The sequence below is a fragment of the Pseudomonas sp. DE0010 genome, from assembly GCF_007680745.1.
Classification (GTDB): Bacteria; Pseudomonadota; Gammaproteobacteria; order Pseudomonadales; family Pseudomonadaceae; genus Aquipseudomonas; species Aquipseudomonas parafulva_B.
The window spans coordinates 57,672-113,222 of record NZ_VEJQ01000014.1; the positions used below are offsets into that span (position 1 = coordinate 57,672).

Annotated in this window: 54 protein-coding genes, 5 tRNA genes and 3 pseudogenes (1 of these 62 cut by a window edge); 32 read left to right on the plus strand and 30 right to left on the minus strand. The window is 61.9% G+C overall.

Features of this window, described 5'->3' with window-relative positions:
- Positions 1–639: 639 nt before the first annotated feature.
- The 11 genes from FS767_RS12575 (at position 640) to FS767_RS12625 (ending at position 12,313) form a co-directional block, all read left to right on the plus strand.
- On the plus strand, positions 640–1,155 hold the full coding sequence (locus FS767_RS12575; protein WP_144965944.1) for an Hcp family type VI secretion system effector: 516 nt from the start codon (positions 640–642) through the stop codon (positions 1,153–1,155).
- Positions 1,156–1,248: 93 nt separating this feature from the next.
- Positions 1,249–3,357, plus strand: a complete 2,109-nt coding sequence (locus FS767_RS12580) for a type VI secretion system Vgr family protein (RefSeq protein ID WP_144965946.1) — start codon at positions 1,249–1,251, stop codon at positions 3,355–3,357.
- The gene (locus FS767_RS12585; RefSeq protein ID WP_144965949.1) at positions 3,354–4,238 is read left to right on the plus strand and encodes a DUF4123 domain-containing protein; all 885 of its coding nucleotides are present in this window, start codon (positions 3,354–3,356) and stop codon (positions 4,236–4,238) included. The genes FS767_RS12580 and FS767_RS12585 overlap by 4 nt, the downstream gene beginning before the upstream one ends.
- A 9-nt stretch (positions 4,239–4,247) precedes the next feature.
- Entirely contained in the window at positions 4,248–6,827 is a 2,580-nt protein-coding gene (locus FS767_RS12590) for a T6SS effector BTH_I2691 family protein (RefSeq protein WP_144965951.1), read from the plus strand.
- On the plus strand, positions 6,827–7,834 hold the full coding sequence (locus FS767_RS12595; protein ID WP_144965953.1) for a DUF6708 domain-containing protein: 1,008 nt from the start codon (positions 6,827–6,829) through the stop codon (positions 7,832–7,834). Before FS767_RS12590 ends, FS767_RS12595 begins: the two co-directional genes overlap by 1 nt.
- A 16-nt stretch (positions 7,835–7,850) precedes the next feature.
- Positions 7,851–8,123 carry a hypothetical protein gene (locus FS767_RS12600; RefSeq protein ID WP_144965955.1) on the plus strand — a complete coding sequence of 91 codons (273 nt, stop codon included), beginning with the start codon at positions 7,851–7,853 and terminating at the stop codon, positions 8,121–8,123.
- Positions 8,120–8,719 carry a hypothetical protein gene (locus tag FS767_RS12605; protein ID WP_144965957.1) on the plus strand — a complete coding sequence of 200 codons (600 nt, stop codon included), beginning with the start codon at positions 8,120–8,122 and terminating at the stop codon, positions 8,717–8,719. Before FS767_RS12600 ends, FS767_RS12605 begins: the two co-directional genes overlap by 4 nt.
- A 34-nt stretch (positions 8,720–8,753) precedes the next feature.
- Positions 8,754–9,023, plus strand: coding sequence for a PAAR domain-containing protein (locus FS767_RS12610; protein ID WP_144965959.1), 270 nt, complete (start codon positions 8,754–8,756; stop codon positions 9,021–9,023).
- 26 nt (positions 9,024–9,049) lie between these two features.
- Positions 9,050–9,337, plus strand: coding sequence for a HigA family addiction module antitoxin (locus FS767_RS12615; protein ID WP_144965961.1), 288 nt, complete (start codon positions 9,050–9,052; stop codon positions 9,335–9,337).
- Positions 9,338–9,469: 132 nt separating this feature from the next.
- A complete protein-coding gene (locus FS767_RS12620; RefSeq protein WP_240928623.1) occupies positions 9,470–10,600 on the plus strand; it encodes an STY4528 family pathogenicity island replication protein in 1,131 nt (376 codons plus the stop codon).
- Between the two features lie 849 nt (positions 10,601–11,449).
- On the plus strand, positions 11,450–12,313 hold the full coding sequence (locus FS767_RS12625; RefSeq protein ID WP_144965965.1) for a phage integrase N-terminal domain-containing protein: 864 nt from the start codon (positions 11,450–11,452) through the stop codon (positions 12,311–12,313).
- A gap of 18 nt (positions 12,314–12,331) precedes the next feature.
- On the opposite strand, the gene FS767_RS12630 is transcribed toward FS767_RS12625, so the two are convergent.
- Positions 12,332–13,129: a hypothetical protein gene (locus tag FS767_RS12630; protein WP_144965967.1), complete on the minus strand. Its 798-nt coding sequence runs from the start codon at positions 13,127–13,129 to the stop codon at positions 12,332–12,334.
- A gap of 321 nt (positions 13,130–13,450) precedes the next feature.
- Here FS767_RS12630 and FS767_RS12635 point away from each other — a divergent pair, with 321 nt between their 5' ends.
- The gene (locus tag FS767_RS12635) at positions 13,451–13,801 is read left to right on the plus strand and encodes a hypothetical protein (RefSeq protein WP_144965969.1); all 351 of its coding nucleotides are present in this window, start codon (positions 13,451–13,453) and stop codon (positions 13,799–13,801) included.
- 15 nt (positions 13,802–13,816) lie between these two features.
- A pseudogene (locus tag FS767_RS12640) lies at positions 13,817–15,304 on the plus strand (conjugal transfer protein TraG N-terminal domain-containing protein).
- A 6-nt stretch (positions 15,305–15,310) separates the two neighbouring features.
- Here FS767_RS12640 and FS767_RS12645 read toward each other — a convergent pair.
- From FS767_RS12645 to FS767_RS12680, 8 genes and pseudogenes are all read right to left on the minus strand, one after another.
- Positions 15,311–15,700: a DUF3742 family protein gene (locus FS767_RS12645; protein WP_144965971.1), complete on the minus strand. Its 390-nt coding sequence runs from the start codon at positions 15,698–15,700 to the stop codon at positions 15,311–15,313.
- A 214-nt stretch (positions 15,701–15,914) separates the two neighbouring features.
- A complete protein-coding gene (locus FS767_RS12650) occupies positions 15,915–16,169 on the minus strand; it encodes a Txe/YoeB family addiction module toxin (RefSeq protein WP_144965973.1) in 255 nt (84 codons plus the stop codon).
- Entirely contained in the window at positions 16,166–16,417 is a 252-nt protein-coding gene (yefM, locus tag FS767_RS12655) for a YoeB-YefM toxin-antitoxin system antitoxin YefM (RefSeq protein ID WP_144965975.1), read from the minus strand. Before yefM ends, FS767_RS12650 begins: the two co-directional genes overlap by 4 nt.
- A 235-nt stretch (positions 16,418–16,652) precedes the next feature.
- Positions 16,653–17,885, minus strand: a pseudogene (locus tag FS767_RS12660) (tyrosine-type recombinase/integrase); the annotation flags it as partial.
- A 223-nt stretch (positions 17,886–18,108) separates the two neighbouring features.
- A tRNA-Gly gene (locus FS767_RS12665) sits at positions 18,109–18,184 on the minus strand.
- A gap of 2 nt (positions 18,185–18,186) precedes the next feature.
- Positions 18,187–18,262 (minus strand) — tRNA-Glu (locus FS767_RS12670).
- A 92-nt stretch (positions 18,263–18,354) separates the two neighbouring features.
- Positions 18,355–18,430 (minus strand) — tRNA-Gly (locus tag FS767_RS12675).
- 4 nt (positions 18,431–18,434) lie between these two features.
- A tRNA-Glu gene (locus tag FS767_RS12680) sits at positions 18,435–18,510 on the minus strand.
- A gap of 325 nt (positions 18,511–18,835) precedes the next feature.
- Here FS767_RS12680 and FS767_RS12685 point away from each other — a divergent pair.
- A complete protein-coding gene (locus FS767_RS12685; protein WP_023535381.1) occupies positions 18,836–19,603 on the plus strand; it encodes a hypothetical protein in 768 nt (255 codons plus the stop codon).
- A gap of 55 nt (positions 19,604–19,658) precedes the next feature.
- On the opposite strand, the gene FS767_RS12690 is transcribed toward FS767_RS12685, so the two are convergent.
- Positions 19,659–20,141, minus strand: coding sequence for a GAF domain-containing protein (locus tag FS767_RS12690; RefSeq protein ID WP_058605774.1), 483 nt, complete (start codon positions 20,139–20,141; stop codon positions 19,659–19,661).
- Positions 20,138–21,028, minus strand: a complete 891-nt coding sequence (locus tag FS767_RS12695) for an ATP-binding protein (protein ID WP_144965977.1) — start codon at positions 21,026–21,028, stop codon at positions 20,138–20,140. Before FS767_RS12695 ends, FS767_RS12690 begins: the two co-directional genes overlap by 4 nt.
- 194 nt (positions 21,029–21,222) lie before the next feature.
- Here FS767_RS12695 and FS767_RS12700 point away from each other — a divergent pair, with 194 nt between their 5' ends.
- Entirely contained in the window at positions 21,223–23,577 is a 2,355-nt protein-coding gene (locus tag FS767_RS12700) for a response regulator (protein ID WP_144965979.1), read from the plus strand.
- Here FS767_RS12700 and FS767_RS12705 read toward each other — a convergent pair.
- Together FS767_RS12705 and msrB are read right to left on the minus strand one after the other, a co-directional pair.
- A complete protein-coding gene (locus FS767_RS12705; protein WP_144965981.1) occupies positions 23,567–24,055 on the minus strand; it encodes a glutathione peroxidase in 489 nt (162 codons plus the stop codon). The two genes, FS767_RS12700 and FS767_RS12705, sit on opposite strands and share 11 nt — an antisense overlap.
- 13 nt (positions 24,056–24,068) lie before the next feature.
- Positions 24,069–24,464 carry a peptide-methionine (R)-S-oxide reductase MsrB gene (gene msrB / locus FS767_RS12710; protein ID WP_025338187.1) on the minus strand — a complete coding sequence of 132 codons (396 nt, stop codon included), beginning with the start codon at positions 24,462–24,464 and terminating at the stop codon, positions 24,069–24,071.
- A 167-nt stretch (positions 24,465–24,631) separates the two neighbouring features.
- Here msrB and FS767_RS12715 point away from each other — a divergent pair, with 167 nt between their 5' ends.
- On the plus strand, positions 24,632–25,843 hold the full coding sequence (locus FS767_RS12715; RefSeq protein ID WP_058605778.1) for a pyridoxal phosphate-dependent aminotransferase: 1,212 nt from the start codon (positions 24,632–24,634) through the stop codon (positions 25,841–25,843).
- Positions 25,844–26,112: 269 nt separating this feature from the next.
- Entirely contained in the window at positions 26,113–27,000 is an 888-nt protein-coding gene (htpX, locus tag FS767_RS12720; protein ID WP_023535364.1) for a protease HtpX, read from the plus strand.
- Between the two features lie 79 nt (positions 27,001–27,079).
- Here htpX and FS767_RS12725 read toward each other — a convergent pair whose 3' ends face one another.
- Positions 27,080–27,730: a thiopurine S-methyltransferase gene (locus FS767_RS12725; protein WP_144965983.1), complete on the minus strand. Its 651-nt coding sequence runs from the start codon at positions 27,728–27,730 to the stop codon at positions 27,080–27,082.
- Between the two features lie 100 nt (positions 27,731–27,830).
- Between FS767_RS12725 and FS767_RS12730 the strand changes: the two genes are divergently transcribed.
- A complete protein-coding gene (locus FS767_RS12730; RefSeq protein WP_144965985.1) occupies positions 27,831–28,598 on the plus strand; it encodes a class III extradiol ring-cleavage dioxygenase in 768 nt (255 codons plus the stop codon).
- A gap of 65 nt (positions 28,599–28,663) precedes the next feature.
- On the opposite strand, the pseudogene FS767_RS12735 reads toward FS767_RS12730, so the two are convergent.
- Positions 28,664–30,369, minus strand: a pseudogene (locus FS767_RS12735) (DEAD/DEAH box helicase).
- 396 nt (positions 30,370–30,765) lie between these two features.
- Positions 30,766–31,521 (minus strand): spermidine synthase, encoded by a 756-nt coding sequence (locus FS767_RS12745; protein ID WP_078479397.1) that lies wholly within the window; start codon positions 31,519–31,521, stop codon positions 30,766–30,768.
- 112 nt (positions 31,522–31,633) lie between these two features.
- Between FS767_RS12745 and FS767_RS12750 the strand changes: the two genes are divergently transcribed.
- Positions 31,634–32,980, plus strand: a complete 1,347-nt coding sequence (locus FS767_RS12750) for a class II 3-deoxy-7-phosphoheptulonate synthase (RefSeq protein WP_144965987.1) — start codon at positions 31,634–31,636, stop codon at positions 32,978–32,980.
- 39 nt (positions 32,981–33,019) lie between these two features.
- On the opposite strand, the gene FS767_RS12755 is transcribed toward FS767_RS12750, so the two are convergent.
- Positions 33,020–33,238 carry a DUF1127 domain-containing protein gene (locus FS767_RS12755; protein WP_144965989.1) on the minus strand — a complete coding sequence of 73 codons (219 nt, stop codon included), beginning with the start codon at positions 33,236–33,238 and terminating at the stop codon, positions 33,020–33,022.
- Between the two features lie 97 nt (positions 33,239–33,335).
- On the opposite strand from FS767_RS12755, the gene FS767_RS12760 reads away from it, so the two are divergent.
- Positions 33,336–34,187 carry a LysR substrate-binding domain-containing protein gene (locus FS767_RS12760; RefSeq protein ID WP_023535366.1) on the plus strand — a complete coding sequence of 284 codons (852 nt, stop codon included), beginning with the start codon at positions 33,336–33,338 and terminating at the stop codon, positions 34,185–34,187.
- 11 nt (positions 34,188–34,198) lie between these two features.
- Here the strand turns inward: FS767_RS12760 and FS767_RS12765 are convergent, their stop codons facing one another.
- Positions 34,199–34,948, minus strand: coding sequence for a sulfite exporter TauE/SafE family protein (locus FS767_RS12765; protein ID WP_144965991.1), 750 nt, complete (start codon positions 34,946–34,948; stop codon positions 34,199–34,201).
- Positions 34,949–35,062: 114 nt separating this feature from the next.
- Between FS767_RS12765 and FS767_RS12770 the strand changes: the two genes are divergently transcribed.
- Both FS767_RS12770 and FS767_RS12775 read left to right on the plus strand, forming a co-directional pair.
- Entirely contained in the window at positions 35,063–36,016 is a 954-nt protein-coding gene (locus tag FS767_RS12770; protein WP_144965993.1) for a LysR family transcriptional regulator, read from the plus strand.
- Positions 36,017–36,072: 56 nt separating this feature from the next.
- Entirely contained in the window at positions 36,073–36,528 is a 456-nt protein-coding gene (locus tag FS767_RS12775) for a MarR family winged helix-turn-helix transcriptional regulator (RefSeq protein WP_058605785.1), read from the plus strand.
- Between the two features lie 267 nt (positions 36,529–36,795).
- On the opposite strand, the gene efp is transcribed toward FS767_RS12775, so the two are convergent.
- On the minus strand, positions 36,796–37,365 hold the full coding sequence (efp, locus tag FS767_RS12780; RefSeq protein WP_144965994.1) for an elongation factor P: 570 nt from the start codon (positions 37,363–37,365) through the stop codon (positions 36,796–36,798).
- A 48-nt stretch (positions 37,366–37,413) separates the two neighbouring features.
- A complete protein-coding gene (gene earP / locus FS767_RS12785) occupies positions 37,414–38,547 on the minus strand; it encodes an elongation factor P maturation arginine rhamnosyltransferase EarP (protein ID WP_144965996.1) in 1,134 nt (377 codons plus the stop codon).
- A 129-nt stretch (positions 38,548–38,676) separates the two neighbouring features.
- On the opposite strand from earP, the gene FS767_RS12790 reads away from it, so the two are divergent.
- Both FS767_RS12790 and FS767_RS12795 read left to right on the plus strand, forming a co-directional pair.
- Positions 38,677–39,075: a hypothetical protein gene (locus FS767_RS12790; RefSeq protein ID WP_144965998.1), complete on the plus strand. Its 399-nt coding sequence runs from the start codon at positions 38,677–38,679 to the stop codon at positions 39,073–39,075.
- Between the two features lie 2 nt (positions 39,076–39,077).
- Positions 39,078–39,548 carry a GreA/GreB family elongation factor gene (locus FS767_RS12795; RefSeq protein ID WP_144966000.1) on the plus strand — a complete coding sequence of 157 codons (471 nt, stop codon included), beginning with the start codon at positions 39,078–39,080 and terminating at the stop codon, positions 39,546–39,548.
- On the opposite strand, the gene FS767_RS12800 is transcribed toward FS767_RS12795, so the two are convergent.
- Positions 39,545–40,435 (minus strand): LysR family transcriptional regulator, encoded by an 891-nt coding sequence (locus FS767_RS12800; protein WP_144966002.1) that lies wholly within the window; start codon positions 40,433–40,435, stop codon positions 39,545–39,547. The genes FS767_RS12795 and FS767_RS12800 overlap by 4 nt on opposite strands.
- A gap of 103 nt (positions 40,436–40,538) precedes the next feature.
- Here FS767_RS12800 and FS767_RS12805 point away from each other — a divergent pair, with 103 nt between their 5' ends.
- Together FS767_RS12805 and FS767_RS12810 are read left to right on the plus strand one after the other, a co-directional pair.
- Positions 40,539–41,729, plus strand: coding sequence for an MFS transporter (locus FS767_RS12805; RefSeq protein WP_144966004.1), 1,191 nt, complete (start codon positions 40,539–40,541; stop codon positions 41,727–41,729).
- 138 nt (positions 41,730–41,867) lie between these two features.
- Positions 41,868–44,000 carry a TonB-dependent siderophore receptor gene (locus FS767_RS12810; protein WP_144966006.1) on the plus strand — a complete coding sequence of 711 codons (2,133 nt, stop codon included), beginning with the start codon at positions 41,868–41,870 and terminating at the stop codon, positions 43,998–44,000.
- A gap of 182 nt (positions 44,001–44,182) precedes the next feature.
- Here the strand turns inward: FS767_RS12810 and FS767_RS12815 are convergent.
- A tRNA-Ser gene (locus FS767_RS12815) sits at positions 44,183–44,272 on the minus strand.
- A gap of 198 nt (positions 44,273–44,470) precedes the next feature.
- On the opposite strand from FS767_RS12815, the gene FS767_RS12820 reads away from it, so the two are divergent.
- The 3 genes from FS767_RS12820 (at position 44,471) to FS767_RS12830 (ending at position 47,016) form a co-directional block, all read left to right on the plus strand.
- Positions 44,471–45,160, plus strand: a complete 690-nt coding sequence (locus FS767_RS12820) for a crotonase/enoyl-CoA hydratase family protein (protein ID WP_100851090.1) — start codon at positions 44,471–44,473, stop codon at positions 45,158–45,160.
- A gap of 102 nt (positions 45,161–45,262) precedes the next feature.
- Positions 45,263–45,976, plus strand: a complete 714-nt coding sequence (locus FS767_RS12825; RefSeq protein ID WP_144966008.1) for a 1-acyl-sn-glycerol-3-phosphate acyltransferase — start codon at positions 45,263–45,265, stop codon at positions 45,974–45,976.
- 68 nt (positions 45,977–46,044) lie between these two features.
- On the plus strand, positions 46,045–47,016 hold the full coding sequence (locus FS767_RS12830; RefSeq protein WP_058639729.1) for a magnesium and cobalt transport protein CorA: 972 nt from the start codon (positions 46,045–46,047) through the stop codon (positions 47,014–47,016).
- Between the two features lie 35 nt (positions 47,017–47,051).
- Here the strand turns inward: FS767_RS12830 and FS767_RS12835 are convergent, their stop codons facing one another.
- Entirely contained in the window at positions 47,052–47,783 is a 732-nt protein-coding gene (locus FS767_RS12835; protein WP_058605796.1) for an amidotransferase, read from the minus strand.
- Between the two features lie 524 nt (positions 47,784–48,307).
- Here FS767_RS12835 and FS767_RS12840 point away from each other — a divergent pair.
- Positions 48,308–49,108, plus strand: coding sequence for a cytochrome c (locus tag FS767_RS12840; RefSeq protein ID WP_144966010.1), 801 nt, complete (start codon positions 48,308–48,310; stop codon positions 49,106–49,108).
- A 29-nt stretch (positions 49,109–49,137) separates the two neighbouring features.
- On the opposite strand, the gene FS767_RS12845 is transcribed toward FS767_RS12840, so the two are convergent.
- From FS767_RS12845 to FS767_RS12860, 4 genes are all read right to left on the minus strand, one after another.
- On the minus strand, positions 49,138–49,470 hold the full coding sequence (locus tag FS767_RS12845) for a ribonuclease E inhibitor RraB (RefSeq protein WP_023535326.1): 333 nt from the start codon (positions 49,468–49,470) through the stop codon (positions 49,138–49,140).
- Positions 49,471–49,643: 173 nt separating this feature from the next.
- Positions 49,644–49,880 carry a hypothetical protein gene (locus tag FS767_RS12850; protein WP_023535304.1) on the minus strand — a complete coding sequence of 79 codons (237 nt, stop codon included), beginning with the start codon at positions 49,878–49,880 and terminating at the stop codon, positions 49,644–49,646.
- A gap of 137 nt (positions 49,881–50,017) precedes the next feature.
- On the minus strand, positions 50,018–52,075 hold the full coding sequence (locus FS767_RS12855; protein WP_144966012.1) for an LTA synthase family protein: 2,058 nt from the start codon (positions 52,073–52,075) through the stop codon (positions 50,018–50,020).
- Positions 52,076–52,228: 153 nt separating this feature from the next.
- Positions 52,229–52,420: a PLDc N-terminal domain-containing protein gene (locus FS767_RS12860; RefSeq protein WP_023535355.1), complete on the minus strand. Its 192-nt coding sequence runs from the start codon at positions 52,418–52,420 to the stop codon at positions 52,229–52,231.
- A gap of 130 nt (positions 52,421–52,550) precedes the next feature.
- On the opposite strand from FS767_RS12860, the gene FS767_RS12865 reads away from it, so the two are divergent.
- The gene (locus tag FS767_RS12865) at positions 52,551–53,489 is read left to right on the plus strand and encodes a ZIP family metal transporter (protein ID WP_144966014.1); all 939 of its coding nucleotides are present in this window, start codon (positions 52,551–52,553) and stop codon (positions 53,487–53,489) included.
- A 40-nt stretch (positions 53,490–53,529) separates the two neighbouring features.
- Here FS767_RS12865 and FS767_RS12870 read toward each other — a convergent pair whose 3' ends face one another.
- Complete coding sequence (locus FS767_RS12870) at positions 53,530–54,060, minus strand: hypothetical protein (protein ID WP_144966016.1); 531 nt, start codon at positions 54,058–54,060, stop codon at positions 53,530–53,532.
- Positions 54,061–54,120: 60 nt separating this feature from the next.
- Positions 54,121–54,654 carry an ankyrin repeat domain-containing protein gene (locus FS767_RS12875; RefSeq protein ID WP_058605800.1) on the minus strand — a complete coding sequence of 178 codons (534 nt, stop codon included), beginning with the start codon at positions 54,652–54,654 and terminating at the stop codon, positions 54,121–54,123.
- A 271-nt stretch (positions 54,655–54,925) separates the two neighbouring features.
- Here FS767_RS12875 and FS767_RS12880 point away from each other — a divergent pair, with 271 nt between their 5' ends.
- A complete protein-coding gene (locus tag FS767_RS12880; RefSeq protein ID WP_023535336.1) occupies positions 54,926–55,198 on the plus strand; it encodes a DUF3509 domain-containing protein in 273 nt (90 codons plus the stop codon).
- 176 nt (positions 55,199–55,374) lie between these two features.
- Here the strand turns inward: FS767_RS12880 and FS767_RS12885 are convergent, their stop codons facing one another.
- On the minus strand, positions 55,375–55,551 hold the final stretch of the coding sequence (locus FS767_RS12885) for an oxidase (RefSeq protein WP_144966017.1). 360 nt of this gene lie beyond the right edge of the window; the window shows 177 of its 537 coding nt (coding positions 361–537); its start codon lies beyond the right edge, outside the window — the gene reads right to left on this strand; its stop codon occupies positions 55,375–55,377.

Consider the following 55,551-nt stretch of genomic DNA (forward strand, 5'->3'; position numbering starts at 1 on the left):
GCCACAGCATTCAAACTGGAGCGGGAAACGGGACAACCGCTTTCCACGTATCTCCTTGATTCAACAGAGGTTTTTGGAACACTCCTCTGTTTGACGGACTAAATTATGTACTGCCTCAGAAAACTTGGCAAGCATTTTCTTACGAAGCTGTTCCAAGCGCTTGTTTTTCGGTCGAATGACCCGACAGCTTTAACCAAAGCTGATGACAGACTGCCTCAGCACCTCCCGCATCGACTGACAAAATCCATCGAAGCAGGGATGCGTTTCGCGTTCTCAATCGAGTCAGGAAACCGTATTCCAGGCAAGCTCTCACTCAAGCGCCATTGATCAAATTTTGACCGGGCCATTTTTGGCCCAATCGGGCCAAAAATGGCCCGGTCAATTTCCTTTTTTTTCAATAACTTAGATAACACCGAGCCAAAAATGGCCCGACACCCCTGAATTCCCCGCGTTTTATCTCGCCGAATACGCCTTCCCAAAATCATCCAAGCACCCGCCACCCCCAGTAAATTCGCGGGTTTCAGCGATTTCTCCGAATCAAAGCAAATGTTGGCATGCCCCCTGCGATGTCGTCATCGTCCCCGCATGGGACGGAATCAACGGCCGCTGCGGCCCTCTCGACGACATAAGGAATCCGTCATGTCCACACCCGCCTATATCTCCATCACCGGCAAAACCCAAGGCAACATCACCCAGGGCGCTTTCACCTCCGACTCGGTCGGCAACATCTATCAGGAAGGTCACGAAGACCAGATCCTGGTCCAGGAAATCAAGCACCGCGTCACCACCCCCACCGACCCGCAAAGCGGCCAGCCGTCCGGCCAGCGCGTGCACAAGCCCTTCGTCTTCACCTGCGCGCTGAACAAGGCCATCCCGCTGCTGTACCAGGCCCTGGCCACCGGCGAGACCCTGAGCAAGGTCGAAACCCAGTGGTTCCGCACCTCGGTCGAGGGCAAGCAGGAACACTTCTTCACCACCCTGCTCGAAGACGCCACCATCGTCGATATCAACACCGTGCTGCCGCACGCTCAGGACAGCAGCAAGTCTGGCTACACCCAGCTGATCGAAATCAGCCTGGCTTACCGCAAGATCACCTGGACTCATGCCGTGGCCGGCACCGAGGCCTCCGACGACTGGCGCAAGCCTGTCGCCTGATAAGCGAACCGCCGTTGCCGGCCACCGCCAGCAGCGGTTTCTCTTTGCCCACGGACAGCCGGATATCTCATTCCGGCCCGCAAGGAGCACACCATGCCGCGTCAATCCGACTTGCGCTTCACCGTCACCGCTCCAGCGGGCGACTTCGAGGTAGCCGCCTTCACCCTCGACGAAGCCCTCTCCGAGCCCTTCCAACTTCACCTGGAACTGAGCAGCTTCGATCCGGCCATCGACTTCGCCCTGCTCCTCGACCAGCCGCTGACCCTGCACATCGCCCAGAGCGGCACCGTGCGCCACGTCCACGGCCTGGTCAGCACCTTCGAGCAGGCCGACACCGGCCACCGCCGCACCCGTTACCGTGCAGTTGTCGAGCCCGCCCTGGCCCGTCTGGGCCTGTGCTCGGACTGGCGCATCTTCCAGGCCCTGTCCGTACCCCAGATCATCGAGCAGGTTCTCAAGCAGCACCACATCACCGACATCGAGATCGTCTCCACCCGCGAGCACCTGCCGCGCGAGTACTGCGTACAGGCCGGCGAGACCGACCTCGATTTCGTCGAACGCCTCGCCGCCGAGGAAGGCTTCTACTACGCCTTCGAGCACCGTGCCGACGGCCACCGCCTGATCGTCAGTGATCGCCTTTATAGTCACGGCGCCATCGACGGCGACCCTGTCACCTACAACCCCAGTGCGGGTGGTGACCAGCCCGCTCCGGCCTTGCGTCGCTTCACCTACACCGAGCAGGTGCGCACCGCCCGCCAGACCCAGCGCGACTACACCTTCACCTACCCGCGCTACAACCAGCAGCACACCACCGACGGCCCCGAGCTCGACCACCAGCACCGCGACTACGAACGCTATGACTACCCTGGCCGCTACAAGCGGGACGAGGCCGGCAAGCCCTTCACCCAAACCCGCCTGCTCGCGCTGCGCGGCGATGCCCGCCTGGCCCGGGTCGAGGGCGACGATGCCCGTCTGCTGCCCGGCCCGGCCTTTCAGCTCACCGGCCACCCCCGCGAGGACATGAACCGTGGCTGGCGCACCCTGCGTTTGCACCACGAAGGTGTGCAGACCACCAGCCAGCAAGAAGAGGCCGCCGACGCCGAACAGGGCACCCGCTACCACTTCAGCGCCGAGTTGCTGGATCTCTACACCCAATGGTGCGCCCCGCTGCCAGCCAAGCCACGTATCGACGGCCCACATATTGCCACCGTAGTAGGCCCCAAGGACGAAGAGATTTACTGCGACGAGTTCGGTCGGGTGAAAGTCCAATTTCCCTGGGATCGCCTGGCAGTAGGCGACGAACACAGTTCCTGCTGGATTCGCGTTACCCAGAACTGGGCCGGCGCCGCCTGGGGCCATATCGCCATCCCGCGCATCGGCCAGGAAGTCATCGTCGATTTCCTCGACGGTGATTGCGACCAGCCCATCATCACTGGCCGAACCTATCCGGCCACCCATCCCACGCCCTACGAGCTACCGCGGCACAAGACGCGGATGACCATCAAGAGCCAGACCCACAAGGGCCAGGGCTTCAACGAACTGCGCTTCGAGGACGAGCATGGCCAGGAAGAAATCTTCATCCATGCACAGAAGGATCAGAACATCCGCGTCGGCAACGACGAAACCATCGTCGTCGGCCGCGACCGCAGCGAACAGGTGGAGCACGATGAAACCGTCACCATCGGCCATGACCGCAAGGAGACGGTAGGCAACGACGAGCAGGTGACCATCGGCCAGGACCGCCGCCATGCCATTGGCCAGGACAACTACCTGAACATCGCCCTTAACCACAACATCCAGACGGGCAAGGATCGCATCGAAGAGGTCGGCAACGACCGGCGCGACAAAACCACCGCAGACCACTGGATCGAGATCGGCGGACACCTGTACCAGAAGGTCGAAGGCCGCGTCGAGTTGCAGGCCGGCCAGGCCATCGTCCACAAGACCCAGGTATACGAAATCCAGGCATCTGAGGCCGTGGTACTCAAGGCCCCTGGCGGCACCCTGCGCATCGACGGCTCCGGCATCACCCTCAATGGCGTATCACTCCAGTTCAATGGGTCACTTGCGTTGCAAACGAATGGTTCGGGCCACTCCATCGCCGCCAGCGGCGTGCCGACCCCGAGCGATCCGGTTTGCGTCAGTTGTTTGCTCAAGGCCATCGCCGAAGGGCGCAGTGTCGTTCGCATGGAGGGCATATGAGCAAGCATTCCGCCGCAACCCTGATCATTGACGAGCTGCGCGAGTCCCCAGCCTATCGCTTGGCCGGCCTGGTCGAAATGTCCCGACTGGAGCCAGCCGAACGCAGTGCGCTGCAAGAAACGCACAGGGGAAACGCCTGGCCCCTGTTGCAACAACCGGAGCTCGCCAACCTGCGCGAAATCGGCCCCTGGCTGTTCGGCACAAAGCCCGATGCCGACCTGCAAGGTCAGTCCGACTTCTACAGCGCCCTGGGCCGGACAGCGGGTGATGCTCTCTGTGGCTGGATCGTCAGTGCCCTGCCTCCCGCCAGGCTGGCAGAGCACCTGAGCAAGGCCGCCGTGGTCGAAGGGCCGGATGATGCCAGCTACATGCTTCGCTATCACACCGAGCACGCTCTGCCCATCCTGCATGCCCGCCATGACCTGCCCGGTATCGCCGAATGGCTGGCGCCGATCCGCAGCTGGTGGGTCGCCCTGGCGCACCCGCAACACAGAGCCTGGCGACGCCTCTCCGGCTACGACAAGCCGGAACACCTGCATGTGCCGCCCATCCGGATTGACCAGGACTGCTGGGACATGCTGGCGGGAGACCCGCTGCTCTACCGCCTGGCGGATCAGCTCAAGGCGCCACTGCAAGCCGTGGGTGCCAAAGAGAACTGCCAGAGCACACGGCTTGGCCTGGTTCGCCAATACCTGGAGCAGGCCCGCCAACACGGCCTTACCCGCCAGGCCGACCTTGTTGACTACGTCACCCTCATGGCCCTTAAAGGGCCGGCCCTGCACAACACACCAGCCTGGCAGCAAGCCCTGAACGACGCCCTCAACCACGGGCGGCCGCTCGCCGAAGCCCTTCAGGCGCGTACGCGCCAGCGGATATACTGAGGAACCCCCATGTACGGTTGGAAAGAAACCTTCGAACAGTGTGCAGAGAACCGCAGCCAGCTGGAGCAGCTCTTCAGCCCGGGGCCGGCCGTCAGTTGCACCCGCACCTTCGCCATCCTGCCGCTGCGCTACGGCGTGGTCTGCGGCAGCGCCGCGCAACGCCGCGCACTTCCTGAGTTGCCACCGCACCTGTGCCGCCCTCACCAGGTCGGTGAACTGAGCGAAGCCAGCTACGCCATCCGCCCGTTGCGCGAAGGCTTCCTCTACGTGCTGATCAAGCGCGCCAGCACCGGCCAGTACGCCTGGCACAGCCAGTACCGTATCTCGCCTCTCGGCACGCTTGACTTCATCGCCCCGGACAAGCCCTGGGATACCCTGGCGTCACTCAACCCCCTGGAAGCCATCAGGAGCATGACCTGGCTGTTCAAGATCCACGACCTCGACGACGTCCAGGATCTGCGCCTGCTCTACAGCCCCGACCCGCTGACCCAGGACACCCTGCGCAAGTACCGGATACTGCAGCTCTACCGGGATACGCTGGCGTCCATCGACATCGCCAGTTGCGCCAGCGAGACCCCACCCGAGGCACTTCCCCATGTCCTCACCTACGAGCGGCTCGACCTGATCGCCGACTTCGCGGCGCAGCACCAGGGCGCACTCAAGACACTGATCCAGGCCCAGCCGTTCAATGGCGCGAACGTCCCAGTGATGGCTGCCCGCGCGGAAATGATGCCCACGGCGAACAAGCCGCAGCATCGCGGGGTGGCCATCGTGGTGGACGACGCCATCGGCATCACCCAGGAACTCAACGCCTGGCGCAATGCCAGCCTGGAACCCCTGGACGCCTTCATGCAGTGCACCGACGCCGAAGGCCTGGACAACCAGCGCAAGTTCACCATCGCCTTCGCCATCGAGAATATCCGCAAGGCGCTGGCCGAGCAGGCCGAACACAGCTACACCCAGCACCAGAACACCCTCGGCGTCACCTATACGTCCTCCGAGTACTCGCAGAACAACGCCCAGGTCGTGATGATGTCGCGCGGCAACATGCGCTCGTTCCGCAACCCCGAGCATCAGCAGCAGGTGCAGCAGGCTGAAATCCGCCAGGCGCGGGAGCGGAGCTGGGAAGACTACGCCCCCTACATCGACGAAGGCATGCGCCAGGACTACCTGCGCGATTACCGGGCCGTGGTCGAGGCCGTCGACCAGGCCAGGGATGCCCGCGCCGCCGACCACCTGCTGTGGCTGCAGAGCGAAGCATTGCTCGATGCCCTGGCCCGCTATGACCGCAACGACCTGGAACAGGGGCTGCTGTTCGAGACCCAGATGGCCAAGGCCATCGTCGGCATGAACGCCACCCGCGTCGGCGATGCGCTGCTGACGCGCTGGAGCGAACAGGGCATCTCCAACGACAACCTGTTCTGGCGCTCGCTGGCACAGAACCAGGAATCGGCCGAAGACGAACTGAACACGCTGTTTGGCGAACGTACCGGCCTGATGCTGGGGCTGCTCGACGAAGCCCAACTGCAGGAACGCCTCAAGGGCCTGACCGACATCTACACCGCCAGCCTGGCCCTGGTCGAAGAACTGGGCGCCGTAACCACCTCCGGCCCGCCGGCCGACCGCCTCGCCGGGGGCGCGCTGCTGGTCAGCACCCTGGGCAGCCGGCTGTTCCAGAACCGCCTGGCAAGCGCCCTGGACAAGCCGGCCAACTGGCTGCTGGCCCATGCGCTGCAGGCGCGCCTGGGGCGCTTCGCGCAGCATTTCCACCTGGAGACGCGGGGTGGCACCGCGTTGAGCCAGGGCGCCACCCGGCGCCTGGATCGCTCGACGGCCAGCAGCTTCGACCAGGCCCTGCGCGCCGGCATCAAGGGGCCGATGACCGAGGTGCGCATCGGCAGCCTGGTGGCGGTGCTGGAAGTCTGGAACCTGATGGTCAAGGCCGATGCGGCCGACAAACAGAGCCGGGAGTACATCGAGATCGCCGCGGCAATGATCGGAGTATCGGCAGCGGCACTGGAATTGGGAGCGACGGCGGCGGGCTTTGCCGAAAGGAGCGGCAGTGCAGCCGTCCAGCAGGCGGGCAAAATGTTCAGGGGTGGCTTACGGCTGGGAGCAGGCACACTGGCAGGCGTGGCGGCGTCGGTGGGGGCTTGGTATGACTACACCGATTTCTGGGAAAATGCTAAGAATGAAAATACATCTATCGACTATCTATACTTTCTTCGTGCAACAGCACAAACCGGTGTTGCCAGCTTGTCACTTGCGATTGGCCTCGCCTCATCCGGTCCCTTCCTTGAGTATATGATCAAGCGGCATGGTAGTAGCGCCTTTATGAGCTCAACGCTTAAGGTGGGTGTTAATACCTCGAAATTCCTGGCGGCCCGCATGGTCTTCATGCTCCGTGTCTTCTTCGGCCTGAATCTTCTCACTTTCGCCATTACGGCTGGTCTGATGTACTTCGTGCCCAACGACCTCCAGCGCTACCTGAGCCACAGCACCTTCCGCAAGGATCGCAGCAAGGGCATCGCTGATACGGAAGAGAAGGAGATCGAGATCATGCAACGCGCCGTGGGGAGTACGCTCTGATGTATCTGTTCGAGTGGGGATTTCATTGGGGAAAGAGCCTTTCTTCTTATGAGGAAAGGCTGGAGGAAGCAAAGAATCAGCAGCGTCAGCCGGGGCAACCCGAACTGAACGCCCCGGAAAGCGTTCAGGAGTCGGTATCGAAGTCGGTTTACGATAACGAGTCGCTCTATGCCTACAACGATACTTATATCGATGTGCGCACACCTAACGATGAAAAGCGCGGCTTAATCACACTGGCCGCAGGCGGCACCGGCAGCATGTTAATGTGGGGAGCACTTGCTGCATTCTGGCTGGCCATTAGTCGACTATACGACTCTTCCTCCGGCTCTCCAGGACTTGAGTTCTATATATTCGGGTTGATCTTGACACCAGCCACCGGAGTCCTTGCTCTTTACTTTTACTTTAAATACGCCTTTCGCTTCCTATTCCTCGAAGCCTTCACCGCCCGCCGCCTGATCATTCGTTTCAACCGCATTACCCGCAAAGTCTACCTTCTGCGCCCCAACCTTATCGGCGGCACCCGCATCATGGATTGGGACAAGACCCAGATCATCGTCGAAAAGAACATGACCGAACTCGAAGGCACAGGCGGTTTTGTGTGGCTCAGTTGGGACAAAGGCGACGGCACCGATCTCGAAGGCAATCCCACTGATGACATAGAGGTTGCCTTCGTCGGCAAACCCACCCGCAACGCCAGCGAACTGCTGGCCTTCTGGGAATATATCCGCCGCTATATGGAAGACGGCCCCGCCGCCGCCCCGGCGCCCGAAAAACTCATTCCCAAATTCCCCTGGCCCTGGCTGTCCCTCAAGGCCGCCTGGGGCCTGGACACCCGCTTCCTGCGCAACAGCGCCCTGTGGGTGTTCGTGCTGCTCAACATCCTGATGCTGCCGCTGATCCTGATCCACGCCTTCGGCCACTGGCTGTCCCTGCTGCTGTGCTACGAGCCGCGCTTCCCCCGCGCTATCGAGGAAGCCGGGCGGGCATCGGCGCAAGCTGAAACATAGAGAGCGAACCAATACCATGCAAATTCCAACGTGGGAGCAATTCTCCGCTGTAATCGCCGCCCCCGGCGACGAGCAGGCGCATGCCGTGCGCGAAGCCTTTATCCAGCAGTTCAACGAGCGCGCGGGGGATCAGGCGGCATCGTCAGCAGACGATTACGTGAACGCCTTGATCACAAGTTATGGCTACTTCCTGGATTTCAACGAAAGCACCTTCGGTATCGTCGAGTGGCTGGAAGAAAAGCTGGGTAGTGCCTCACCGCCGATTGCGATGATGATGGCGATACGGTGAAAGTGCGCTTTGTAGGCGAGGAGATCGTGCAGTCTTACCACCACATGGGAGATGATGAGTTCGAGCAGGATCTGGCGCAGCTTGAACACCTGTTGGGTGACCAGTACTTTTTCGTCTACCGCTATCTGGGCGACGGGTGCTTCAGCGATACCTTGGAGTTGCTGCTGGTGTCCGCTAGCGATTGGCGTCGGGCTGAAACGGTTTATGGCCAGTCCCGGGTAGCAGCCTACTTCAAGCGCTATGTCAGCGACGCGCCACCCCCTGTAGCGAACGATGCACCTTCCGTTACTGCAGGCACTCCATCACCTGCCAGCTTGGGGCAGACGTCCGCCAGCAACAGGGCACCCAATGAAGAAGAAAGCGAGTGGGGCACGTTCTATCGGCTCAGAGCCAAGATGTTCCTCTGGGTCATTCTGCCAGTGCTGGTTGCGTTTGCTCTCAGCGTCGGGTGGGGGCTGCTGAAGGGCAATACCTTGCAGCCCCTGCAGCCAAAAGGCTGCAAGAACGTGGACAACGTTTTCCGCAACCTGCCCGCAGAACAAGCGGAACCCCTGAAAGAACAGATGCGCCAGCAGCTCGGTTGCAACAGCGAATAAAACTGTACGGCGCCATGCGCCAAAGGAGAGAAAAATGTCAGGACGCGGCGCGATTCGCCTGGGAGACAGTCATTCCGGCGGCGGCACGATGATCGAGGCCAGCGGCTTTCCCGTGGACGGCATCCCGCAGTGCCTACTCGGCGACAAGGCGCAATGCCCGAAATGCAAGGGCACCTACCCGCTGGTCTCGGGCGGTGACGGCACGGCCATCCAGAATGGCCGTCCCATGGTGTTCGAGCCCGCGCAGCTCGCCTGCGGCTGCACTGTCTCATCATCCTGTGCAGAGCACTACAACAAAGCATAACCGGCTGCTAGAGGAGAGCTTCTACTATGCACAACCCACCCCACCCAGGCGAGGCACTGCGCCTTGATGTGCTTCCGGCGCTGGGCATGAATCTCGATGCCCTGGCAGCGCACCTGGGCTATTCAAGCCGTCAGTTGCGGTCGGTACTCAATGGCCGGACGCCTATCCATGCCGACCCGGCCCACCGACTGGAGCTGGCCGGTCTGGGCACAGCACGCCAGTATCTGGCCGAACAGCAGGCCTGGTCGCTCTGGCAAGCCCGGCAGCGCCCGCATCCGCCCATCGCGCCGCTGTACACCCCGCAATACACGTGACAGGCAGGCCCACGGTCGTCAGTTGCCGGCAATGCGGTGACGCCACAGAACGCATTGTCGCCTGACACCCGTTCAGGTCTCCGGTGAGATAGGAACACCGGCCAACCAGCCCCCGACACCGGAGAAATGCTCATGACGATCCCGCAAACGCCTGCACACACGCACAACACCCAGTTCGCCACCCCGACCGCCCTGATGCTCGATGCCCGCCTCACGCCACTGGAGCGCAATGGCTGGCAGATGCTGCGCATGCTGCGTGCCCCTGACGGCATCAGTTCGCTTGCCAGCCTCGGGCAGTTGCGCCGCTACCTCACCTCTATTCCGCTCGGCCAGAAAGCCGGCCATGAAACGACTTGGCGCGTCCTGGTGGTACTGCGCCTGACTGGCTGGATCAGCCTGGCCGGTCAGCAGCGCGACCCGCTGACCGGCCATGTCCTGAGCGAGCAGTATCAAGTGCATGACCATTCACACCACTTCGCCCAGGCCTGCGCCCTTGCCCCGACGCTGCCGCAGTTGCTGCGCGAGGCCACGGGGCACGACAACAACCAGGTGGCGCGTGTGGCCGCGCATATCCAGGCCGCACTGGCAAACGCCTCGTCCGGCGGTGATGACTCCGACGACGCAGGCCCGACGACCCCGAGGGCTTCCGACGAATCCACGACCGCACCGTCGCCGGAATACCCGGCCGACATCCCGCCTGCTCAGTGCACTTCGGTTCCGCCACAGAACACGACGATGGCTGCCGTAACGGAAGGTGCCGCCCCTACGTATAGTATGTATAAGTATAAAAAACGTACGTACCGCGCGCGCGAAGAGGGGGCTGTGGATAACCCGCCTGCGTTGCCTCCCTGCCTGGGCCGGCTTGCCCCACGGCAGCAGCATGATGTGGTCGTGGCCTTGCGGCGCCTGCCCGAGGCTCAGCGCCAGGATGTGCTCGACGAGCTGCAGGCCCGCAGCCAGAGCGGCACGGTGCACAACGTGATCGCCTATTTCTTCGGGTTGATCAAGCGGGTGCTGGCCGGGGAGTTCCGCTTTTGGGCTGGCCGCAAGCTGCGCCAGCCTGCCTGTCCGGCCGTTGCGGCAAAACCCGCCGTCACCCCGCCTCCATCCTCAACGCCAGCCCCCGAGTTCAAGCCCGCCGACCCGGAGTTGGTCAGGGCGCACATTGCCAACATCCGCAGCATGTTGAACAGGCCTGCGAATGTCGGCGAGCTGACCACCCGCTTTCTGCAGGGCAAGGGATGGCGCCCCGGGTCTGCATGACGGTTCGGCGTTCCGGTGGTTGCAGTCAGCGCGGCCGCCCCATCCACTGCAAGCTGCCTGAGCCGTCAGAACGGCCTCTGTCCTGGCGGATCAGGCAGCCGACAAGGCCACAGGCCGCGTCAGTGGCGAAGCGCACAGGCGGCATGCCGTGGCTGCTGCAGATGGCAGGAAGACGTTGCCTCTACCGCGTCGGCCAAGGTCATTTCCTGCGCCAGAACGACCTCGGGGGCCTGCTGGTGTCGTCACTGCACACCGCAGTGACGACACCGCGAACCGCCGCAACAATACGGGCTGGGGCAGCATCCTATTGTCGCTGTCGCACATGATGATGCCCCGCGATACTGATCCCGCAGTGATCTGCCGGCAGGTGTAATGCCGGACATGCTGGCGCAGCGTCCATGCGCCGTCATTGCGCAGCCGTACCCATCCGGCCACCCAAAGGCACCGGCTTCTGCAAGTGCCTGTCCGCAAGGATGAAGCCACCCCAGGCGCGCCAGGCCCATTTGCGCACCGCCCCTGCCACAGGGTGAGCCACTTTCATCTCCCAGCCATTCGGCGTCGTCCCATCCGCCGCAGCGTCCTGCTGCCTGTCTGTCCCATGCCCGCTGTCGTCATCAGCCGAGAGCTTTCCCTTATCCCATCCACAGGAGGTTTATCCATGCACTACGCACGATGACATGCCGCCCGGTCTTCCCACAGGAAGCAAGGTGGACGCCTCATGCCGAGGCAAGGGGTGCGCTGAGCACCCAGCCCTTCGCCCTTCGGGGATCTCGCGATAGCGAGTTGGCAACAACGCTAAACGATCAAGTTCTCAGCATGACGCGACACCCGGCACACCGGAGGCAGACGATGGACGATTTGACCTGGACGCTGAAACAGCTGTGCCGAAGCAACCGTGACGGCAGCTTTGCCACGCAGGCTGACCGGCAGCGCTCGCTGACGCTGATGGCCCGCCAGTTGCGTGATGCCGGGTTCAACCAGATGCAGGCCCGTTCGCTCAAGGGCAAACACGTCAATACGCTGCTCAACCAGTGGCAGGCACAGGGGCTCTCGACCGGCACCCTGAAGAACCGCCTGAGTCACTTGCGCTGGTGGGCCGAGAAAATCGGCAAGGCCGGCCTGCTACCTGCCGACAATCGCCAGCTCGGCATTCCCGAGCGGAAGTACAGCAGCAACCAGAGCAAGGCGCAGACTCTGGACGAACGCCTGGATGCCATCTGCGATCCGCACGTGCAGATGAGCCTGCGCCTGCAAGCCGCCTTCGGGCTGCGCCGCCAGGAGTGCATCAAGTTCCAGCCGACCTGGGCCGACCGGGGCGATCACATCGCGCTCAAAGGCTCATGGACGAAAGGCGGCAAACCGCGCAGCGTCCCCATTACGACGCCGCAGCAACGGGCGGTGCTTGATGCGGCGCGGACACTGGCCAGGGCCAGTTCGCTGATCCCGGCAAACAAATCCTACATCCAGCAGCAACATGTGTATGACGGCCAGTGCAAGGCGGCAGGGCTGAGCAACATGCATGGCCTGCGCCATCAGTACGCCCAGGCAAGATATGAGGCGCTGACCGGCTGGCAGGCGCCGGCTGCGGGCGGGCCAACCGCGCGTGAGCTAACCCCGGCCCAGCGCCAGATCGATACGCAGGCTCGCCAGATCATCAGCCATGAACTGGGCCATGAACGGCCCCAGATCGTCACGCTGTATGTGGGACGCTAGTCGCCGGGCAGTCGCTGGCTAGCCTCGTCGCATCCACAGTTCATACGCCAGGCCTGAGAGCATGAAGTAGGCCCCGCCAAGCAGCATGATCAGCAGCACAACGCCGCCGGCCCGTGCGGAAAACCGGGTATACCGCGCCAAGGCAAACCAGACCGAAGACAGTGCACCGCTGGCCCGCTGATTCATCAAGGCGAGGTAATGCAGTGACCGAAGCGCCGCAGCAAGCGTTGCACCAATCCCCATCACGACTCCGAAGAGCTGGGACAGTATCCAAATCCGATGCTCGTCCTCCAGTACATCAAAATAGTAATCAATAATCCCGTAGCGGAAAGCAGCCTCACGGGCGCCGGCAATAATGCCTGCCTGCGCCAGTTCGGTCAGGTAGATGGAGGCGCCCACTGCAACCAGGGGCGTGAAGATGTACCAGCCCCATTCCGCGCTGTTGTATTGCCCCCGGATGGCAGAGGCCAAACCAGCCGCCAGGATAAACGCCGTGCAGGAAAACACCCCACTCAGCCAATAGTGCAGGATTTCACTGGCGTAACGGCTATACCCCCAGATGACAACGGCCACGACAATGAACAGAGCGCCAAGGTAAGCCCATACGTCGTCCGAAGAAGAGGATGTTCCCCGGCTTTGATTCACCACGACCGTTTGCCTGAAGGTGATAACGGTCTGCTGCACTGTGACAGGTGCCGCAGGCGAAGGGGTGTTGTTGAATCCGCCAAATAGCAGCCCCAATAGGGCGCCGATAAGTGGGGATATAACAGCGCTTTGTACAAGCGGGTTATTTATCCAGGCAATAAACGCGTCCAATCAAGGCTCATTTATATGCTCACATGGTTATACCGACCCGAAAGAAAAACCGCCTGCAGAGCAACGCTGCCATTAAATGGCAACTCACTCCGAAGACGGCTTGCTTATCGGGCCTGCTGCAATTCTCTGTATTTGTTATAGATTAAATCGCAAAGCGAGCATTACACCTTGAACTGCGCTAGCATACCATTGAGTTCCACCGCAAGGCATGACAGATCCTGGACGGCAATCCGGTGAGGGTGAATACCGCATTGTTTGTCGAAGAACACGGCGGCTGGTCATGAACTGTCCAGAGCGTTCCTTTGCTCCGGAGAAACTGTCATGCCCTCGCCGTTCTCACCCACCAAGCCTGATCGGCCATTGCGTCGCTTGCTCATCATCATGGCGCTGCTGGTCGCTGGCCTGTTCATCCTGGCCTTCGTGGTCACCTTCGCCGGCATCCTGCTGCTGGGAGGTATTGAGCCCTGGCAGCAGTGGCTCGACGATCACGCCGGGCATTTCTTTGTCTGGCGCCTGTGCCTGTATGCCGCCGTCGCGGCCGCCTGGCCCTGGGTGCGTCGCCGTCGCCTCGCGCGCGATCCGCAATTACGCCAGCAATTATGCGTCATCGAGGTGCTCGGTGTGCTCGGCATCGTGCTGTACGAAGCCAGCAACTGGCTGCGACTGTACTAAGGCCGGGGACCTGCCATGACATTGCTGACGACCGATTATCTGGAGTATTACCTGACGCTGGTCGCCTGGATCGTGCATAACGGCATCTGGGCCATCGTGGTGACCAGTGGGGTGATTGCACTGCCGTTCCTGGCCATCATCCTTGGCGAGTGGCTGAACGTACGCACGGAGGGCGCAGACTAGGCCAACAAGGGCATCCTGTCGACTCAGCGCATCGAGAACCGCATCTGGATCGCCATCGTCGTGGTGATGTTCGCTTGCGTCCCGACCATCGATGTGGATCTGGCAACCATCAAGTTTGACACTAGTCGTTCGGCCCAGTGTCAGATGAATGTGCCACTGCCCGCCGAGACGGGCTGGAGCCAGTCCTTCACTACCCTCAACAACCAGAGCGCGAAACTTCCGGTGTGGTGGGCGTTCATGCATGCGCTGTCGCGGGCGGTGACGGGGGCTGCGGTCGCGGCCATTCCGTGCGGCACCGATCTGCGCCAGATGCGCATGGAGATCAATGCCACGCGCATCGCTGATCCGGTGCTGGCCCAGGAGGTCGCGGACTTCACGCACGATTGCTACGGCCCGGCGAGGGCCAAGTTGTTCATGAGTCGCCCCGATCTCGACGACAACCAGATGCACGACGTGACATGGATCGGCTCCAACTATTTCGTCGGCGCCAGCGGCTACTACGACACCTACCGTGCCAGAACGCCACGCGAGGGCTGGGCCTACGACAGCAGCCGGGACGCCGGCCTGGCCCAGGTGCCAAGCGGTGCGGGGTATCCGACCTGCCTCCAGTGGTGGAGCGATGCCGGCAACGGCCTGCGTGCCCGCCTGCTGCAGCAGGTCGAGCCCGGCCTGCTCAGCCGCATCGCCGGCTGGGCGGGCTTTCTGAGTCGCGCCGAGGTGGATGATTCCGTGGTGCGCGCCATTGCCGCTCCGCGCCAGCAGAAAATGAACCTGGGCAGTGTCTATGCCGATTATGGTGGACAGATCGACAAGACCCTGCCCAACATCGTCACCCGCGCCGCTGGTGATGTGGGAATGGCCGTGGTGCGCCAGGCGTTGCCGATGGTGATGTCGCTGCTCAAGATGGTGCTGATCATCAGCACACCGCTGCTGTTCACCCTGGCCACCTACGATATCCGCGCCTTCGTCACGATCAGCTGCGTCCACTTCGCGCTGTACTTCGTCGATTTCTGGTTCGAGATGGCCCGCTGGATCGATTCGACCATCCTCGATGCCCTGTATGGCTGGGGCATGGGCTTCAACCGGCCGCATATGAATTTCAACATCATGCTGGGGCTGGACAACACCTTCGGCGACATGCTGTTGAATTTCGTCATGGGCACCATGTTTATTGTGCTGCCGACGTTTTGGGTCACAGCCTTGGGCTGGGTTGGGGTTCGTGCAGGCGGTGCAATGCAAGGGCTGAGCGACGGTACTGCTGGCGCGGGCAAGGCAGGAAGCAAGGGAGCCGAGACAATGAGCGGCGGAAAGCTTCGCTAATGCCGCTCAGTCATCGTCATAACGTGGATCGTAAAAGCGATGATCCGGGGCATCGTTATACATATTTGGATCATACCCAGGATTCTTCTTGTGATCGGCCTGCTCCCCAATAGGCCAATCATCATCCTGATCGACGCCAGTGCCGCCGCCGGCATGCGCCAACACGGCAATGCCCAGGAACACCAGAGCCAGCCAGAAGGCGAGGTACAGCAGCACCAGAACGACGACGATCCTGAATGCCCAGGGCAGGATACGGGCAACTTTTACCGGCACGCCATGCCCAGCCAGCCAGGCCATGAAGCGGGCTTCCTGGCGCAAGAATGCCCGGTAGCCGTTACCCAGCCACTGGCCCAGCTTCCAGGCGGTGCGCTGCTTCTGTGGGTCGCGCTGCTGCATAATGAATACCTCGCTGGCTCAGCAACCGGATCACTGGCCTATGCTGCCTCCGCTCTCAAAGGGAAACGACAAAGGGCCTCAAGGGTTGCGACAAGGGAAGAGGCTCAAGGGCCAAAGGCCCTATCCGAAAAGGCCAAAAGGCTCAAAAGCCGCTCTCCCGAGGGGAGCTTGTACAGCAGGTGCGCTCCCACACCTGGCCGGCGTTTTCCGGCCTTCAATAGTGATAACGGCAGGCGGCAATCAGCAGCGCTTCATCCGTCACCGAATACACGAACCGATGCTCGGCAGTGATCCGCCTCGACCAGAAGCCCGCCAGGTTGTGGCGCAGCGGCTCCGGCTTGCCCTTGCCCTCGAAAGGGGTGCGGCGGGTCTCCTTGATCAGCTCGTTGATCTTTTTGACCATACGCCTATCTGCGTCCTGCCAGTACAGATAATCGTCCCAGGCTTGCTCAGACCAGATCAGCTTCACTCGGCGATATCCCGCTCGACACCCTGACCGCGCTTGAGGCTGTCAATCGAATCCATCAGGCGGCGTGCGTTGGCCGGAGAGCGCAGCAGGTAAGCCGTTTCCTCCAGCGCGTTGTACTCCTCCAGCGACATCAGCACGCACGCCTCGCCATTCTGGCGGGTAATCAGAGTCGGGGCGCGATCCTCGACGGTCTGCACCATGGTGGCCGACAGGTTCTGCCGGGCTTCGGTATAGCTGATAGTGCGCATGGCAACCTCTCCTTCACATGTACAGCTCATTGTACATCACGCCAAAATCTATCACCAGATTTCCATGCCACTGGCAAGCGATCCCGAAGCCCCTGCATCAGCCCACGATATGACGCGGCAGCGCCACTCCGTCCACCGGCTGCGGTAAACGCCCCTGTGCCAACAGGCGAAGATAGCTTTCGATCCCCGCCATGCTGTGCGGCGCTGCCTGCGGCAACACCGGCTGCGCGATCGGCTCACCGCGTTCACAAGCATCGAGCCGGTCAGCCCAGTCTTGCATCATCATCCGGCGCTGCTCCACATAGTCCGCATGGTTGTAGGCTGCGCGGATCTTGTTGGGGTCGGCATGGGACAACTGCACTTCGATCCATTCTTTCGGGTAACCCAGCTCGTTGAGCGCCGTGGAAATCGTCGCCCGGATGCCGTGACCTGTCAGCCGGTCGGCATAACCCATGCGATGCAGCGCGCCATTGAGCGTGTTTTCGCTGATGCGTTCCTTGAGGCGGCTGCGATGCGACAGCAGGTAGTGCTGCGCGGGGCGGCGAGCGTGCTCGTCGATCAGCACACGCACAATGTCGATGGCCTGCTGGGGCAGCGGCACGATATAGGGCGCAATGGTCTTGCCCTCGCGACGCAGCTTGACCTGCAACTGCTTGAAGATGACCGGCGGGATGATCCACAGGCCGCGCTCCAGGTCGAACTGCTCAGGCACCGCCTGGCGTAGCTCCCCAGTACGCACGCCGGTCAGCAGCAACAGGCGCAAGCCCATCCTGGTGACTTCCTGGCCGCCATAGCTGCGCAAGGTCTGCAGGAAGGTGGGCAACTCGTCCATGCGCAGGAACGGGTTGTGCGATACGGGAGGCTTGGGCGCGGCCACGATATCGAGGTCGCTGGCCGGGTTGTAGCGCAAGCCCTTTTCGACCATCGCATAGCGAAACAGCTGATTGAACCAGGTGCGCACCTTCTCGGCGGTGGTAAACGCCTTGCGCCGCTCGATGCGACGTAGCACGTCCAGCAGGTGCGGATTGTCGATATCGAAGATTGACAGCTTGCCCAGCCAGGGCAGTACGTCCTTGGCAAAAATGCGGTCGATCTGCGACAGGGTGCTCTGACGGCCAGTTTTCAGGCCCAGCGCCTTGAAGTCACGCCAGGCCTTGAAGACGGAAGCAAAGGTGTTCAGGGGCGCGGCCAGCTCTGCCGCCTTGACCTGCAGACGGTGAACACGCGGATCAACGCCACGGGCGACCTGCGATCGCAAGTCGTCGCGCTGCTCACGCGCATCCTTGAGGGACATTTCGGGATAGCTGCCAACGGCAACGCGCTGTTGCTTGCCAAGCCAGGTGAGGCGGAAGTGCCACTTCTTCGCCCCTCGACCGGTGACGAACAGCACCAGGCCGTCTGCATCGTTGAGGGTGTAGTCTTTGCCGGTGGTCTTCGCCTACCGGACTACTGCATCTGTTAACGGCATGGGTACATCTCCTTCAAGTTGAGGAGAGGTGTACCGTGCTCAGGGGCAGTGGCTCAGCAAACAATCCGCACCAGCAACCGCCCGAATTTCATGTACTGTTTCGTGTACTGATTGGGCGTGGTTGACAGTGGAACTGAGCAGCTTTCGCTAGACATTCCCCAGGGCTAAAACCCTGTTGAATCAATAACCTACAGACTTTGGTGGACGTCTATAGATGAATAATTGGAGCGGGAAACGAGACTCGAACTCGCGACCCCGACCTTGGCAAGGTCGTGCTCTACCAACTGAGCTATTCCCGCAATGGCGTCCCCTAGGGGACTCGAACCCCTGTTACCGCCGTGAAAGGGCGGTGTCCTAGGCCACTAGACGAAGGGGACACACAACACTTTTCAGTGCACCAGCACCTGAACCTCACGATTCAGACTGGATTTTTATTTCCCGCCCCGCCGTTAAGCGTTGCCGGAGAACTTGGAGCGGGAAACGAGACTCGAACTCGCGACCCCGACCTTGGCAAGGTCGTGCTCTACCAACTGAGCTATTCCCGCAATATGGCGTCCCCTAGGGGACTCGAACCCCTGTTACCGCCGTGAAAGGGCGGTGTCCTAGGCCACTAGACGAAGGGGACACGCTGCTGGCATTACTGCCTGCTTTCACTTCCTGCTGCGTTCTGCTGTGTGCTTTACGCTGCAAGTGGCGCGCATTCTATGGAGGGATGGATAGGCCGTCAACCCTTTTGTAGAAATTTATTTAAATCAATGACTTCCCGCCCTGCCGTCCCAGCTCGCCCATGCGTTAGACAAAGCCCGAGCTGAATTTCTAACGTCAGCGACGCATAAATGTGCCAGCATTCAGCCACTGGGCAAACGGCCGATAATGAACACAGGCTGTCAGGGATTATCCAACCTCGCCCCTACACTCAATGATGCAATCCATTTCATGAGGCATTCACGGTGACACCACTACTGATCACCCTGCTCGTCGTGGCGGGTATCGCACTGCTGATTCTGATTGGCTACCTCAATAACGTGGTCGAGAACGGCAAGCTCGAGCGCGCTCGATTGAAGATCGAACTGGCCGATCGCCTGCGTCGCTGTGGCGAAATCAGTGAAACCTTCCCCGGCCAGTACATGACTCCTGGGCTCAAATTGCTGCTGACCCGGCTGGAACTCAATGTGAACCAGCGCCAGCTTGCCCTGGACAAGCACAATGCCGACATCAAGGCGCGCATCGCTGAAGTAGAAGCGCTGATCGCCAAGGGCGAGCAGATACCGGTCAACAACCCACCCAACCCGATTCTGACCGAAGCCAAGGCCAAGGACGTGCGGTTTCTGCTCGAAGCCTTGCACAACCAGATCACCCGCGCCGCGCAGGAAGGCTTCTTACCTGCTCTGGAAGCCAAGCACTGGCTCAAGGAAATTCGCCACATCCTTGTATTGCTGCATATCGAGTTCTTCAACAACCTCGGCCAGCAGGCCTTGCAGAACGAACAGCCCGGCCAGGCCCGCCTGGCCTTCGAACGGGGCGTGCAATACCTGCGCAAGCAGCCCGAACCGAAGGTCTATGAAGAGCAGCTGACGTACCTTGAAAAACTGCTGGCGCGGGTGAACGCCCAAGTGCTGGATCAGCTGGCGCCGACCGAAGACGAAGAAAACGAGCTGACCGAAGGCTTGAAAACCGACGACGAGGAAACCTGGAAGAAGAAGGCGATGTACGACTGAACATCTTGCCCATACCGGCGGCTCAGGCATGCCGCCGATACCGGCTCAGGGGCGATCAGCAGTCAGTCAGTTGCAGGAAAATCGCCGCCAGCTGCTCAAGCCCCGCCTGATCGGCCTCACTGAAACGCCCAACCGTGGGGCTATCCAGATCCAGCACGCCCACCAGCCTGCCCTCCTTGATCAGTGGAATCACCAGCTCGCTGTTGGACGCGCTGTCGCAGGCTATGTGCCCGGCAAAGGCATGCACGTCCTCTACCCGCTGGGTTTGTCGAGTGGCTGCCGCCGTGCCGCATACGCCTTTGCCAAAGGGAATGCGCACGCAGGCCACCTGGCCCTGGAACGGGCCGAGCACCAGCTGTTCATCGCGATTGATGTAGAACCCCGCCCAGTTCAGGTCTTCGATCTGGTGATAGACGAAGGCCGAGAACTGCGCGGCGTTGGCGGTGAAGTCACGCTCGTCGGCGAACAGCGCCTGGACTTGCGCCGCCAGCAAGGCGTAGCCGTCCAGGCCAGCACCACTGGCATTAAGATCGATCATCGGGTTTGCTCCAGCAATTGCAGCCCGACCCAATAGCGGGCGAACTGATAGGCACATCGGCCATTACGATTACCGCGGCCAGTAGCCCAGCGCACGGCGAGTATGTCCAGGGCTTCGTCACGCTGCCAGCGCAGCCCGGCCGGGCGCGCGAGCTGGCCGATCCAGTGCTCGACCACATCGAGGAAGTGCTCCTGGCTGAAGGGGTAGAAAGACAGCCACAACCCGAAGCGGTCGGACAAGGCGATCTTGTCTTCCACCGCTTCGTTGGGATGCAACTCGCCATCGACCATCTGCCAGTTTTCGTTGTCGCTCTGTTTCTCCGGCACCAGGTGGCGGCGGTTGGACGTGGCGTACAACAGGACGTTGTCCGGGGCCTGCTCCAGCGAGCCATCGAGTACGCTCTTGAGCACTCGGTAGTCGCCTTCGCCTGCCTCGAACGACAGGTCGTCGCAGAACAGGATGAAGCGCTGCGGCAATTTCTGCAGTTGCTCGACCACCCGCGGCAGGTCGGCCAAATGGTCGCGTTCGATTTCGATCAAGCGCAGCCCCGCCTTGGCGTGCTCGGCCAGCAGCGCGCGCACCAGCGAAGACTTGCCCGTGCCGCGCGAGCCCCACAGCAACGCGTGGTTGGCGGGCAGGCCATTGATGAACTGATGGGTATTGCGGCCAAGCTGGTCACGCTGCTGGTCGACGCCGATCAGGTCGCTCAGGCGGATATCCAAGCTGACCTCCAGCGGCATCAGGTAGCCACTGCGGCCGTCGCGCTGCCAACGGGCAGCCAGGGTCGCGGACCAGTCGATCTCCGGACGCGGTGCCGGCAGCAGCGGTTCGAGACGGGCCAGCACCGTTTCGGCGCGGTCCAGAAAAGCAATCAAGCGGGCGTCCATGACGACTCCTACACATTCGAATTCGGGTTGGCGGGTGGCCCGTTATCCTTGACCCGCCCCGTACAGTCGCAACGGCACGTAGCACCGAGCCATGACGTACAAGGCTATTGAGCAATGAAACGGCCAGCCCAGGCGGTCAGCCTGATCAGGGCTGAATATGTGACAGACCCGCCAGCAGCCGCGATCGATCGGCTATGCTTGCGCAGCGCAAGGAATGTGGAACCGGCTCGGGACTCATGGATATCAAGTTCACCAATCGCCTGTCATACAAGCAAGCCCGGTTGACAGTCCTGGTTGGCTTCATCCTGGGAACATTGCTCAGTCTTGTCCAGATCGGCATCGATTATGCCAGCGAAGACGCCTCGATCAACCGCGAAGTGCGTGCGCTGCTGCAAATCAGCCACAACCCGGCCTCGCGCATTGCCTACAACATCGACTCGGAACTGGCACTGGAGTTGACCCGGGGGCTTCTGGAGTCGCCTGCCATCGTGCGTGCACGGTTGATCGACAACAACGAGACGGTGCTGGCCGACGTGGAGCGACCGCGACTCGAAGACCGCTACAGGCCGATCAGCGACTTTCTCTTCGGCGATCATCGCCAACTGCGCGACCCCCTGTTTCTCACCCACATGCCCGACGAGTACCTGGGCACGCTGTACCTGGACGTGGACACCTACCCCTTCGGCCGGCGTTTTCTCGACCGCGCCGGCCTCACCCTGCTCAACGGCTTTGCCCGCAGCCTGGTGCTGACAGGCCTGTTGCTGGCACTGTTCTACATGATGCTGACCAAGCCGTTGGTCACGGTGATCGGTGCGCTGAGCGGCGGCGATGCGCGCAAGCCCATGCAGGGACGACTGCAATGCCCGCCCGGTCATGAGCACGATGAAATCGGTGTGCTGGTGAAGGTGGCCAACCAGCAGTTCGTCAGCATGTCCACCGAGATCGAGCAGCGCCGTACGGCCGAGAATCGGCTCACCCAGTACCTCAACGAGCTGGAGAATATCGTTGCGGCCCGCACCGACGAACTCAAGGCGAGCAACGACAACCTCAGCCTGACCAACCAGGAGCTTGAGCAAGCCCGGCGGCGGGCGCTGGACATGGCCCATGCACGGGCGGCGTTCCTGGCCAACATGAGCCACGAGATCCGCACGCCCCTCAACGGGATGCTCGGCATGATCGCCCTGGCGCTGGACAACCCACTGCCGGGCGAGCAGCGCCAGCAGCTGGCCATTGCCCATGATTCCGGCAAAGTCCTGGTCGAATTGCTCAACGATATCCTCGATCTGTCGAAATTCGATGCAGGCCAGCTTGAGCTCGAACACATCCCCTTCGACATGGCGACCTTGGTCGAGGACACCGCCAGCCTGCTGTCGCAGAACGTGGCTCAAGGGGTCGAACTGACCTGCCTGATTGCCCACGACTTCCCGGCAAGCGTGTTGGGCGACCCCACGCGGGTGCGCCAGATCGTCGGCAACCTGTTGTCCAATGCCTTGAAATTCACGCGCTTCGGGCGGGTGGACGTAAGGCTTGAGCCAATGATCGGCGGCGTGCGCCTGGAAGTCCGGGATACCGGCATCGGCATCCCTGAAGATGCGCAAGCGCGTATCTTCCAGCCCTTCACCCAGGCCGGCGCAGGCATCACGCGTCAGTACGGCGGTACCGGCCTGGGCCTGGCCCTGACCCGTAACCTGTGCAAGGCCATGCACGGGCATCTGCATATCCGGTCCCAGCCGGGTTTTGGCAGCCGCTTCACCGCAGAGCTACCCCTCAACGCCTGCGCCAAGGCCGATGCGCCCGAGCCTTTGCACGCCAGCGTGGCTGCACTGACCGCAGCGGGCAGTGGCCTGCATGAGCTGATGCTTGGCCTGCTACCGGCCTTGGGCCTGGCGTATGCACGTCACGACGGCATTGAGACCGTGGCCGGCACAACCGACCTGCTGATCCTCGACGATGTGCAAGCGCTGGCCGAAGTGCGCAGGGTTTCGCAGATACCCATTCTGCTCGTCACTGCCTACGGCAATTTCCTGCCCAGTGAACAGGCGTTGGCCATGGCCCCCCTGCATCAGCTCGCGCGCCCGCTGACCCGGGGGGCGCTGTACCAGACGCTGCATCGGGTATTGCAAGGACACGATGCCGAGCACCCATTGGCAACCCCGCCCACCGCTACAGCCAAAGGCCGGGCACGCATCCTGCTGGTGGAGGACAACCCCGTCAATCAACTGGTGGCCAAGGGCATGCTGGCAAAGCTGGGGTGTCAGGTCGAATTGGCCACGCAAGGTGTCGAAGCCCTGGCGCGGCTTGAGGAGCAGGCCTTCGACCTGGTGCTGATGGACTGCAACATGCCGGTGATGGATGGCTACGAGGCCACCCGGCACATCCGTGAGCGCGGCCGTTGGCCAGGGCTGCCGATTGTCGCACTCACCGCCAATGCAATGCCCGAGGAGCGCGAGCGATGCCGGGCGGCCGGCATGGACGATTACCTGGCCAAGCCGTTCCGGCGCGAGGATCTGCTGGCCGTGGTCGATCGCTGGGTACCGGTCAGCGGCTGAGCAGGCGCTCTATGTCCGCCTCCAATGCCTGCGGCTTGGTGGTCGGCGCATAACGCACCACCTGGCCGCTGACCGGGTCGAGCAGGAACTTGGTGAAGTTCCACTTGATCTTCTGGCTACCCAGAATGCCAGGCGCCCGCTGTTTGAGCTCGGCGAACAAGGGATGGGCACCTGGGCCGTTGACCTCCACCTTGCGAAACAGCGCAAAGCTCACGCCGAAATTGCGCTGGCAGAACTGCGCGATATCACGCGCCTCACCCGGCTCCTGCTTGCCGAACTGGTTGCAGGGAAAGCCCAGCACCATCAGCCCCCGATCACGGTACCTCTGCCACAGCTGTTCCAACCCGGCGTATTGCGGCGTGAAACCGCACTGGCTGGCGGTGTTGACCACCAGCACGGCCTTGCCTGGGAAGTCGCCCAGCTTCTTGTGCTCGCCTGTAATGGTGACACAGGGAATATCCAGCAGCGATGCGGCCATGTTCGAGCTCCGGTCAGTCACGGGGGCGCAAGTCGATGCACACCGAGTTGATGCAGTAGCGCAGCCCGGTCGGTGGCGGCCCGTCGGGGAACACGTGGCCCAGGTGAGCATCGCAGCGGGCACAGGTGACCTCGGTGCGGATCATGCCGTGGGACGTGTCGCGGATCTCGATCATCGCGCTGTCCTCGATGGGGGCGTAGAAGCTTGGCCAACCACAGCCCGAGTCGAACTTGGTCTGGGCATCGAACAATGCCAACCCGCAGCAGATGCAGTGATAGATGCCGTCGCGGCGCTCGCTGTTGTACTTGCCGCTGAACGGCCTTTCGGTACCTTTCAGACGGCACACCTGGTATTGCTCGGGGTCGAGCATCGACCGCCACTGTTCCAGGGTTTTCTCGATCTTTTGCATGGGGCTACCTCGGCAGGCTCAATTTCACCCTGCGCCGTCTTTTCCGGGGCGCGGGTGGCACGTATATTAGTTGGCTTCGTGTGCAAGGCGTTCAGTCTCGCACCCGCTTTGTGCCCTTACAAACCTTTCGGCCGGGCATAGCGCGTTTTCTCAATCGGGATTCCATCATGCAGTTCAGCAAATCGAACAAGCTCGCCAATGTGTGCTACGACATTCGCGGCCCTGTGCTCAAGCACGCCAAGCGCCTGGAAGAGGAAGGCCACCGCATCCTCAAGCTGAACATCGGCAACCCGGCGCCGTTCGGTTTCGAGGCGCCCGATGAAATTCTGCAGGACGTGATCCGCAACCTGCCTACCGCGCAGGGCTACAGCGATTCCAAAGGCCTGTTCAGCGCCCGCAAGGCGGTGATGCAGTACTGCCAGCAAAAGGGCATCGAAGGCGTCGGCATCGAAGACATCTACCTGGGCAACGGCGTGTCCGAGTTGATCGTCATGTCGATGCAGGCCCTGCTGAACAACGGTGACGAGGTGCTCATCCCCGCCCCCGACTACCCCCTGTGGACGGCAGCCGTAAGCCTGGCCGGTGGCAAACCGGTGCACTACCTGTGCGACGAGCAAGCCGACTGGTTCCCGGACCTGGAGGACATCAAGGCCAAGATCACCCCCAACACCAAGGCATTGGTCATCATCAACCCCAACAACCCCACGGGCGCGGTCTACTCCACGGAGCTGTTGCGGGGCATGCTGGAACTGGCTCGCCAGCACAACCTGGTGGTGTTCTCAGACGAAATCTACGACAAGATTCTTTATGACGAAGCGGTGCACATCAGCACGGCCTCCCTGGCACCGGACTTGCTGTGCCTGACCTTCAACGGCCTGTCCAAGTCCTACCGCGTGGCAGGCTTTCGCTCCGGTTGGCTGATCATTTCCGGGCCCAAGCACCATGCCCTGAGCTACATCGAAGGCATCGACATGCTGGCCAACATGCGCTTGTGCGCCAACGTACCGGCCCAGCACGCCATTCAGACAGCACTGGGTGGCTACCAAAGCATCAACGACCTGGTGCTGCCGCCAGGGCGCTTGCTGGAGCAGCGCAACCGCACCTATGAACTGCTCAACGACATACCTGGCGTGAGCTGCGTCAAGCCCATGGGCGCGCTGTATGCGTTCCCGAAGATCGACCCGAAGGTCTGCCCGATCCTTAACGACGAGAAATTTGCCTTGGACCTGCTGCTGTCCGAGAAGCTGCTCATCGTCCAGGGCACTGCGTTCAACTGGCCTTGGCCGGACCATTTCCGCGTGGTGACACTGCCCCGCGTAGATGACCTGGAAGCAGCCATCGGGCGAATCGGCAATTTCCTCAGGACCTATTCGCAGTAAGCACACGCGCCGCGGGCGCTCACAATTGGCTGAAATCGTGGTTGAAGCTGTGAGCGCTGGCGAGCCCGCCTTAGGAAAAAGAGCAGCCTCGCGCGCGCCGTAGCATGTTTCTTACATCCTGCAATGCTCTCTCCCACAGCCGGCTTCCCCTCCTCTGCCATACTGCGGCTTACACAGTTTGAAATAGTCCGTCGATTGAATCCCGGCGGCAGGCCCCTTATATACCCCGCAGTAAGCGACAATTCATCCGTCAGGAGAACGTAACAACCATGATGCGCATTCTGTTGTTTGTGGCCACCAACCTTGCGGTGGTGCTGGTTGCAAGCATTACCCTGAGCCTGTTCGGTTTCAACGGGTTCATGGCGGCCAACGGGGTCGACCTCGACCTTGGCAGCCTGCTCGTGTTCTGTGCGGTGTTCGGTTTCGCCGGCTCGCTGGTTTCGCTGTTCATCTCCAAGTGGATGGCGAAGATGAGCACCGGCACCCAGATCATCAGCCAGCCGCGTACTCGTCATGAGCAGTGGCTGCTGCAAACGGTCGAGGAGTTGTCCCGCGAGGCTGGCATCAAGATGCCGGAAGTGGGTATTTTCCCGGCCTATGAAGCCAACGCCTTCGCCACCGGCTGGAACCGTAACGATGCGCTGGTAGCGGTCTCTCAAGGCCTGCTGGAGCGTTTCTCGCCCGATGAAGTGCGCGCGGTGCTTGCGCACGAGATCGGCCACGTTGCCAACGGCGACATGGTCACCCTGGCGCTGGTCCAGGGCGTGGTGAACACCTTCGTGATGTTCTTCGCCCGGATCATCGGCAACTTTGTCGACAAGGTCATCTTCAAGAACGAGGAAGGCCAGGGTATCGCCTACTACGTCGCGACCATCGTGGCCGAACTGATTCTGGGCATTCTGGCCAGCATCATCGTCATGTGGTTCTCGCGCCGCCGCGAGTATCGCGCAGACGAAGCCGGTGCTCGCCTGGCTGGCACCTCGGCCATGATCGGCGCCCTGCAGCGCCTGCGCGTGGAGCAGGGCCTGCCGGTCCACATGCCCGATACGCTAAAGGCCTTTGGCATCAATGGCGGCCTCAAGCAGGGCCTGGCCGGCCTGCTGATGAGCCACCCGCCGCTGGAAGACCGCATCGACGCACTGCGCCGCCGCGGTTGATCCGCCCCACCCTGCAAAAGGCGGCTTCGGTCGCCTTTTTTGTGAGTGCTCGATAACGCGGCAAGGCTGGGTGACGGTTTCAACGGCTGACTCGATAGACCCTCTCCCACAAGCTCGAGGCACCCGCCTGCACGAACTTCGGGCTCTGCTCGATCACCTGCACCGCCTCAAGCTCATCCACTTGCCAGCCGGCGAACCTTTGCCGCAACGCGTCGTCGCTCACCGAGAACGGCGGCCCGGCCACCAGCGCCTGGTCATAGTCCAAGGTCACCACCAACCCCTGGGTGCCGGCAGGCAACAAAACCGCTAGCGCTCGGACATACTGCTCCCGCATCGCCGAAGGCAAGGCGATCAAGGCCGCTCGGTCGTAGAGCGCAGTACAGTCACCCACGTCGCTGCGCGACAACGCAAAAAAGTCGCCGCACCACAGCTCTATCGCCCCATGGCGCCAGACTTCGAATGCACCTGTGTGTGAAACCTGTGCCTCAAGCCCCTGCTCACGGAAGAAATCCTCCACTGCCCGACGAGACAACTCCACACCCATCACGCGGTGCCCCTGCCTGGCCAGCCACAGTACGTCCAAGCTCTTGCCACACAAGGGCACCAGGACCTTGCTGTTGGCTGCCAGATGCAAGCCAGGCCAATAGGCCTGCAGGTAGGGGTTAACCTGGGCTTGATGAAAGCCAATCTGATTGTCGGCCCACCGCTGCTGCCAGAATGCCGGTTCCATGTTTGCTCCCGATTATTCGATGGTTCATAGCCATAACTTGATTTGGATTCGATCAAGGCTTGGCCGAAGATGCGTGCATCTTAACCCTCAGGACCCTGCCATGCTGCCCAGCTTGTTCATCTCCCACGGTTCACCCATGTTGGCACTGCAACCCGGCGCCAGCGGGCCTGCACTGGCGCGCTTGGCCCAACAGCTGCCTACGCCACGTGCGATCGTGGTGGTATCGGCCCACTGGGAAAGCCGCGATCTGGCGGTAACGAGCGGCGCAAGGCCGGACACCTGGCATGATTTTGCTGGCTTTCCTGCAGCGCTGTACGCCGTGCAGTACCCAGCACCGGGCGATCCGGACCTGGCGCGACGTATCTGTGAGCGTTTGCAGGCGGCCGGGCTACCCGCTCACCCAGACGCCGAGCGGCCATTCGATCATGGCGCCTGGGTACCGTTATCGCTGATGTATCCGCAGGCACAGATCCCGCTGGTGCAGGTGTCCTTGCCCAGCCATTTGGGCCCCACGGTGCAGGTACGCATTGGCCAGGCCCTGGCCGGGCTGCGCGAAGAGGGTGTCCTGCTGATTGGCTCTGGCAGCATCACGCATAATCTTGGAGAACTGGACTGGCAGGCTGGGCCAGACAAGATGGCACCGTGGGCGCTGGCCTTCAGGAACTGGATGGTTGAGAAGTTGCAGATCGACGACTCCCAGGCCCTGCTCGACTACAGGGCGCAGGCGCCGTTTGCAGTGCGCAACCATCCAAGCGATGAGCATCTGCTGCCGCTGTTCTTCGCCCTAGGCGCGCGCGGGGCTTTTGGTGTGGTGCACCAAGGCTTTGCCTTGGGTGCGCTGGGGATGGATATCTACCGATTCGATTAGGCAGCGCCTGATTGCTTGCAAAAAAAATCCCCGACCTAGGCCGGGGATTTTTCACTGCTTGGGGATCAATCTTCGCGGTAGCGACGCAGCTTGAGCTGCTTGCCAGCGACGCGAGTATCCTTGAGCTTGGTCAGCAGCTTCTCGAGGCCATCTTCCGGCAGCTCGACCAGGCTGAAGCTATCACGCACCTGGATGCGACCAATGGCATCACGCGCCAGGCCACCTTCGTTGAGGATGGCGCCCAGCAGGTTCTTGGCGGCGATACCGTCACGTGCACCCAGGGCGGTACGGCAGCGTACGCGGCCTTCTGCCAGCGGCAGTGGCGCACGACGCTCGCGCTCGCCACGGTCCGGGCGCTCGCCACGTTCGGTGCGCTCGCCACGCGGTGCGAAGCTTGGCACCAGCGGCTGTTCGCGTTCTACCGCTGCCAGGTCCAGGGCTTGACCATTGGTGGCCTTGCGCAGCAGGGCAGAAGCCAGCGCGCGAGCGCTGCAGCCCAGGTCGGCGGTCAGGCGGTCGAACAGCTCACCGTGGGTGGCTTCGGCTTCGGCAACCAGCGGCGCCAGGCTGTTGGTCAGCTTCTTGATACGGGCATCGAGCACCGCCTGGCCGTTGGGCAGGCGCGCTTCGGCAACTTTCTGACCAGTCACGCGCTCGATCACCTGCAGCATGCGGCGCTCACGGGGCGTCACCAGCAGCAGTGCGCGACCTTCGCGACCCGCACGGCCGGTACGGCCAATACGGTGCACGTAGGACTCTGGATCGTACGGCATGTCGACGTTGAAGACGTGGGTGATGCGCGGCACGTCCAGGCCACGGGCAGCGACGTCGGTGGCGACGACGATGTCCAGGCGGCCATCCTTGAGCGAGTCGATCACACGCTCACGCTGGTTCTGGGCGATGTCGCCGTTCAGCGCAGCAGCCTTGTAACCCTTGGCTTCCAATGCGGCAGCCAGGTCCAGGGTAGCCTGCTTGGTGCGCACGAAGGCGATCAGCGCGTCGAACTCTTCGACTTCCAGCAGACGCAGCACGGCCGGGATCTTCTGGTCGGCATGTACCATCAGGTGAGCCTGATCGATCGCGGTGACGGTCTGGGTCTTGCTCTGGATCTTGACGTGCTTGGGCTCACGCAGGTGACGTTCGGCGATCGAGCGGATCGACGACGGCAGGGTCGCGGAGAACAGTACGGTCTGACGCGTAGCCGGGATGGCATCGAAGATCACTTCGAGGTCGTCCATGAAGCCCAGCTTGAGCATCTCGTCGGCTTCGTCCAGTACCAGGTACTGCACGGTCGACAGGACCTTTTCGTCACGACGCAAGTGGTCGCACAGACGGCCTGGGGTGGCGACGACGATTTGCGCGCCGTTGCGGATGGCGCGCAACTGCGGGCCCATCGGGGCACCACCGTAGACGGCCACGACGTTCACGCCCGGCATCTGCTTGGCGTAGGTTTCGAAAGCGGTTGCAACTTGCAGCGCCAACTCACGGGTTGGTGCCAGGATCAGGGCTTGCGGCTCGCGCTTGCTCACATCGATCTTGTTGAGGATCGGCAGAGCGAAGGCAGCGGTCTTGCCGGTGCCCGTCTGCGCCTGGCCGATCATGTCGTGACCGGCGAGGATGATCGGGATCGATTGCTGCTGAATGGCCGACGGCTCTTCATAGCCGGTGGCCACGACAGCGGCAACAATGTTCGGATTGAGATCGAGAGCGGCGAAGCCGGCGATTTCCTGGGTCATGGGTCTGCCTCTAGAGTGCATCCGCAAAGACCCATGCTCCAAAGCTGCACAAGCCATGAAAGACCGACAGGTCACCCAGGCAGCTTTGGCGGCGGGGATTTGCGAAAACGATTGAAAAAGATACTTGGGAAGGTCCGCCTAGCGGACGTGCAGCCGAAGCTGGACTCGGAGGATTTGCACCGCCTGATTTTTGAGGCCCGCTAAAAGACCGGCGCGTACTATACCTGAAATCGAACGGGACGGGAGGAATTTTTTCAGGGCGCGGGGTTTGAGGAGGATGTCGGCTGGAGGTAGCTGAAACGATACATCTTTTGCACCTAAATGGCCGTAGCTTGGATTATCGCCAAGCAACTGAAACGCTACGGATTTGATGCTCAGGGCCTCTGTGTGACTGCGCAGCGGCCCGTGCAAGCTCATCCCACCGGCCCGGCTCAACTGGCCGGGCGAATTTCCTTGATCAACCCTTCAAGGCTATACCCCAGGCGTGGTGCCAGCGCCTCGGCCCGCGCCCGCAGCCCCGCCATGTCCAGGGTCTGCTCCAGATCGGCTGGCACCAGCACGATCACGTTGCCCTCCTTGACCGGCAACTCCCAGTAGTGGCGGTGGTACAACCCGCGCAGCAATGCCGCCCCAAGGGGCTTGCCCTCGTCGGTGGCCCACTGATTGATCACCAGCCAGCCGCCGGGGTTGAGGCGTTGCTGGCAGCCCTCAAGAAAATTCCAAGCCAGATGCCCGACGCCCGGCCCATGGTCGGTATAAAGGTCGACGAACAACAAGTCGGTCGTTTCCGCAGTCGGCAGCAATTGGACAGCATCACCAATGCGCACATATAGCCGTGGGTCATCATCCAGGCCAAGGTACTCCATGGCCAGACGTGGCACATCCGGGCGCAGCTCGATGGCCTCGATGTCTTCGAGGGGCAGAAACTTCATGCACGCCTGGGTGAGGGTTCCGGCGCCCAGCCCCAGGAACAGCGCACTTTCCGGCTGCTCATGGCAGAGCGCCCCTACCAGCATGGCGCGGGTGTAGTCGTACTCCAGCCAGCTGGGGTCCGCCGTGAACACGCAGCTCTGCTCGATGGCGTCGCCGAATTCGAGGAAACGGTAATCATCCACCTCGTACACGCTGATGACGCCAAAGGCGTCCTCCACGCGTGCCAGCAACCGTTCCTGCCGTTGCGCCACCATGTGCAAATCACCCCGCAAAAGCTGCATTGTCCGTCAACGCCCGTGCTGCAACAAGCACGGTGCCAGCTGTTACCATGGCTGCCAGCCTGCAACCTACATGACCGAGCCTGAAATGACCCAAACGTGGAGCCCTGACAGCTGGCGTGCCCTGCCGATCCAGCAACAACCCGTCTACCCTGACGCTGCGCACTTGCACAAGGTCGAGCAAACCCTGGCCAGTTACCCGCCGTTGGTGTTCGCTGGCGAAGCCCGCGAGTTGCGACGCCAGTTCGCCGAGGTGACCGAGGGCCGGGCGTTTCTCCTGCAAGGTGGCGACTGTGCCGAGAGCTTCGCGGAATTTTCCGCGGCCAAGATTCGCGACACCTTCAAGGTGCTGCTGCAAATGGCCATCGTCATGACCTTTGCCGCCGGTTGCCCCGTGGTCAAGGTAGGGCGCATGGCCGGGCAATTCGCCAAGCCTCGCTCGGCTGGTGAGGAGACTTTGGGCGGCGTTACCCTGCCCGCCTACCGTGGCGACATCGTCAATGGTATCGGCTTCGATGCCAAGAGCCGCATCCCCGACCCAGAGCGCCTGCTGCAGGCCTACCACCAGTCCACGGCCAGCCTGAACCTGCTGCGCGCATTCGCCCAAGGCGGTTTTGCCGACCTGCATCAGGTGCACAAGTGGAACCTGGACTTCATCGCCAATTCGGCGCTGGCCGACAAATACCACCAATTGGCCAACCGCATCGACGAAACCCTGGCGTTCATGCGCGCCTGCGGCCTGGACAGCGCACCCCAGCTGCGCGAGACCAGCTTCTTCACGGCCCACGAAGCCCTGCTGCTGAACTATGAACAGGCCTTCGTGCGCCAGGACAGCCTGACCGGCGACTACTACGACTGCTCCGCGCACATGCTCTGGATTGGCGACCGCACCCGCCAGCTCGATGGCGCACACGTGGAGTTCTTGCGTGGGGTGCACAACCCGATAGGGGTCAAGGTGGGCCCGAGCATGGACCCAGAAGCGCTCATCCGCCTGATCGACATCCTTAACCCCAGCAACGACCCTGGGCGCCTGAACCTGATCGTGCGCATGGGCGCGGGCAAGGTCGGGGACCATTTGCCGGGGCTGATCCGCACGGTCGAGCGCGAGGGCCGCAAGGTGCTGTGGAGTTCGGACCCGATGCATGGCAATACCATCAAGGCCAGCAGCGGCTACAAGACCCGCGACTTCGCCCAGATCCTGGACGAGGTTAAGCAGTTCTTCCAGGTGCACCAGGCCGAAGGCAGCCATGCGGGTGGTATTCATATCGAGATGACCGGGCAGAACGTCACCGAATGCATCGGCGGGGCTCGCCCGATCACCGAGGATGCCCTGTCGGATCGCTACCATACCCACTGCGACCCGCGAATGAACGCCGACCAGTCGCTGGAATTGGCGTTCCTGATCGCTGAAACATTGAAACAGGTGCGGCGCTAAACGACAGCCCCGAAACGCCAGACAAGGACACCGCTGGGCTCACTTGCACAGCGGGTCGTCCCAGAAGTGCCGCTCGATTTCCTGATGAGTATCGGCCCTGCTCAAACCCAGGTCGTGCAGCATGGCATCGCTCAGGCTGGCAAGCTGCTGACGCTGGCGGTGCAGCTCCAACCACCGGGTCACTCGCCCCCAGGTCGCCCGCCACAGCGGCCTGAACGAAATGACCGAAGCCTCTGCGCTGCTGATCGTACCTTTCATCGTGAAGCCCTCCGTTATCGATGGCTTCAGTCTCACGCGCCGATTAAGATCAATCCAACGAATGTTTCTTATGCCATGCATCTCGGAGATTGATGCAATGTCCCAGTACCAGAGCCTTGACGCTGACGTGTTACGCACCTTCGTTGCCATTGCCGAGCAAGGTGGCTTCACCCGGGCTGGTGAAGTGGTCAACCGCACCCAATCGGCCGTCAGCATGCAGATGAAGCGCCTGGAAGAAGATATCCTTCAGCGGCCCTTGTTCGAGCGCGAGGGGCGGCAGGTGCGCCTGACCGCCGAAGGTCAGGTATTGCTGGGGTATGCCCGGCGCATCCTCAAGCTGCACGGCGAAGTCTTCAACACGCTGCGCATGCCGCACATGGTGGGCTTGGTGCGTATCGGTACGCCGGACGACTACGCCATGCGTTTTCTGCCGAGCATCTTGTCCAGCTTCGCCAAAGCTTACCCCTTGGTTCAGGTGGAGGTGCACTGCGATACCTCACGCCAACTGATGCTGCGCAAGGACCTGGACCTGACCATCGTCACCCGCGAGCCCGGCAACGAGATCGGCCAACTGCTACGCCAGGAACGGCTGGTATGGGCCGCGGCCGAGGGCTTCTGCCCGCACGAGCAGCGCCCCATGCCACTGGCATTGTTCAACACCGAGTGCTTCTGCCGCGCCTGGACCTGTAACGCACTGGAAACCCAGGGCATCGACTACCGAGTGGCCTATACAAGCCCCAGCCTCTCAGCGATTTTTGCCGTGGTCACCGCAGGCTTGGCGGTGACCGCCCAGCTGCAGAGCCTGATCGGCGGCAATCTGCGGGTACTCGGCGAAGCCGAAGGCTTGCCTGAATTGCCGCTGGCCAACGTCATGCTGGTACGTGGCGGTCAGTCACCCTCCCCCATCACCGACTGCATGGCGCAGTACATCATCGAAGGGTTCAAGTGACACGCCTGCGGCTACAGTTCGAAACCCAGCATGACCGCACAGACCACCAGGAAAACGCAGAACATCGCCCGCAGCGCCTTTTCCGGTAAGGCGTGGGCCAACTTCACGCCCCAGCTGATGCTCAACAGCCCGCCTACCGCAAGCGGGATACCCACGCCCCAGTCCACACTGTGGTGCACGGCGTAGGTCACCAAGGTGACCAACGTACTCGGCGCGGCCAGGGCCAGCGACAACCCTTGCGCTACCACTTGGGTGGCACCGAACACGCTGGTCAATATGGGCGTGGCAACGACCGCGCCACCGACGCCGAACAATCCGCCCATGGTCCCGGCGAAGCTGCCGAGAACGCCAAGCCAAGGCCAGGGATGACGCAACTCGGTACTGGCAGGGCTGACTTTCATGAACATCCTGGCCACGTTCCAGATCGCCAGCGCCACCAGAAAGCCCACGAAGCCCAAGCGCATGGCATGTGCGTCCAACCCCACCGCCCAGATCGACCCCAACCACGCGAACACAAAGCTGCACAAGGACAGCGGCAAGGCATGCCGCAGCTCGATGCGGTTGCGCTGGTGATAGCGCCATAATGCCAACAGCACGTTGGGCACGACCATGACCAACGCCGTACCCTGCGCCAATTGCTGGTCAAGCCCGAACAACACGCCAAGGGCCGGGATGGCAATCAGGCCGCCACCGATGCCGAAAAGCCCACCCACGGTTCCCAGGGCGACACCCAATACGCCGTACAGCACCCACTCGATCATCAGCCTTCTACTTTTATCGTGCAAAGGGATCGTCATGCTAGCGGCTGCACGCTGGCAGCGAAACGCACAGCCACGCACAATGGCTGTGCGTTTCCTGCATAAGCGAATTTGTCCATGAACCCCGATGCATTGATCGATCAATTGAGCTTGTTTCTGGATGTACTGGAAACCGGGAGCTTCTCCGGCGCGGCCCGGCGACACCCGCTGACACCTTCAGCAGTTGCCCGGCGCATCGACAACCTGGAGCGAGCCCTAGGCAGCCGCCTGTTCAGCCGCAGCACCCACGCTGTGCGGCCAACGCCTGCAGGCAATGCGTTTGCCGAACGCGCCAGGCATGTCATCGATGAGTTACGCCTGGCCCGGGCTGAAGCGGTGTCGTTGAGCAATGCCCCGGAAGGCTTGATACGCATCGATGCACCGGCGGCCTTCGGGCGCCGTCACCTGGCACCGGCGATCGCCGATTTTCTGATGGCCTACCCTGGCCTTGACGTGCAGTTGCGCTTGATCGACAGCTTCGTCGACATGCACGGTAGCCATTTGGGGGAAGTCGACCTGGTGTTACGGGCAGGTCCGCTGGCCGATACACGCTTGGTGGCGACACCCCTTGCCGACATGGTGCGCATCGCCTGCGCCAGCCCCGCCTACCTGGCGGCACGGGGCTTGCCCAAGTGCCCCAGCCAATTGCCTGGGCATGACGGCCTGGACTGGGACGGCCTGGCACCCCCGTTCGCCTGGCGATTCGAGGTGGACGGCCAGACACGTCTGTACCGGCCATCGCGCATGCGCATGGTTGCCAACAATGCCGAAACCCTTCTGTTCGGCGCCCTGGCCGGGCTGGGAATCGCCCATTTGCCGACGTGGCTGACCAGTGAATACCTGCTGCGCGGGGAATTGATCGCGCTTTTTTGCGACGCTGGCTTGCCGCAACCGGAGACGAGCGGCATTTATGCACTTCGCCTTGAACATGAAACGAACTCTCGCAGCCGATTGCTGCTCGAATTCCTCAAGAGCCGCTTTAGCCCGGTCCCGCCGTGGGATCTGGCACTGCGCAGTGAATTACGCTGGTAGTAAGCGTACCCACCATCAGCGTGCTAGTTTCTTATTCAACGAATTCAAGGACCTGCATGAACGCCGATAACAAAGCCTCTGGCGCCGAACTGCTACTGGAGAACCAGGTCTGCTTCGCGCTGCATTCCACCTCGTTGCTGATGACGAAGGTGTACAAGCCCTTGCTTCAGGCCCTCAACCTGACTTACCCGCAATATCTGGCGATGCTGGTGTTGTGGGAGCACGATGGTTTGACCGTGGGGGAAATCAGCCAGCACCTGCTCACTGACCCAGGTTCACTGACACCGTTGCTCAAGCGCCTGGAAAGCGAAGGGCTGCTCAAGCGCACCCGCAGCCGTGAAGATGAGCGGGTTGTGCTGGTGCAACTGACAGACAAAGGGCGCAAGTTGCAGAAGCAGGCTGAAGAAGTGCCTCAGCTGATTCTCAAGGCCAGTGGGCGTACCCATGAGGGGCTGCAAAAGCTGCAGGCAGATTTGCTGGCACTGCGCGAGAACTTGCAGAGGACGTTGTGAGGGGGGACCTTGGGTTGGAGCGGCGCTGCGCAGCGGCGGTGCTGTAAAACCCAGTTTTGCGTGGGCTCAACAGTTGGGGCCGCTTCGTGGCCCATCGCGGCCGGTCCGGCGCCCCGGCGAGGCCGCTCCTACATCTGTGAATCCAATACGACGGATCACACTATGTGGGTGCGGCCTCGCCGGGGCGCCGGACCGGCCGCGATGGGCCGCAAAGCGGCCCCAAATAAGCATCAGACATTAGCGATGCTTCAGGCTACCCAGGAAGCATTACTTCTTGGAACGACCCTTGAAGCTGTTGTCGCGGGTGTCGATGTCGATCCACTCGCCGATCTGAATGAAGTCCGCCACCGAGATCTCGGTATCGTTGCTCAGCTTGGCAGGCTTCATGACCTTGCCCGAGGTGTCGCCGCGCGCAGCGTTCTCGGTGTAGACGACTTTGCGGCTGATGGTGGTCGGCAGTTCTACCGATACCAGGCGGCCTTCGAAGAAGACGGCTTCACAGACATCTTCCATGCCTTCTTCGATGTACGGCAGAACGGCTTCGATGTCTTCGGCGTTCAGCTCGTACATGGTGTAGTCGGTGGTGTCCATGAAGGTGTATTCATCACCGTTGATGAACGACAGCGTGGCTTCCTTGCGGTCCAGGATCACGTCGTCCAGCTTGTCGTCCGCACCGTATACGGTTTCGGTCTTGTAGCCGGTCAGCAGGTTCTTGAGCTTGGTCTTCATGATCGCGCTGTTACGGCCCGACTTGGTGAACTCAGCTTTCTGAACCAGCCACGGGTCGTTGTCGATCCGCAGGACGGTACCGGGTTTCAGTTCTTTACCAGTTTTCATTACGCAGTATCCGAATCTGGATGGATTTATAAAAATCGAGGCCGCATATCATAGCGAATTTCCACAAAAGTGTACTAGCGCCTTGGCAAGGTCCGGCTCAGCGGCCTGCTGAGCAGCCCAACAGCGGGCATGCTGCTGCAATTGCGCCCAATATGCGCGGGCCACTCGCCAGGCCTGCCCCATGTCCTGGTCCATGTTCCAGGCGCGCCACAGCCCGAGCAGGGCAGCTTGCGCCTCGTCCGACAAGCCACGTCGATAAAGCGCCAGGAACGCCTCGAGTTTGTCCCAGTGAGCGTTTTCTTCCTGCACGTAGATGTGCCAAAGCATGGGCTTGGCGGCCCACTGGGCGCGAACGAAGGAATCTTCGCCCCGTACGGCGTTGAAATCGCAGCTCCACAACAGCCGGTCGAAGTCGTCCTGACTGACGAAAGGCAACACCTGCACCGTCAATGACCCGCGCACATGCACATCGCCCGCTTTGAGCGGCGTTACCCCCAGCCACTGCGCAAGCCCTGCGATGCTCCGTCCTTGCGGTACCAGCACATGGCACGCCTGCGGGTCGGTGGCCAGCGCTTCCAGCCAGTTGGCAAGCTGCGGGTTCTCGTAGGCAAACAGCATGATCAACAGGGCATTCTGCGCAGGCGCCACCCCCAAGGCCTCGAGGAACGTTGCGCGCGCTCGGCTGGACGACTCGAAGGCATCACGCCTTGGCAGCAGGTCATGCTCGCGAAGCAGTCCACCGGTCTTTTCGGTGAAGCCTGGAAAGAAAAACACCTTGCGCAGCCCGTTAGGCTGCGGTGAAGGCAGCCCGTGACAACCCTCCACCCAAGGCTCGGCACTCAGGTATTCAAGGTTCAGCCACACAGGCGGGTTGTTGCGTGCTCGCATGGCCTGGACAAAAGCGTCCGGCAACTGGCAGGCAAAGGCGCCGATCACCACATCACCCGGCTCCACCGGCACCCAGGTAGACGACCACTGACGCACCTCCACCCCCCGTAGCCATTGCTGCGCCGCCGTGGCGTCTGCGCCAGGGCACATGGGCACGAAGGCATTGAGGTCATCGACCCACAAGCGTACGGCCACCTCGTGCTCGGCCACCAGTTGCCGGGCCAGGCGCCAGGTCACACCGATATCGCCGTAGTTGTCCACGACGCTGCAAAAGATGTCCCAAGTGGCTGTCATGCCAGGCTCCCTAACCCGTGCCAAAGCTGCGGATTCTGCGCATAAATTGTCACCAAAGACAGCCATGGGCGAAAAAAGGCCGGCTTGCATGCAACAATGCGCCAGTGCCCACCTTGCCAGGAAGCAACCATGCCCCGTCGCCGCGAATTGATAATCACACTCAAACCCTTGCCACTGATACTGAGCATTGCGCTGGGGCTATGGCTGGGCGCCGTGGCGATTGCTGCCAGCATGTGGATGGCGGACCAGCTGATGCCTACCCCGATCGAAGCACCGGAGCCAGCCCCCGCGCAAGACGCCCCCCACGCCACTACGCCCCCGACCGTCACCCAGCCACCGGACGCCCAGGGCGAAATGTTCGAGCGTTACAAGGACATGCTGCACAAGCAGCAACTGGAACAGGCTGCCGAAGCCGCCCAGGGCAATCCGCGCAACCTCAACAGCCCCAAGTGCCAGTTCTGGTTGCAGCAGAATCGCACGGCCCCCACAGACAAAAGCCAGGCCAACGTGCTGGAGTTCTGTTACTGATCATGAACAAGCCCCACCTGATAGCGCAGATCATCACGGCCCTTGAACACGACTTGGATGTGGTAACCCGGGCAGCGCAGAGCGCCTATGAAGCTGCGACTGCCGAAGAAAATATCGCCGAGAACAAGTACGACACGCTGGGGCTGGAAGCCTCCTACCTGGCCACCGGCCAGGCCCGGCGCAGCGCCGAGATTCGCCAGGCACTGCACACCTACCGGCAACTGAAGCTGCGCGACTACGACCCTCAGCAAGGGGTGCAGGTAAGCCAGGTGGTCACCTTGGAAGATGAACAGGGCCAATGCCGCAGGCTGATCATCGGGCCAGAGGCGGCCGGGCTGAAAATCGGCACGGGCGATGAGGGGGTCATGGTGATCACACCGCGCTCACCGTTGGGGCAACAACTGATGGGCAAGCACATTGACGAGGAGATCTATCTCAATGCCACATGCTGGACCCTCGTCGAGGTGATCTAGCGCCCGGGCTCGATCGCCCCCAAGCGCTGCTCCATGAGCTTCAGAAAGGCCCGGGCGGCGGGTGTCGGATGGGCGGACCAGATCGCGTACAGGTGCCGCACCGGCGCATCGAGCAGTTGCACCACGGCCACGCCGTCAAAGCCCTGGGCCACCCGCTCCGGCACTAGGCCAATCGCCATGCCGCGCTGCACGAACTTCTCCACCAGGCGCACATGACCGATCTCGAACTGCACCCGACGTTGCAACCCTGCCGCCTGGAAAGCCTCGTCGGTCTGCCGACGTGCACCCGTGCCTTCCGGGAAATCCACCAGCACCTCCCGGACCAGGTCGGCGAGCGTCAGTTGCCCGTGTCCGGCCAGGCGGTGGGTGGGTGGAAGCACGGCGACGAGTGCTTCCCGAGCCAGCAGGCGATGCTGCACACCCTGCACGCCCTCGCCTTCCCACAAGCCGATGAAACCCACATCCAGGCGGCGTCCGAGCACATCGGCGACCAGCAGTTCGCTCTTGGCCGTGAGCCAACGCACGTCCACATCCGGATAGTGCCCGTGAAAATCGGCAAGCAGATCGACCAGGTCCAGGGCCGTCAGCGAGCTGATTTCGCCAATGGTCAGTCGCCCGCGAACCTGGCCACAGGCGGCGGCCACATCGTCGGCGATGCGTCGCGCTGCCTCCACTGCTGGCCGGGCGCTGAGCACGAACGCCTCGCCTGCCGGGGTCAGGCACACCCGGCGCGAGGTGCGCTCGAACAGGCTCACGCCCAGCTGGCCTTCCAGCCTGGCCACCTGATGACTGAGGGCCGACTGCACCACATGGCAGCGCTCGGCGGCACGGGTAAAACTGCCGGTCTCGGCCACGGCCAAGGCGTATTCGAGCTGTTTGAGGTTCATGGATCTATCTGCTTTCACGATCGATGGCGTGAGAACTATACATTGGTGTCATGCGTATCGGATGGCGATAATCTTCTCCACACTGCCTGTCACGAGAACCCCAATGCACACCCCAACCCTCAGCCGTGCCCTGATTCTGCTGATGGCCACGGCCACTGGCCTAGCCGTGGCCAGCAATTACTACGCTCAACCCCTGCTGCACAGCATCGCCCAGCAGTTCGGCCTGAGCACTGCCAGCGCCGGCAGCATCGTGATTGCCGCGCAGCTCAGCTACGGGGCCGGCCTGTTGCTGCTGGCACCGCTGGGCGATCTGTTCGAACAACGCCGGCTGATCACCGTGATGACCGTGATCGCCACGCTTGGCCTGGTGATCAGTGCCTGTGCCCCCAGCCTGCCCTGGTTGATACTGGGCACCACGTTGACCGGGTTGTTCTCCGTGGTGGCGCAGATCCTGGTGCCCATGGCCGCCTCGCTGAGCGAACCCAATCAACGGGGGCGTGCCATCGGCACCCTGATGAGCGGCCTGTTGCTGGGCATCTTGCTGGCGCGCACGGCCGCAGGCTTCATGGCCGAACTGGGCGGCTGGCGCAGCATCTACGTGCTGGCTGCGGTGCTGATGGCGATCACGGCCCTGGCCCTGCACCGTAGCCTGCCGGAGCATCACAGCCATGCAGGCCTGCGGTATCCGGCCCTGATTGGCTCCGTGTTCCGCCTGTTCATCGAAGAGCCGGTGCTGCGCCTGCGCTCGCTGCTGGGCCTGCTGGCGTTCAGCCTGTTCGCGCTGTTCTGGACGCCCCTGGCATTTCTGCTGGCCAACGAGCCGTATCACTACTCCGACGCGGTGATCGGCCTGTTCGGCCTGGCGGGTGCGGCCGGGGCGCTTTCGGCCAACTGGGCCGGGCGGCTGGCTGACCATGGCAAGGGCTCGCTGGGGACCACGGTGGGGCTGGTGGTCTTGCTGCTGTCCTGGGTACCGCTGGGCTTTGCCGAGCAGTCCTTGCTGGCCTTGCTGCTGGGCGTGCTGATGCTCGACCTGGCAGTGCAGCTGGTGCATGTGAGCAACCAGAACGCGGTCATCGCCCTGCGCCCCGAAGCGCGGACCCGACTGAACGCGGGCTATATCACATGCTATTTCATCGGTGGCGCCCTGGGGTCGCTGCTGGGCACGCAACTGTTCCAGCGTCAGGGCTGGCCAGGCATCGTGGTGGCAGGCCTGGCGATTGGTGCGTTGGCGTTGATCGTTTGGTGGGTAGCCGCGCGTAAAGCCAAACCCGAAGCCTTGGTGCGCCAGTAGCCGTGCCTACGGGGGCTGCTTGGCGCGCGGGCCCGCCCTAAGACGGCCCCAAGGCTTTTGTCTGCGGCCAATACCTGAAGCGACTGATACTATGCGGGCTTTTTCACGGCCTGTGCCGCGCCTTCAGGAGCCCCACGCATGCCCCCGCGTCACCCTCGCTTGCCCCTTGGCCTTTTAAGCCTGGGCTTGGCCCTGCAATGCCCTGCGGTGTTCGCAGCCCAAGGGGTGCAACTGGACCCGCTTGAGGTATCCGATACCTACGGCAACGATGGCTACCAGGCACGTGAAGCTGCCGTGGGCAGCTTCCAGGCTGCACCCCTGCTTGACACCCCGGCATCGATCAGCGTTTTCAGCCAGCCTTTGCTGGAAGATCGGCAGGTACGCCTGCTCAGCGAAGTGCTGCAAGGCGACGCTTCGGTGGGGGAAAGCTACGCACCGGTCGGGTACTACGAGAACTTCAACGTGCGCGGCTTCGAGCTCAACGCCGCCAGCAGCTACCGCCTCAACGACCACACCCTTGTCGGCGAGCAGAACGTGGCCCTGGAGAACAAGCAGCAGGTGGAACTGCTCAAGGGTCTGTCAGGGCTGCAGAGCGGCGTGTCGGCGCCAGGCGGCCTGGTCAACTATGTGACCAAGCGGGCCGAGCCCGTGCGCCGGGTCACGGTGTCCAGCAACGAGCAGGGCGAACGTTACCTGGCCACCGACGTCGGCGGCTGGTTCGGCGACCAGCAGCAGTTTGGCCTGCGGGTGAACCTGGCGCATGAGGACATCCGCTCCTATGTCGCGCATGCCGACGGTCAGCGTGATTTCGCGGCGCTGGCGTTTGACTGGCAGATCAGCCCGGACGCCACCTTGCAATTGGATGCCGATTACCAGCACCGCCAGCAACGCTCGGTACCGGGTTATCAGCTGCTGGGCGGCACGCGCCTGCCTCACGACGTGGACCCCAAGGACCGCCTGGCCTACCAGCAGTGGGCCAAGCCTGTGCAAACCGATTCGCTGAACCTGGGCGGGCGCCTGGCGTACCGCTTCAGCGAAGCCTGGACAGGCACCGTCAGCGCCTCACGCAGCCAGGCGGTGATCGACGACTACAGTGCCTTTGCCTGGGGGTCGGGCGAAGGCGCCTTTTTCAGCAGCGCCGGCGACTACGACATCTATGATTTTCGCAGCCCCGACGACACCCGGCGTATCGACGAAGCCCAGGCCACGCTCGATGGGCGCTTCGATGCGCTGGGCCTAGGCCACGCGTTGACCCTGGGCACCAGCGCCCAGCGCCGTACACTGGACCAGCGTCCGTACTACAACGCGTGGCTCGGCACCGGCACCCTGGGCGAAGCCGCGCCTGCCCTTCCCCCCTCGGATCAACCCGTCGGCGCCAGCGAAAGGCGCCTGGACAGCCGCCAGTACGGGCTCTTCGTCACTGACCGGGTGACGTTCAATGAACACTGGCAAGCCATACTGGGCGCCCGGGAAGTGCGCCTGGATGAACGCACCTGGGACGAAACCGGCACTGCCGGGCGGCACACTCGCCAATATCAACTGCTGCCCAACGCGGCGCTGGTCTACAAGACTGCGCCAGACACCACCCTCTATGCCAGTTATGCCAAAGGGCTTTCGGCGGGCGGCACTGCACCTTGGTTTGCCCAAAACGCTGCGCAGATCCTTGCCCCTACCCTCTCGCGCCAGCTCGAAGTGGGCCTCAAGCATGACTGGGAGGCGCTGAGCGTGAGCGCTGCGTTGTTCCAGATTCGTCAGGCGTACCAGTACGCGCGCCCTGACGGCGACGGCGTCTTCACCTATGTGCAGCAAGGCCAGCAGAAAAACACGGGGCTGGAACTCGGGGCCAGCGGTTGGGTGACATCCAACTTACAATTGCAGGCCAGCGCGGCCGCCATTCGTGCGCGGGTGGTGGGCAGCGGCACCGCTGAGCGTGAGGGGCATCAGGCCATCAACGTGCCAAGGTTCCGGGCAGCCCTGCAGGCGCAGTACAGCCTGCCGGTGCCAGGGCTGGCGCTCTTGGGCGGGGTCCGCTACAGCGCCCGCAAGTACGCCGACCATGCAGGCAACGTGGCGGTGGGCGGGTATACCGTGTTCGACCTGGGCGGGCGCTACCAGACGCGCGTCGGGGGGTATGACACGGCGCTGCGGCTGACAGTGGACAACGTCTTCGACAAGCGTTATTGGCGGGATGTGGGGGATTATCTGGGGGATAACTACCTGTTCCAAGGGGCACCGCGTACGGCACGGTTATCGGCTTCGGTGAGTTTTTGAGTTCTAGTGGAGTGATTGGGATTACTAGCTTCGCAGCAGGCATTGCCGGGGCCGCAGCGCGGCCCCGGCAATGCCTGCTCCAAAGCTGCAGCCCGTGCCTCACACAACACCGGCAACCCCAACAGCTACCCCAAAAACAAAAAGCCCCCATGCTTTTCAGCACAGGGGCTCTTCGTAGAATGTGGCGGTGAAGAAGGGATTTGAACCCTTGATACGATTTCTCGTATACACACTTTCCAGGCGTGCTCCTTCGACCACTCGGACACTTCACCGTTTCTCTTCAAGCCGTACGGCCTGTCGAGGTGCGCTAATTTAGTGAAAGACGTTTCCTTTGGCAAGCATTTTTTTCAGTTTTTTCATGCATTTGCATCCGGCCGTCGTCAGCGGCTGACTGGCCGGTCAGCCTTGCTGCTTTACCTGGCCTGCGCCGCTGGGTAACGTCAGCGCCACGCCAACAAAAGGACTCTGCCATGAGCGAGCTGATCACCTACCATGCCGAAGACGGCATCGCCACCCTGACCCTGAACAATGGCAAGGTCAATGCCATCTCGCCGGAGGTGATCGACGCGTTCAATGCAGCGCTTGATCGCGCCCTCGAGGCCCGGGCGGTGGTGATCATTACTGGGCAGCCGGGCATTCTGTCGGGCGGCTACGACCTGAAAGTCATGACCCGCGGCCCCAAAGAAGCCATCGAGTTGGTCACCGCAGGCTCCACCCTGGCGCGCCGTCTGTTGTCGCACCCGTTTCCAGTGGTGGTGGCCTGCCCGGGCAACGCCGTGGCCAAAGGGGCGTTCCTGCTGCTGTCGGCCGACTACCGCATTGGCGTCGAGGGCCCGTACAAGGTGTGCCTGAACGAAGTGCAGATCGGCATGACCATGCACCACGCGGGCATCGAACTGGCCCGTGACCGCCTGCGCCGCTCGGCCTTCCACCGCTCGGTGATCAACGCCGAAGTGTTCGACCCCCAGGGGGCGGTGGATGCAGGCTTTCTGGACAAGGTGGTGCCCGCCGAGCAACTGATGGATACCGCCTTGGCTGCAGCACAAGCGCTCAAGCAGCTGAACATGCTGGCCCACAAGAACACCAAGCTCAAGGTCCGCAAGGGCCTGCTCGAAGCCTTGGACAAGGCTATCGAGCAAGACCAGCAACACATGGGGTGACCCCATCACCTGCACAGATCGCCCACCCAACCTACACCAAGGTTTGCCCCGGCCAGTGCACAGTCGTACACTGCCGGGCGACTGTCTGGTGTGAGTCGTACCATGCTTTACGTTCTTCGCATGCTCCTGCTGGCGCTGCATTTTCTCGCCGTTGGCGCCGTGGGGCTGATCATTGGCCTGTGCCGCCCGTTCAACCCTGACAACAGCCGCGTGTTCGCCCGGCTCTACAGCGTCCCGGCCACCTGGCTGATGCGCCTGAAAGTCCAGGCTCAGGTGGGGCCTTTGTGGGATCAGCCGCCTGGCTGCGTCATCATCGCCAACCACCAATCCAACTTCGACCTGTTCGTCCTGGGCCGGGTGGTTCCGCAACGCACCGTGGCCATCGGCAAGAAAAGCTTGGGCTGGATTCCCCTTTTCGGGCAGTTGTTCTGGCTGGGCGGCAACGTGCTGGTCGACCGCAAGAACGCCTATCAGGCCCGCAAGGCGCTGCAAAAGACTACCCGCGTCCTGCAGAACGACACCTCCATCTGGATATTCCCTGAAGGCACACGCAACGCCGGTGAACAGTTACTGGCGTTCAAGAAAGGCGCATTTCACATGGCCATCGAGGCCGGGGTACCCATCGTGCCCGTGTGCGTGAGCCGCTATGCCCACCGGCTGGACCTCAACAGCTGGCGCCGCCGGACGGTGATCGTGCGCTCCTTGCCACCCATCGCCACCACCGGTATGACGCAACAAGACCTGCCTGCGCTGATCGAGCAATGCCGCACGCAAATGCAGCAGTGCATCGACCGGATGGAAAACGAACTGTCCTGACCCGTTGCTCTCGCGCCCGCTACAGCCCAAGCTGTACGGCGTGTTCAACCACAAGAAAGCGGGCAGTCATGGGGCGAGTCGTGGCAGCGGCGGTATACAGCGCCGGTAGGAAGGTCACCAACATCAGTATCGATGAAGGCAGCGAGTGGGCACGCAAACCGGGCCACTTCGTGTGGATCGGGCTGGAGGAGCCCGACGCCGAAGCGCTGGCCAATCTGCAGCGCCAGTTCAACCTGCACGAACTGGCCATCGAAGACGCCCTGGAGAAGCACAGCCGGCCGAAACTGGAAACCTTCGGCGACGCCTTGTTCATCGTCACCTATTCACCGGTGCGCCAGCAGGGTCGGCTGGAGTTCATCGAAACCCACATTTTCGCCGGCACTGGGTACGTGATTACCTGTCGCAATGGCCATTCCAAATCCTATGCCCTGGTGCGCGAGCGCTGCGAAGCACGGCCGTTGCTGCTCGAACACGGGGAGGACTTCGTGTTGTATGCGCTGCTGGACTTCGTGACCGAAAACTACCAGCCAGTCAGCGAGGCGATTCACGGGGAGATCGAAGCGCTGGAGCAGAGCGTGCTGGGCGGTTCGCTGCTTGAAGCCGATATCCGTCGCCTGCACAGCCTGCGGCGCGATCTGCTGCGCCTGCGCCGCTATGTGGCGCCCATGGTGGAAGTGAGCGAAGAACTGCAGCGCCTGAGCTTTCCCTTCATCGACAAGAACATGCGCCCGTACTTTCGTGACGTCCAGATCCACGTGACCCGGCAGATGGAAGACCTGGCCGGGATTCGCGACATTGCCAGCCAGACCATCGAGATCGGCATGCTGCTCGAAGCGTCTCGCCAGAGCATCGTGCAGCGCAAGTTCGCCGCCTGGGCGGCCATTCTGGCTTTCCCCACTGCCATTGCCGGCATCTACGGGATGAACTTCCAGAACATGCCCGAGCTGAGCTGGCACTACGGCTATTACGTGGTCCTGGGGGTGATCGCGGCCGGGTGCACAGGCCTGTTCGCCAGCTTCAAGAAATCCGGCTGGTTGTAACCAGGATAGGGGTCACCGGGCGACCCCTGCCCTAGTCAGGCCGCGTTGTGCTTGCTGGCCGGTTGCTGGATGAAACGCAACATCCATTCGCCTACCACGTCACCCTGATGTTCGGTGGCGAGGCTGGCGACGGCCTGCTGGTAGACCTCATCGCCTAGATGCGCCTGGCGTGCGTCGAGCAAGGCCCGGGAGTAATCGTGTACGAACTCCGGGTGGCCTTGGAAACACAGTACCTGATCGCCGATGCAATACGCGGCGTTGGGGCAGAAATCACTGGACGCAATGACCGTGGCGCCTTTGGGCAATTCGGTCACCTGGTCCTGGTGACTGATCAGCAAGGTCAGCTCCGATACTTGAGGTTGCATCCATGGTGCACGCGCTGCCAGTGAATAACGGTGTACGCCAACGCCCCAGCCCTGCTCCGCCCGCTCCGCTTTGCCACCCAAGGTCAATGCCAGCAGCTGGTGACCGAAACACACGCCCAGAAGCTTCTCACCCCGGTCATACAGCTTGAGCAGATAAGCCTTGAGCGTCTGGATCCAGGGATCGGAACCGAACGAATCGGCCTTGCTGCCCGTCACAAGGTAAGCATCGAACTTAAGGTCATCGGCGGGATATTCTCCGTTCATGACGTTATAGACACTGAACTGTGCTGTGATCGGCTGACGGGCGAAGAGCTGCTCGAACATCCTGCCGTAGCCTTCGTACTGCGCCGTCAATTCCGGTCGCAGAACATCGGTTTCAAGGATGCAGATGCGTAACGACATAGGGATAGTCCTGAACGACATGGATGGAAAACAGCTATAGAGCGTGACGCGAAAGGCACGTACAAGCAAGAGGGTCGCGCAGACGAACGGTGCTCTTTGGGCTGAGACGGCACAAAAACACCCAGCCTGTCTAGGTGAAGCCTATCAGCGCGATGGCTTAATGCTTTAAAACGAAATGTTATAGGCCGCTGGCAGTTAGAACAAAGGGTTCTCAATATTGAATGATGTACGCCCTACTGTTGCAGTATGTCCACATTCATGAGGCAAGCCGTGCCGGCGCCAGTAGGGGCCATTGCGATCGACCCGACGTGTGACAAGGAAGCCAACGGGTATTTAGGAATAACAACAACAAGGCGGTCCGCCATGTTCAGACAATCGAAACTTCGCCAAGCTGGGCTCATTCTTTTCGCAACCACGCTGTTGCTGATAGTGCCAAACCTGACACGCCTGTTCGGTTAAGGCGGGTGGTGGCGGTAGCAGGCGGCATAGCGGTAACCTGCTGGCCCTGATGGCCGGAGTATCCCATGCGCCCATGCATTGCCTTGGCAGCCTTGCTGTCGTGCCTGCCGCTTTCGGCGGCCCAACTGCACCTTGAACTTGGCACTGGCCAAAAGCAGTGGAGCAGCGAACAGTTGCTCGCACATCCCCAAGCCAAGGCGGTGGACATTAGTGAGGACGTTTCCTATAAGCGCCCCATGCGCTATCGCGCAGTGCCCCTCGCGGCGCTGCTCAACGGTGTGCAGCCTGAGGACCACCTGCAGGCCATTGCAGCCGATGGCTTTGCGGCAGAAATGCCCGCTGGCCCTCTGCTTCAACCCGGCCCGGCGCAGGCCTGGCTAGCCGTCGAAGACCCAGCCGCCCCTTGGCCGCCCCTAGGTAAGGGAAAACCGAGTGCAGGGCCGTTTTATTTGGTGTGGACGGCACCGCAAGCAAGCGGCATCCGCCCCGAACAATGGCCCTTTCAGATCTCCAAGATACGTAAGCTAGCGTCTGTCGAGCAGCGCTTCCCGGCGTTGCTGCCGGACCCCGACCTGCCGGGCGACAGCCCCGTGCGACAAGGCTTTGCATTGTTCCAGCAGAACTGCCTGGCCTGCCACCGTCTGAACGGTGCAGGGGATGCGCAGGTAGGGCCTGATTTGAATGTGCCGCACAACCCGACCGAGTATCTCCAGTCGGGTTACCTGCGCATGCTGATTCGGGACCCACAACGCTTGCGGCAATGGCCCCAGGCGAAAATGCCGGGCTTTGCCCCAAGCGTGCTGAGTGATCAGGAACTCGATGCGCTGTTGGCCTACCTGCGGCACATGGCCACGCGCAAATCCTGAGAAATCGGGCCGCAGGACGGCCCAATGGCCTAGGCCGTGAGGCGCTCGTGCTTGACCCCCCACCCCTCCACTTCGCCGCCATACGGCGTGACAACCTGTTCGAAGGCCTCCTCGAAGTCGCCAATGCCACCGTGGGTGGCGAACATGATTTTACTGAGTTCCAGGTGCCAGGCACCGTCGTCGAGTTCGGTCACCTGAGCGTTAAGCGACTCGCCACGAAACTCCCCGGCTGCGCGGCGCGCAGCGGCTTCATCCGGAAAAACGGCATAGAACTCGATGGGGTGGATCTGGGTGAAATCGAAGCCACCTGCCTTCATCTGGCGCAGGACATTGCTGCTGATATCGTCGTGTTGGCTGCTCATGAATCGTCCTCCTGAATAACGCAGTGGATAGACTTTCCGTGCACGGGCACCTGCCCCAAATCGTCGGGCAGTTCGAGCTGATACAAGACGCGGGTGGGAACGGTGCCGCCTGCGCAGCCGGCGGGCACCTTCATGCAGCGTAGTGCCCAGGCGGACGCTACGCAAACCGTGAATCAGGGCGCCTCTTCAATGCTGGTAATGGTGACGCCGCTGTGTTCCTTCAGCCAGCGCGCCGTGGGGGACACCGCGCGATCCTGAAAATCGTTGAGGTCCAGCTCATCCATGACCGGGAACAACCGCGTGCGGATGGCACGGGCGGCGTCTTCCTCGCTGGGGCGATGTTCGGCCTGCAGCACGATCGAGGTCGGTGCGCCTTTCTGGTCGGCAAAGATGACTTCCCACTCTTTCATCGAACGAGCCCTCTCAATCAAACGACACCTTATGCGATGCCTGAATAACTGACCTTGGCCCTTGGGGAATGTTCAGAAAGTTGAACACCCCCGACCAGGGCCGCCGGGTAGCGGCTCAGGTCGGGGTGTGAACAGGATTACTTCGGCGTGCCGTGCACCACCCCTGCCGTGTTGTCCAGCAAGCTCTTGGTGGCCGTCTGGATGTAGGCTTCGAGCTGCTTGAGCAGCTGCGGCTGGTCGGGGCTTTCGATGAGTTCGGCCTTGAACTCGCGCCCCAACTGATAGCGGTACAGGCGCGGGGTCATGTCCTTGGACTCGATCAGGATACGGTCGCCCTGTACCAGCCCCACGATCTGCTCGCTACCCGAAGGCTTGATCATGCCGATGCCTAGGTCGCCCTCAGGCAGGTTGAGCAAGTCGCGCCCCCAGCACTGATGGCGCGTCTGGCCGCCCAGACGACCCATGATGGTCGGCACGATATCGACCTGGGTGCCCACGGTGTGGTTGACCGCACCGAATTTCTCCTGGATGCCCGGGGCAATCAGCAGCAGCGGTACGTTGAACCGCCCCAGGTCCAGTTCGGTGACCTGTTGATGGTTGCCGAAGCCATGGTCCCCCACGATCACGAACAAGGTGTCCTTGAAGTAGGGTTCCTTGCGCGCCTTTTCGAAGAACTGGCCCAGGGCCCAGTCCGAATAGCGCATGGCCGTCAGGTGTTCATCCAGGCGGCCTTGCCCGGTGACCTTCTCCACCGGCAGGTCCTTGGGCAGGGCATACGGCGTGTGGTTGGACAGGGTCTGGAGCAAGGCATAGATCGGCTTGTTGCCATCGTGCTTGGCCAGTTCCTGGTTGCCGCGGTCGAACATGTCCTGGTCGGACACGCCCCAGGTCGGGTCGGAGAACACCGGGTCGACGAAGTCCTGCCGGCCGATGAAGGTGGTCATGCCCTGGTTGCCGAAGAACCCGGACTGGTTGTCCCAGGCGAAGTCGCCGTTGTAGACGTACACGTCGTCGTAGTCGCGGGCGCTCAGCAAGGCCGGCAGCCCGGACAGCTTGTGACCGCCCTCAGGCGTTTGCATCAGGTACTCGAAGCCGGGCAGGTTGGGGAAGCACGCCATGGTGGCGAACATGCCCTGGTGGGTGTGGGTGCCGTTGGAGAAGAAGCGGTCGAACAGCAGCCCTTCCTTGGCCAGCTTGTCGAAGTAAGGGGTGATGTTGTTGGGGCTGCCCAGCGCGCCGACCGAATGGCCCGCGAAGCTCTCCATCAGAATCACCACCACATTCTTGATGGGCAGGGTGCCCTCGGCCGGCGGCATGAAGTCGCGGCGCACGGCCGCTTCGTCGGCATCGACCAGGGTGTCATGGGGGGTCAGCAGTTGCTGGCGCACGGTCTGGGTCGCCAGGTTCTGCTCCAGCACCGGTTTCCAGATGTTGGCGCGGTCCTCGCCGAAGCGGCTCTTGGCGGCGTCGATCAGGGTCAGGGTGCCATTGAGGCCCAACTGGTTGACGAAGTTCGAATCGGTGGTGAACGCATCACCCCAGCGCATGGGCGGGCCTTGACGCAAAGTGCCACGGGCCGCGATCACGGCCACCAGCAGGATCACCATGAACACCGCCAGGCGGTAATACCATGCGGCCACCGGCTGGGTGCCGATGTCCCTGGTCAGCCGGTCGACACCCTTGAACAGCAGGCTGAGCAACCAGGTCCCGAACACCCAGGCCAGCAGGTAGCGCACCACTGGGAAGCCGTACCAGAGCATGCTCATGACGGTCTTGGGGTCTTCCTTGATGTACTGGAACACCAAGCCGTTCAAGCGCTGGTGGAACTCGCGATAGAAGTCCAGCTCCATCAGGCCCAGGAACATCACCACGCTGGCGGTGAGCGTCAGCCAGAAACGGAATACGCCCCGCCGGGCCATGGCCCAAGGGCTGAGCAGCGCCAGCAGCAGCGGAATGCTGATGTACACCACCACCCGAAGGTCGAAGCGCAGGCCGTTGACGAACCCTTCGGCGACCGTGGCCGCTGGCGTGTCGCCAATCATGTCGCTGTTGTAGACCAGCAGTGCCAGGCGCACGAGGCTGAGCATCAGCATGATGACCAGCGCGCTGAGCAGCGTATAGGCCAGGTGGGATTTGAGGGTCGGCGAGAACGGCGCTCGCGCGCGCCATTGCTTCAAGGCGTCCGGGTTGGCCATGAACAGGAAAGTCCTAGAAATGCGGTTTGCGAAGAAGGCGCTGGCGCAAGACCAGCGCAGCATTGTGCGGGTGCGGATTCTGTTTAATTCATTGTGAAAATTTTGTCACGGCCTGGATTGCCTGTGGCGCCATGGGGGCACAAGGTGCTGGTTTCAGAGCCGGCCCGTGCCGCGCGGCCCGGCAATGGCCCAAATCACCAGCCCCACGACCGGCAGCAGGGCAATCAGGAGAATCCACAACACCTTGACCCCCACTTCGCGGTCGCTCTTGTAGACGTTGATGATGGCCCAGATATCCAGGGCAAGAATGATCAGACCTACCAGGCTGTTGAACATCGATCCCATACCGCGTACTCCAGTTGATGAGTGTATTGCTGCATAGCATAGCCCCCTATCGGTTCAATAGAAGGGAATCCTTGGCGCCGCCTGCAGGTCACTGCCTATGATGCATTGTCATTCCGATCAGAGGTTCTGCATGCCACCTGCCCACAGCCACAGCGCCACCCCGCCCTCGCCTTTCAGCGTGTGGCGACAACAGATAGCCAATAACCCCTGGGTCGGTGCAGGCCTTGCGCTGAGCCTGGTGGCCGTCGTGATTCTGCTGGGTGCGAGCCTGTGGAATGCGGTCAACGGCGATCACTCCGAAAACCTGCACCTGGCCGCGCTCGGGGGCCTGTCCGGCTTTGGCGCCACCGCGCTGGGTGCTGTGCTGGCCGTGGTGTTGCGTGATGTCAGTAGCCGTAACCAGGACGTGATGCTGGGGTTCGCTGCCGGCATGATGCTGGCAGCCAGTTCGTTTTCGCTGATTTTGCCGGGTCTGGACGCGGCGCGGGAGATCACCGGCAGTGGGCCGGGTGCGGCCTTCATCGTGGTCGTCGGCATGGGGCTGGGCGTGCTGCTGATGCTGGGCCTGGACCGTTTCACGCCGCACGAGCATGAACGCGTCGGCGTGGTGGGGCCGGAAACCGAACGGTTCAGCCGAGTCTGGCTGTTCGTGCTGGCCATTACCCTGCACAACTTGCCCGAGGGCATGGCCATTGGGGTGAGCTTCACCAACGGCGACATGAACATCGGCCTGCCGCTGACCACCGCCATCGCCATTCAGGACATCCCGGAGGGCCTGGCCGTGGCGCTGGCGCTGCGGGCGACCGGGCTGTCCAACCTGAAGGCCGCACTGGTGGCCATTGGTTCAGGAGTAATGGAGCCCTTGGGCGCGGTCATCGGCTTGGGCATTTCCACCGGCTTTGCCGTGGCCTACCCTATCAGCATGGGGCTGGCGGCGGGGGCGATGATCTTCGTGGTGAGCCACGAGGTCATTCCCGAAACCCACCGTCACGGCCACCAGACCTCCGCCACGCTCGGCTTGATGGGCGGTTTTGCGGTGATGATGTTCCTGGACACCGCATTGGGCTGACAGCGCCGTTGCCCGCCTGCCAGGGCCGCGTACGACGCGCTCAGACGTGCAGGGCGACCTTCAGGGCCTCCAGGGCGGGCTCGGCCTTGATGCCAAGTTCAGCGGCCAGCGCCTGGACCCGCTCCAGGTCCTGCTGGCCAACCATGACCATCTGCAGCTCATCATCGAGCAATTGGCTGAAATCGAGCAGCACGTAGCCACCGGCTTCCTTGTTGAGCGCCCCCATCTGCACCTGGATACGGTTGAGCGCCACGAGCGGCTCGGTGCGTGCCAGCTGCTTGGGCTTGAGGGTGAACGGCACGCTCTTGTCGAAAGAGTCGCTGATCTGCTGGAACAGCTCCTGATAGGTGTCGGCCTGGAATACCACGGTGTCAGGCAGGCTGCCGAGTACTACCCACTCGCCCAGTGGGATGGGAAAGCTGTCGTCGTAGTTGATGTCGGGGTTGGCGGCCAGGAAAGCGGCGGGGTCGGCGTAGGCCTGGGCAGCCTCGTCGGCAATGCGCTCGATGTCTTCTTCGCGCAGGCAGCCTGCGCTGATAAGACGGATGAATTCGAGCAACTGAGTTTTCATGAGGGGGGGCCTGTGGCGATGGCAAAGTCGCCAAGGATAGCCGCAAACGCCCCCTGCCGGTTAGCCTGCCAGCGCTTGCAGGCGTGCGGTGGCGTCGACGGCGCCCATGGTCTGGGCTGCCATCAGTGCGTTTGCACCGCGCACATCCTGCAAGGCAGGGTTGGCACCCTGGGCCAGCAGGTACTCAAGGATCTCTACACGGTTGAACATGGCGGCCAACATCAGGGCCGTACGCCCATCCTGGGCAGCGGCATCGACCGGTACACCGTTTTCCAGCAACAGACGGATCATGGCCATGTCCCCTTTGAAGGCGGCACCGGCGATGGGGAGCTGGCCGTTGTCGTTGGCAATGAGCGGATCGGCCCCGTGGTTGAGCAACACCTGAACGGCGTCATGGTGGCCGTGGTAGCTGGCCAGCATCAGCAGGGTGTCACCCTTGTGATTACGCAGGTTCACCGGCAGACCGCTTTGCAGCAGGCGCTCCAGCATCTGGGCATCGCCTTGACGGGCCTTGTCGAACACTTGTGCGGCAAAGGCAGCCGTTTCATCGGAAGACATTTGAGCAGGCTGAGCGGACGCAGTCTGGGTGGACATAAGGAACCTCCTGGTAGAAATCGTTGCCCAAGTGTTTGTCAGGCCCTTCCTGCGCGTCAAAGGTTCCGTTTCTATCGAGCCCATAGCGTTGATCGGCTTGCCGTGCAAAATGCACTGTGCAAAATGCATGACCTTGCAGCTTGCACGGAAGGCATTCTCCAAAAGTAGTCCAACCCCCTGATTTATCTGGATTTTTCCTACACGCCGTTTCTGGCACGGTCGCTGCAATCTATCTAGACATCGATTGCCACACACCTTGTCAGGAGTAGTCATGAACCTTATCCAGGAAAAATTCGTCTCGGTGTTCCCTGCTTACCAAGTAGCGACTCAACCACGTCCTGACGGCGGCATCTTGCTGACTCTGCGTGCGGCCGACGGCAAGGTTACCCGCCGTGTACTGACCTACACCCAACTGCACAGCGCCGAGCAATTGTCCTGGGCCATCAGCGCCATTCGCCGCGACCTGGCCGAACAAGCCAGCGAGTTGCCAGTGATCTCGATGTTGCAGAGCCAGCAGCGTTTTGCATTGCCGACGTATCGCTGATTCCTGCACTGCCCCCGAAAGCGACCAAATTCAAGGTGGGAGCGGCCTCGTGCCGCGATGGGCCGCAACGCGGCCCCTGCGATATGAGCTGCGAAGCTGAAATCTGGGGGCCGTGCCGCGGCCCATCGCGGCACGAGGCCGCTCCTACCGGGGCAACATATGCTTTGAAAGCAAGGTCACAACTCGTCTATCCCCAAAAACGCCCGCGCACTCGCGTCGCCGGTAAATGCCAGCTGACTCCCTGCTTCAGTTGCAAATAGCCTGAACGCCAGGCAAAACGGCGCCTCCCCCAGCTCAAGCCAGCGCCGCGTCCCCGCAGGCACGCGCAACTGGTCGCCCTTCTCGCACATCAC

Excerpts from the sequence above, each read along its gene's own strand:
- FS767_RS12575 (WP_144965944.1), top strand. The coding sequence starts at position 640 with ATGTCCACACCCGCCTATATCTCCATCACCGGCAAAACCCAAGGCAAC.
- FS767_RS12580 (WP_144965946.1), top strand. The coding sequence starts at position 1,249 with ATGCCGCGTCAATCCGACTTGCGCTTCACCGTCACCGCTCCAGCGGGC.
- FS767_RS12585 (WP_144965949.1), top strand. The coding sequence starts at position 3,354 with ATGAGCAAGCATTCCGCCGCAACCCTGATCATTGACGAGCTGCGCGAG.
- FS767_RS12590 (WP_144965951.1), top strand. The coding sequence starts at position 4,248 with ATGTACGGTTGGAAAGAAACCTTCGAACAGTGTGCAGAGAACCGCAGC.
- FS767_RS12595 (WP_144965953.1), top strand. The coding sequence starts at position 6,827 with ATGTATCTGTTCGAGTGGGGATTTCATTGGGGAAAGAGCCTTTCTTCT.
- FS767_RS12600 (WP_144965955.1), top strand. The coding sequence starts at position 7,851 with ATGCAAATTCCAACGTGGGAGCAATTCTCCGCTGTAATCGCCGCCCCC.
- FS767_RS12610 (WP_144965959.1), top strand. The coding sequence starts at position 8,754 with ATGTCAGGACGCGGCGCGATTCGCCTGGGAGACAGTCATTCCGGCGGC.
- FS767_RS12615 (WP_144965961.1), top strand. The coding sequence starts at position 9,050 with ATGCACAACCCACCCCACCCAGGCGAGGCACTGCGCCTTGATGTGCTT.
- FS767_RS12620 (WP_240928623.1), top strand. The coding sequence starts at position 9,470 with ATGACGATCCCGCAAACGCCTGCACACACGCACAACACCCAGTTCGCC.
- FS767_RS12625 (WP_144965965.1), top strand. The coding sequence starts at position 11,450 with ATGGACGATTTGACCTGGACGCTGAAACAGCTGTGCCGAAGCAACCGT.
- FS767_RS12635 (WP_144965969.1), top strand. The coding sequence starts at position 13,451 with ATGCCCTCGCCGTTCTCACCCACCAAGCCTGATCGGCCATTGCGTCGC.
- FS767_RS12645 (WP_144965971.1), bottom strand. The coding sequence starts at position 15,700 with ATGCAGCAGCGCGACCCACAGAAGCAGCGCACCGCCTGGAAGCTGGGC.
- yefM (WP_144965975.1), bottom strand. The coding sequence starts at position 16,417 with ATGCGCACTATCAGCTATACCGAAGCCCGGCAGAACCTGTCGGCCACC.
- FS767_RS12690 (WP_058605774.1), bottom strand. The coding sequence starts at position 20,141 with ATGATCGATCTTAATGCCAGTGGTGCTGGCCTGGACGGCTACGCCTTG.
- FS767_RS12695 (WP_144965977.1), bottom strand. The coding sequence starts at position 21,028 with ATGGACGCCCGCTTGATTGCTTTTCTGGACCGCGCCGAAACGGTGCTG.
- FS767_RS12700 (WP_144965979.1), top strand. The coding sequence starts at position 21,223 with ATGCTTGCGCAGCGCAAGGAATGTGGAACCGGCTCGGGACTCATGGAT.
- FS767_RS12705 (WP_144965981.1), bottom strand. The coding sequence starts at position 24,055 with ATGGCCGCATCGCTGCTGGATATTCCCTGTGTCACCATTACAGGCGAG.
- msrB (WP_025338187.1), bottom strand. The coding sequence starts at position 24,464 with ATGCAAAAGATCGAGAAAACCCTGGAACAGTGGCGGTCGATGCTCGAC.
- FS767_RS12715 (WP_058605778.1), top strand. The coding sequence starts at position 24,632 with ATGCAGTTCAGCAAATCGAACAAGCTCGCCAATGTGTGCTACGACATT.
- htpX (WP_023535364.1), top strand. The coding sequence starts at position 26,113 with ATGATGCGCATTCTGTTGTTTGTGGCCACCAACCTTGCGGTGGTGCTG.
- FS767_RS12725 (WP_144965983.1), bottom strand. The coding sequence starts at position 27,730 with ATGGAACCGGCATTCTGGCAGCAGCGGTGGGCCGACAATCAGATTGGC.
- FS767_RS12730 (WP_144965985.1), top strand. The coding sequence starts at position 27,831 with ATGCTGCCCAGCTTGTTCATCTCCCACGGTTCACCCATGTTGGCACTG.
- FS767_RS12745 (WP_078479397.1), bottom strand. The coding sequence starts at position 31,521 with ATGGTGGCGCAACGGCAGGAACGGTTGCTGGCACGCGTGGAGGACGCC.
- FS767_RS12750 (WP_144965987.1), top strand. The coding sequence starts at position 31,634 with ATGACCCAAACGTGGAGCCCTGACAGCTGGCGTGCCCTGCCGATCCAG.
- FS767_RS12755 (WP_144965989.1), bottom strand. The coding sequence starts at position 33,238 with ATGAAAGGTACGATCAGCAGCGCAGAGGCTTCGGTCATTTCGTTCAGG.
- FS767_RS12760 (WP_023535366.1), top strand. The coding sequence starts at position 33,336 with ATGTCCCAGTACCAGAGCCTTGACGCTGACGTGTTACGCACCTTCGTT.
- FS767_RS12765 (WP_144965991.1), bottom strand. The coding sequence starts at position 34,948 with ATGATCGAGTGGGTGCTGTACGGCGTATTGGGTGTCGCCCTGGGAACC.
- FS767_RS12770 (WP_144965993.1), top strand. The coding sequence starts at position 35,063 with ATGAACCCCGATGCATTGATCGATCAATTGAGCTTGTTTCTGGATGTA.
- FS767_RS12775 (WP_058605785.1), top strand. The coding sequence starts at position 36,073 with ATGAACGCCGATAACAAAGCCTCTGGCGCCGAACTGCTACTGGAGAAC.
- efp (WP_144965994.1), bottom strand. The coding sequence starts at position 37,365 with ATGAAAACTGGTAAAGAACTGAAACCCGGTACCGTCCTGCGGATCGAC.
- earP (WP_144965996.1), bottom strand. The coding sequence starts at position 38,547 with ATGACAGCCACTTGGGACATCTTTTGCAGCGTCGTGGACAACTACGGC.
- FS767_RS12790 (WP_144965998.1), top strand. The coding sequence starts at position 38,677 with ATGCCCCGTCGCCGCGAATTGATAATCACACTCAAACCCTTGCCACTG.
- FS767_RS12795 (WP_144966000.1), top strand. The coding sequence starts at position 39,078 with ATGAACAAGCCCCACCTGATAGCGCAGATCATCACGGCCCTTGAACAC.
- FS767_RS12800 (WP_144966002.1), bottom strand. The coding sequence starts at position 40,435 with ATGAACCTCAAACAGCTCGAATACGCCTTGGCCGTGGCCGAGACCGGC.
- FS767_RS12805 (WP_144966004.1), top strand. The coding sequence starts at position 40,539 with ATGCACACCCCAACCCTCAGCCGTGCCCTGATTCTGCTGATGGCCACG.
- FS767_RS12810 (WP_144966006.1), top strand. The coding sequence starts at position 41,868 with ATGCCCCCGCGTCACCCTCGCTTGCCCCTTGGCCTTTTAAGCCTGGGC.
- FS767_RS12820 (WP_100851090.1), top strand. The coding sequence starts at position 44,471 with ATGAGCGAGCTGATCACCTACCATGCCGAAGACGGCATCGCCACCCTG.
- FS767_RS12825 (WP_144966008.1), top strand. The coding sequence starts at position 45,263 with ATGCTTTACGTTCTTCGCATGCTCCTGCTGGCGCTGCATTTTCTCGCC.
- FS767_RS12830 (WP_058639729.1), top strand. The coding sequence starts at position 46,045 with ATGGGGCGAGTCGTGGCAGCGGCGGTATACAGCGCCGGTAGGAAGGTC.
- FS767_RS12835 (WP_058605796.1), bottom strand. The coding sequence starts at position 47,783 with ATGTCGTTACGCATCTGCATCCTTGAAACCGATGTTCTGCGACCGGAA.
- FS767_RS12840 (WP_144966010.1), top strand. The coding sequence starts at position 48,308 with ATGCGCCCATGCATTGCCTTGGCAGCCTTGCTGTCGTGCCTGCCGCTT.
- FS767_RS12845 (WP_023535326.1), bottom strand. The coding sequence starts at position 49,470 with ATGAGCAGCCAACACGACGATATCAGCAGCAATGTCCTGCGCCAGATG.
- FS767_RS12850 (WP_023535304.1), bottom strand. The coding sequence starts at position 49,880 with ATGAAAGAGTGGGAAGTCATCTTTGCCGACCAGAAAGGCGCACCGACC.
- FS767_RS12855 (WP_144966012.1), bottom strand. The coding sequence starts at position 52,075 with ATGGCCAACCCGGACGCCTTGAAGCAATGGCGCGCGCGAGCGCCGTTC.
- FS767_RS12860 (WP_023535355.1), bottom strand. The coding sequence starts at position 52,420 with ATGGGATCGATGTTCAACAGCCTGGTAGGTCTGATCATTCTTGCCCTG.
- FS767_RS12865 (WP_144966014.1), top strand. The coding sequence starts at position 52,551 with ATGCCACCTGCCCACAGCCACAGCGCCACCCCGCCCTCGCCTTTCAGC.
- FS767_RS12870 (WP_144966016.1), bottom strand. The coding sequence starts at position 54,060 with ATGAAAACTCAGTTGCTCGAATTCATCCGTCTTATCAGCGCAGGCTGC.
- FS767_RS12875 (WP_058605800.1), bottom strand. The coding sequence starts at position 54,654 with ATGTCCACCCAGACTGCGTCCGCTCAGCCTGCTCAAATGTCTTCCGAT.
- FS767_RS12880 (WP_023535336.1), top strand. The coding sequence starts at position 54,926 with ATGAACCTTATCCAGGAAAAATTCGTCTCGGTGTTCCCTGCTTACCAA.